Source organism: Vibrio sp. 10N.222.55.A1, from assembly GCF_041473835.1.
Taxonomy (GTDB): domain Bacteria; phylum Pseudomonadota; class Gammaproteobacteria; order Enterobacterales; family Vibrionaceae; genus Vibrio; species Vibrio crassostreae_C.
In genome coordinates this window covers 1-57,545 of the sequence record NZ_JBFRSX010000055.1, presented here as the reverse complement: position 1 = coordinate 57,545, position 57,545 = coordinate 1, and the positions used below count along the sequence as shown (strand labels likewise).

General features: G+C 44.2%; 57 protein-coding genes and 1 pseudogene. 47 read left to right on the top strand and 11 right to left on the bottom strand.

The features are described from left to right. Positions 1-131: 131 nt before the first annotated feature. From AB4493_RS16760 to AB4493_RS16730, 7 genes are all read left to right on the top strand, one after another. A complete protein-coding gene (locus AB4493_RS16760; protein WP_372155478.1) occupies positions 132-2,228 on the top strand; it encodes a TonB-dependent siderophore receptor in 2,097 nt (698 codons plus the stop codon). A gap of 193 nt (positions 2,229-2,421) precedes the next feature. Further along, entirely contained in the window at positions 2,422-3,189 is a 768-nt protein-coding gene (locus AB4493_RS16755) for a DUF3450 domain-containing protein (RefSeq protein ID WP_372099399.1), read from the top strand. Further along, a complete protein-coding gene (locus AB4493_RS16750) occupies positions 3,189-4,565 on the top strand; it encodes a MotA/TolQ/ExbB proton channel family protein (RefSeq protein ID WP_017069118.1) in 1,377 nt (458 codons plus the stop codon). Before AB4493_RS16755 ends, AB4493_RS16750 begins: the two co-directional genes overlap by 1 nt. After that, positions 4,565-5,125 carry a MotA/TolQ/ExbB proton channel family protein gene (locus AB4493_RS16745; RefSeq protein WP_010429842.1) on the top strand — a complete coding sequence of 187 codons (561 nt, stop codon included), beginning with the start codon at positions 4,565-4,567 and terminating at the stop codon, positions 5,123-5,125. The genes AB4493_RS16750 and AB4493_RS16745 overlap by 1 nt, the downstream gene beginning before the upstream one ends. Continuing rightward, on the top strand, positions 5,122-5,526 hold the full coding sequence (locus AB4493_RS16740) for a biopolymer transporter ExbD (protein ID WP_004739212.1): 405 nt from the start codon (positions 5,122-5,124) through the stop codon (positions 5,524-5,526). Before AB4493_RS16745 ends, AB4493_RS16740 begins: the two co-directional genes overlap by 4 nt. A 19-nt stretch (positions 5,527-5,545) precedes the next feature. After that, positions 5,546-6,166 carry an energy transducer TonB gene (locus tag AB4493_RS16735; RefSeq protein ID WP_372155475.1) on the top strand — a complete coding sequence of 207 codons (621 nt, stop codon included), beginning with the start codon at positions 5,546-5,548 and terminating at the stop codon, positions 6,164-6,166. Beyond that, a complete protein-coding gene (locus tag AB4493_RS16730; RefSeq protein ID WP_372155473.1) occupies positions 6,163-7,341 on the top strand; it encodes a tetratricopeptide repeat protein in 1,179 nt (392 codons plus the stop codon). Before AB4493_RS16735 ends, AB4493_RS16730 begins: the two co-directional genes overlap by 4 nt. 130 nt (positions 7,342-7,471) lie before the next feature. Here AB4493_RS16730 and AB4493_RS16725 read toward each other — a convergent pair whose 3' ends face one another. Beyond that, positions 7,472-7,792: a hypothetical protein gene (locus tag AB4493_RS16725; RefSeq protein ID WP_136981834.1), complete on the bottom strand. Its 321-nt coding sequence runs from the start codon at positions 7,790-7,792 to the stop codon at positions 7,472-7,474. Positions 7,793-8,243: 451 nt separating this feature from the next. On the opposite strand from AB4493_RS16725, the gene AB4493_RS16720 reads away from it, so the two are divergent. The 9 genes from AB4493_RS16720 (at position 8,244) to AB4493_RS16680 (ending at position 14,927) form a co-directional block, all read left to right on the top strand. Beyond that, a complete protein-coding gene (locus tag AB4493_RS16720; RefSeq protein ID WP_136981835.1) occupies positions 8,244-8,873 on the top strand; it encodes a PepSY-associated TM helix domain-containing protein in 630 nt (209 codons plus the stop codon). Positions 8,874-8,957: 84 nt separating this feature from the next. Next, positions 8,958-9,476: a DUF2271 domain-containing protein gene (locus AB4493_RS16715; protein ID WP_372155470.1), complete on the top strand. Its 519-nt coding sequence runs from the start codon at positions 8,958-8,960 to the stop codon at positions 9,474-9,476. Positions 9,477-9,576: 100 nt separating this feature from the next. Next, entirely contained in the window at positions 9,577-10,413 is an 837-nt protein-coding gene (locus AB4493_RS16710) for a DUF4198 domain-containing protein (protein ID WP_017062544.1), read from the top strand. A gap of 116 nt (positions 10,414-10,529) precedes the next feature. Then, positions 10,530-10,865: a hypothetical protein gene (locus tag AB4493_RS16705; protein ID WP_017062543.1), complete on the top strand. Its 336-nt coding sequence runs from the start codon at positions 10,530-10,532 to the stop codon at positions 10,863-10,865. After that, positions 10,862-11,440, top strand: coding sequence for a DUF6162 family protein (locus AB4493_RS16700; protein WP_029235381.1), 579 nt, complete (start codon positions 10,862-10,864; stop codon positions 11,438-11,440). The genes AB4493_RS16705 and AB4493_RS16700 overlap by 4 nt, the downstream gene beginning before the upstream one ends. Before the next feature lie 16 nt (positions 11,441-11,456). Continuing rightward, complete coding sequence (locus tag AB4493_RS16695; protein ID WP_372155468.1) at positions 11,457-12,392, top strand: metal ABC transporter solute-binding protein, Zn/Mn family; 936 nt, start codon at positions 11,457-11,459, stop codon at positions 12,390-12,392. After that, on the top strand, positions 12,392-13,126 hold the full coding sequence (locus AB4493_RS16690) for a metal ABC transporter ATP-binding protein (protein ID WP_017070975.1): 735 nt from the start codon (positions 12,392-12,394) through the stop codon (positions 13,124-13,126). Before AB4493_RS16695 ends, AB4493_RS16690 begins: the two co-directional genes overlap by 1 nt. Next, positions 13,126-14,001: a metal ABC transporter permease gene (locus AB4493_RS16685; protein ID WP_065206162.1), complete on the top strand. Its 876-nt coding sequence runs from the start codon at positions 13,126-13,128 to the stop codon at positions 13,999-14,001. Before AB4493_RS16690 ends, AB4493_RS16685 begins: the two co-directional genes overlap by 1 nt. Before the next feature lie 2 nt (positions 14,002-14,003). Continuing rightward, a complete protein-coding gene (locus AB4493_RS16680; RefSeq protein ID WP_017064558.1) occupies positions 14,004-14,927 on the top strand; it encodes an ABC transporter substrate-binding protein in 924 nt (307 codons plus the stop codon). A gap of 114 nt (positions 14,928-15,041) precedes the next feature. Here AB4493_RS16680 and AB4493_RS16675 read toward each other — a convergent pair whose 3' ends face one another. Beyond that, entirely contained in the window at positions 15,042-15,251 is a 210-nt protein-coding gene (locus AB4493_RS16675) for a DUF2986 domain-containing protein (RefSeq protein ID WP_017060973.1), read from the bottom strand. 97 nt (positions 15,252-15,348) lie between these two features. Here AB4493_RS16675 and AB4493_RS16670 point away from each other — a divergent pair, with 97 nt between their 5' ends. Both AB4493_RS16670 and AB4493_RS16665 read left to right on the top strand, forming a co-directional pair. Further along, positions 15,349-15,864, top strand: a complete 516-nt coding sequence (locus tag AB4493_RS16670; protein ID WP_017067858.1) for a GNAT family N-acetyltransferase — start codon at positions 15,349-15,351, stop codon at positions 15,862-15,864. 3 nt (positions 15,865-15,867) lie between these two features. Further along, positions 15,868-16,263, top strand: a complete 396-nt coding sequence (locus AB4493_RS16665; protein WP_372155466.1) for a nitrous oxide-stimulated promoter family protein — start codon at positions 15,868-15,870, stop codon at positions 16,261-16,263. A gap of 108 nt (positions 16,264-16,371) precedes the next feature. Here AB4493_RS16665 and AB4493_RS16660 read toward each other — a convergent pair whose 3' ends face one another. Continuing rightward, positions 16,372-17,769: an MATE family efflux transporter gene (locus AB4493_RS16660; protein ID WP_372155464.1), complete on the bottom strand. Its 1,398-nt coding sequence runs from the start codon at positions 17,767-17,769 to the stop codon at positions 16,372-16,374. 50 nt (positions 17,770-17,819) lie between these two features. On the opposite strand from AB4493_RS16660, the gene AB4493_RS16655 reads away from it, so the two are divergent. Further along, complete coding sequence (locus AB4493_RS16655; protein WP_017060977.1) at positions 17,820-18,713, top strand: AraC family transcriptional regulator; 894 nt, start codon at positions 17,820-17,822, stop codon at positions 18,711-18,713. Between the two features lie 134 nt (positions 18,714-18,847). Here AB4493_RS16655 and AB4493_RS16650 read toward each other — a convergent pair whose 3' ends face one another. Next, positions 18,848-19,999, bottom strand: a complete 1,152-nt coding sequence (locus AB4493_RS16650; protein ID WP_029235229.1) for an MFS transporter — start codon at positions 19,997-19,999, stop codon at positions 18,848-18,850. Between AB4493_RS16650 and AB4493_RS16645 the strand changes: the two genes are divergently transcribed. Next, complete coding sequence (locus AB4493_RS16645; protein WP_017060129.1) at positions 19,971-20,210, top strand: hypothetical protein; 240 nt, start codon at positions 19,971-19,973, stop codon at positions 20,208-20,210. The genes AB4493_RS16650 and AB4493_RS16645 overlap by 29 nt on opposite strands. A gap of 57 nt (positions 20,211-20,267) precedes the next feature. On the opposite strand, the gene AB4493_RS16640 is transcribed toward AB4493_RS16645, so the two are convergent. Next, positions 20,268-21,293 carry an AraC family transcriptional regulator gene (locus AB4493_RS16640; protein ID WP_372155462.1) on the bottom strand — a complete coding sequence of 342 codons (1,026 nt, stop codon included), beginning with the start codon at positions 21,291-21,293 and terminating at the stop codon, positions 20,268-20,270. A 369-nt stretch (positions 21,294-21,662) separates the two neighbouring features. On the opposite strand from AB4493_RS16640, the gene AB4493_RS16635 reads away from it, so the two are divergent. After that, a complete protein-coding gene (locus tag AB4493_RS16635; protein ID WP_372155460.1) occupies positions 21,663-23,255 on the top strand; it encodes a long-chain fatty acid--CoA ligase in 1,593 nt (530 codons plus the stop codon). Beyond that, positions 23,248-24,927, top strand: a pseudogene (locus AB4493_RS16630) (GMC family oxidoreductase). Before AB4493_RS16635 ends, AB4493_RS16630 begins: the two are co-directional and overlap by 8 nt. Before the next feature lie 102 nt (positions 24,928-25,029). On the opposite strand, the gene trxC reads toward AB4493_RS16630, so the two are convergent. After that, the gene (trxC, locus tag AB4493_RS16625; RefSeq protein WP_017060125.1) at positions 25,030-25,464 is read right to left on the bottom strand and encodes a thioredoxin TrxC; all 435 of its coding nucleotides are present in this window, start codon (positions 25,462-25,464) and stop codon (positions 25,030-25,032) included. Positions 25,465-25,586: 122 nt separating this feature from the next. Here trxC and AB4493_RS16620 point away from each other — a divergent pair, with 122 nt between their 5' ends. The 5 genes from AB4493_RS16620 (at position 25,587) to AB4493_RS16600 (ending at position 29,596) form a co-directional block, all read left to right on the top strand. Next, complete coding sequence (locus AB4493_RS16620) at positions 25,587-26,684, top strand: ketoacyl-ACP synthase III (RefSeq protein WP_017060124.1); 1,098 nt, start codon at positions 25,587-25,589, stop codon at positions 26,682-26,684. 22 nt (positions 26,685-26,706) lie between these two features. Further along, on the top strand, positions 26,707-27,171 hold the full coding sequence (locus AB4493_RS16615; protein WP_029235379.1) for a GNAT family N-acetyltransferase: 465 nt from the start codon (positions 26,707-26,709) through the stop codon (positions 27,169-27,171). Positions 27,172-27,268: 97 nt separating this feature from the next. Beyond that, a complete protein-coding gene (locus AB4493_RS16610; RefSeq protein ID WP_102394371.1) occupies positions 27,269-28,501 on the top strand; it encodes a glycosyltransferase in 1,233 nt (410 codons plus the stop codon). Positions 28,502-28,703: 202 nt separating this feature from the next. After that, positions 28,704-29,165, top strand: coding sequence for a YeeE/YedE family protein (locus AB4493_RS16605; RefSeq protein ID WP_372155458.1), 462 nt, complete (start codon positions 28,704-28,706; stop codon positions 29,163-29,165). Continuing rightward, positions 29,165-29,596 carry a YeeE/YedE family protein gene (locus tag AB4493_RS16600; RefSeq protein ID WP_016787649.1) on the top strand — a complete coding sequence of 144 codons (432 nt, stop codon included), beginning with the start codon at positions 29,165-29,167 and terminating at the stop codon, positions 29,594-29,596. The genes AB4493_RS16605 and AB4493_RS16600 overlap by 1 nt, the downstream gene beginning before the upstream one ends. A gap of 163 nt (positions 29,597-29,759) precedes the next feature. Here AB4493_RS16600 and AB4493_RS16595 read toward each other — a convergent pair whose 3' ends face one another. After that, positions 29,760-30,635 (bottom strand): endonuclease/exonuclease/phosphatase family protein, encoded by an 876-nt coding sequence (locus AB4493_RS16595; RefSeq protein WP_017064569.1) that lies wholly within the window; start codon positions 30,633-30,635, stop codon positions 29,760-29,762. 303 nt (positions 30,636-30,938) lie between these two features. Between AB4493_RS16595 and nrdD the strand changes: the two genes are divergently transcribed. The 5 genes from nrdD to AB4493_RS16570 all read left to right on the top strand — a co-directional run bounded on the left by nrdD (position 30,939) and on the right by AB4493_RS16570 (position 37,762). Next, positions 30,939-33,059 (top strand): anaerobic ribonucleoside-triphosphate reductase, encoded by a 2,121-nt coding sequence (gene nrdD, locus AB4493_RS16590; RefSeq protein ID WP_137001491.1) that lies wholly within the window; start codon positions 30,939-30,941, stop codon positions 33,057-33,059. A gap of 155 nt (positions 33,060-33,214) precedes the next feature. Then, a complete protein-coding gene (nrdG, locus tag AB4493_RS16585) occupies positions 33,215-33,682 on the top strand; it encodes an anaerobic ribonucleoside-triphosphate reductase-activating protein (protein ID WP_136974584.1) in 468 nt (155 codons plus the stop codon). A gap of 265 nt (positions 33,683-33,947) precedes the next feature. Continuing rightward, on the top strand, positions 33,948-35,132 hold the full coding sequence (locus AB4493_RS16580) for an amino acid aminotransferase (protein WP_372155456.1): 1,185 nt from the start codon (positions 33,948-33,950) through the stop codon (positions 35,130-35,132). Positions 35,133-35,143: 11 nt separating this feature from the next. After that, entirely contained in the window at positions 35,144-35,830 is a 687-nt protein-coding gene (locus tag AB4493_RS16575; RefSeq protein ID WP_017069095.1) for an ATP-dependent zinc protease, read from the top strand. A 324-nt stretch (positions 35,831-36,154) separates the two neighbouring features. Beyond that, positions 36,155-37,762 carry an ABC-F family ATPase gene (locus AB4493_RS16570; RefSeq protein ID WP_080582218.1) on the top strand — a complete coding sequence of 536 codons (1,608 nt, stop codon included), beginning with the start codon at positions 36,155-36,157 and terminating at the stop codon, positions 37,760-37,762. 137 nt (positions 37,763-37,899) lie between these two features. Here the strand turns inward: AB4493_RS16570 and AB4493_RS16565 are convergent, their stop codons facing one another. Continuing rightward, complete coding sequence (locus AB4493_RS16565) at positions 37,900-38,424, bottom strand: hypothetical protein (RefSeq protein ID WP_017060115.1); 525 nt, start codon at positions 38,422-38,424, stop codon at positions 37,900-37,902. Between the two features lie 98 nt (positions 38,425-38,522). Continuing rightward, entirely contained in the window at positions 38,523-38,900 is a 378-nt protein-coding gene (locus tag AB4493_RS16560; protein WP_048608277.1) for a YgiW/YdeI family stress tolerance OB fold protein, read from the bottom strand. A 294-nt stretch (positions 38,901-39,194) separates the two neighbouring features. On the opposite strand from AB4493_RS16560, the gene AB4493_RS16555 reads away from it, so the two are divergent. From AB4493_RS16555 to modC, 4 genes are read left to right on the top strand one after another with little or no spacing between them, the layout of a single operon-like run. Beyond that, positions 39,195-40,661 carry a cobyric acid synthase gene (locus AB4493_RS16555; protein WP_017069093.1) on the top strand — a complete coding sequence of 489 codons (1,467 nt, stop codon included), beginning with the start codon at positions 39,195-39,197 and terminating at the stop codon, positions 40,659-40,661. Between the two features lie 56 nt (positions 40,662-40,717). Further along, positions 40,718-41,476, top strand: coding sequence for a molybdate ABC transporter substrate-binding protein (gene modA, locus AB4493_RS16550; protein WP_017060111.1), 759 nt, complete (start codon positions 40,718-40,720; stop codon positions 41,474-41,476). Then, on the top strand, positions 41,477-42,175 hold the full coding sequence (gene modB / locus AB4493_RS16545; protein WP_017060110.1) for a molybdate ABC transporter permease subunit: 699 nt from the start codon (positions 41,477-41,479) through the stop codon (positions 42,173-42,175). Further along, complete coding sequence (gene modC / locus AB4493_RS16540) at positions 42,172-43,278, top strand: molybdenum ABC transporter ATP-binding protein ModC (RefSeq protein ID WP_017067812.1); 1,107 nt, start codon at positions 42,172-42,174, stop codon at positions 43,276-43,278. Before modB ends, modC begins: the two co-directional genes overlap by 4 nt. A gap of 311 nt (positions 43,279-43,589) precedes the next feature. Here the strand turns inward: modC and AB4493_RS16535 are convergent, their stop codons facing one another. Next, positions 43,590-44,027 (bottom strand): DUF3069 domain-containing protein, encoded by a 438-nt coding sequence (locus AB4493_RS16535; protein WP_017060108.1) that lies wholly within the window; start codon positions 44,025-44,027, stop codon positions 43,590-43,592. A gap of 131 nt (positions 44,028-44,158) precedes the next feature. Here AB4493_RS16535 and AB4493_RS16530 point away from each other — a divergent pair, with 131 nt between their 5' ends. Together AB4493_RS16530 and AB4493_RS16525 are read left to right on the top strand one after the other, a co-directional pair. Further along, positions 44,159-45,130 carry a diguanylate cyclase gene (locus AB4493_RS16530; protein ID WP_170791831.1) on the top strand — a complete coding sequence of 324 codons (972 nt, stop codon included), beginning with the start codon at positions 44,159-44,161 and terminating at the stop codon, positions 45,128-45,130. A 78-nt stretch (positions 45,131-45,208) separates the two neighbouring features. Further along, on the top strand, positions 45,209-46,219 hold the full coding sequence (locus AB4493_RS16525; RefSeq protein WP_372155454.1) for a Solitary outer membrane autotransporter beta-barrel domain: 1,011 nt from the start codon (positions 45,209-45,211) through the stop codon (positions 46,217-46,219). Positions 46,220-46,363: 144 nt separating this feature from the next. Here AB4493_RS16525 and AB4493_RS16520 read toward each other — a convergent pair whose 3' ends face one another. Further along, positions 46,364-47,605: a GGDEF domain-containing protein gene (locus tag AB4493_RS16520; protein ID WP_032546996.1), complete on the bottom strand. Its 1,242-nt coding sequence runs from the start codon at positions 47,603-47,605 to the stop codon at positions 46,364-46,366. 476 nt (positions 47,606-48,081) lie between these two features. Here AB4493_RS16520 and AB4493_RS16515 point away from each other — a divergent pair, with 476 nt between their 5' ends. The 9 genes from AB4493_RS16515 to AB4493_RS16475 all read left to right on the top strand — a co-directional run bounded on the left by AB4493_RS16515 (position 48,082) and on the right by AB4493_RS16475 (position 56,702). Continuing rightward, the gene (locus AB4493_RS16515) at positions 48,082-48,450 is read left to right on the top strand and encodes a late competence development ComFB family protein (RefSeq protein WP_017060104.1); all 369 of its coding nucleotides are present in this window, start codon (positions 48,082-48,084) and stop codon (positions 48,448-48,450) included. Positions 48,451-48,488: 38 nt separating this feature from the next. After that, entirely contained in the window at positions 48,489-48,770 is a 282-nt protein-coding gene (locus AB4493_RS16510) for an HlyU family transcriptional regulator (protein WP_004731023.1), read from the top strand. Between the two features lie 300 nt (positions 48,771-49,070). Next, positions 49,071-50,618 (top strand): Re/Si-specific NAD(P)(+) transhydrogenase subunit alpha, encoded by a 1,548-nt coding sequence (gene pntA / locus AB4493_RS16505; RefSeq protein WP_017060103.1) that lies wholly within the window; start codon positions 49,071-49,073, stop codon positions 50,616-50,618. 10 nt (positions 50,619-50,628) lie between these two features. Beyond that, entirely contained in the window at positions 50,629-52,026 is a 1,398-nt protein-coding gene (pntB, locus tag AB4493_RS16500; protein ID WP_017064580.1) for a Re/Si-specific NAD(P)(+) transhydrogenase subunit beta, read from the top strand. A gap of 289 nt (positions 52,027-52,315) precedes the next feature. Further along, positions 52,316-53,788: a sensor histidine kinase VxrA gene (gene vxrA, locus AB4493_RS16495; protein WP_372155452.1), complete on the top strand. Its 1,473-nt coding sequence runs from the start codon at positions 52,316-52,318 to the stop codon at positions 53,786-53,788. Next, the gene (vxrB, locus tag AB4493_RS16490) at positions 53,763-54,422 is read left to right on the top strand and encodes a response regulator transcription factor VxrB (protein ID WP_017060099.1); all 660 of its coding nucleotides are present in this window, start codon (positions 53,763-53,765) and stop codon (positions 54,420-54,422) included. Before vxrA ends, vxrB begins: the two co-directional genes overlap by 26 nt. Then, positions 54,422-55,309: a DUF2861 family protein gene (locus tag AB4493_RS16485; RefSeq protein WP_029235234.1), complete on the top strand. Its 888-nt coding sequence runs from the start codon at positions 54,422-54,424 to the stop codon at positions 55,307-55,309. Before vxrB ends, AB4493_RS16485 begins: the two co-directional genes overlap by 1 nt. Before the next feature lie 50 nt (positions 55,310-55,359). Continuing rightward, positions 55,360-56,508: a conjugal transfer protein TraF gene (locus tag AB4493_RS16480; RefSeq protein WP_372155450.1), complete on the top strand. Its 1,149-nt coding sequence runs from the start codon at positions 55,360-55,362 to the stop codon at positions 56,506-56,508. Between the two features lie 41 nt (positions 56,509-56,549). Then, positions 56,550-56,702 carry a YoaH family protein gene (locus tag AB4493_RS16475; protein WP_004731009.1) on the top strand — a complete coding sequence of 51 codons (153 nt, stop codon included), beginning with the start codon at positions 56,550-56,552 and terminating at the stop codon, positions 56,700-56,702. The last annotated feature ends 843 nt before the right edge of the window (positions 56,703-57,545 follow it).

Genomic DNA, 57,545 nt, shown 5'->3' with positions numbered 1-57,545 from the left:
TAATGCAAATGGTAATAGTTATCACTTATATTCACTCCCGAAATAATTCAGTGGTACCGGCAACGGTTCAGCGAACACATCGAATAAATAACAAAGTGTTCGTCTAAAAGAATAAAAGCGGAGTAAAGGACATGTTTTCAAAGAGCCCATTGGCTTTAGTGATCGGCGCAGTATTAGCTTCACCAGCAGTATTGGCAGAAACAGTAAAAACAGACGAGCATATGGTTGTTGAAGGTCGTGACTACGGTTATAAAGCCGACACGAACACAACAGCAATGCGCATGGAGGCGACTCAATTAGAGACTCCGGGACAAGTTTTAGTAATCGATGAGCAAATCATCGATGAACAGCGTGCAACAACGCTTGGTGACGTGCTTAAGAATGACGCGAGTGTAAGTGCTGGCGGTACAAGCCGTAACCGTGAACGTTTCTCTCTACGTGGTTTCTCGGTAGAAAGCTCTTCGGGCTTCCTTAAAAATGGCCAGCAACATTGGTCTCACTACCGTCAACCAATCGAACTGCTAGAGCGTGTTGAAGTACTAAAAGGACCTTCTGGTCTTCTTTACGGTATTTCTGCACCAGGTGGCTTGATCAACATGGTAAGCAAAAAGCCAACTTACGATACGCAAGTAAGTGTTAGCCAAGATATTGGTTCTAATGACCATTCTCGTACAACGGTAGACGTAAGTGGCGCTTTGAACGACGCTGAAACTCTACGTGGTCGCGCGATTCTATCTAAAGAAAGCTACGGCTCTTGGAGAACTTATGGTGACGGAACTGAACCACAAACAGAACGTTTTGTTGGTGGTGTATTCGTTGATTACGATGTAACTGAAGACGTAATGGTTTCTGTTCACTACGATAAGACCAACGACGAAGGCAGCGTAGATTCTGGTGCACTATACACACTAGACGGCAACCGAGTGGGTAGCGACAAGCATATCTGGGATGCGCAGTGGTCACAGATTGAAAACGATGTTGAGAACGTAGGTTTTGATATTGCTGCTAACCTGACTGACACATGGTCTTTAAAAACAGGTTTCAATTACCAAGATTTCGAACGTATTGATATGGAAAGCTACCCAAGCTTTTCAAACATGAATCCTGATGGTACAGGAACCGTGACTCAAGGTGGCAACTACCGTCATGACAAATGGCGTTTCAGAACAGCTTATGTCGATCTAACAACAACCGCTGATCTTGCTGGCACAGAGCACCAACTATTATTCGGCGCTAACTGGTTAGGTTACAGCTATTACCGTGGTATGGATCGTTTCAGCAGCGGCGAATACGCGCCAGATGCAACGGTACCAGCACCGTCAGTGGGTCCAACATCGCTAGGCAAGATGAGCACTTACGATACTTGGGGTTTCTACATTCAAGATCTGATTACTATCAATGACGAATGGCAAGTTCTTGCGGGCGCTCGTTTCGACCGTAAAGTAAGTGATGGCGTTGCAGAAGAAAACGTAGCACCTAAGCTTGGCGTGATTTACCACCCGGCATCAAACGGTAGTATCTACGCTTCTTACTCTGAAAGTTTCGAACCACAAGGTGTTGTGTCTAGCGGAAGCCGCAACTACACCAACGATGGCGAACTTCTTGACGCAGCAACGGGCGTGTCTTACGAAGTCGGTACTAAGTGGGAACTGATGGACGAACGTCTATTCGTTTCTGGTGCGGTATTCGATATTACCCAAGAAAAAATTTCAATGGATGTAGAAGACACTTCATCAGGCGATTGGACGAAGACACAAGGTGGCGAACAAGTTCACCGTGGTGCTGAGCTAGCCGCACAAGGCTTTATTTCAGAGCGCTTCTCAATGTCTGGTTCTGCAATGTACTTAGATGCTGAAATCACGAACCATGAAACATATGAAGGTAACCGTCCAGTAGACGTACCTGAGTTTGCAGCAAGCGTTTGGTCTACCTATGCAGCAACAAACGAAGTTGATGTGAACCTGGGTCTTATCTACGAAGGTTCTCGTTACGGCGATAGCGCGAACACATTCAAGAAAGACGGCTACGCACGTGTAGATATGGGTGCTGCATACACGCTTAAGTACGACGATTCTCTTGATTTTGTAGCGCGTCTAACAGTCGAGAACGTATTTGATAAAGAATACCTAGCGGGTGGCGGTTCAACATCTTCAAACCACCAATTTGCTGAAGACGTAGTAATCGGCGAAGGCCGTAACTACATGGCGACTTTACAGGTAAAATACTAATTTGTTAGTAGGGTACTATTGTTAGCCTAAATACTAAGGGGAAAGTTTCGGCTTTCTCCTTTCGTGATTCTGCTATTTAGTAAAATATCCCTAGTAATGCGAGTGACTTTTAATGATAATGAGAGTGCTTATCAATAATAGTATTTATCAATAAAATGTATTTGACCTTCTTCTATAGTAAATGACTACAATTATGAATCTTTTAAAAACTAGCCTAGCGCTTGCCATCAGTTTGGTTGCAACGTCTTCTATGGCAAACAGCTTGGATCAAGCTCAATCAATTCAAAACAAGACCAATAACGCGTCGGCTTCGAGCCAAAAGGTTATTGATAAAAGCTCACAAGCGACTTTAATGCTGCAAGCTGAGATTGAGCGTCTGCAAGAAGAAGTTAAAAACCTAGAAATCTATCACGATCACCTTGCTGCATTAGTTGAGAGCCAAAACCAAGAAGCTCAAAGCATTGAAGAGCAGATCGAAGAAATCAAATACACACGCCAAGGTGTTGTGCCATTGATGTATCAAATGATCGATGGTCTTGAACAGTTGGTAGAGAAAGACGTGCCGATTAAGAAAGAACAGCGTCTAGAAAGAGTAGAAAAGCTACAAGCAATGATGACTCGTGCTGATGTGAGTGATGCTGAGAAATACCGCCGTATCCTAGAGGCATACCAAATCGAGATGGACTACGGCATTAAGTTGGGTGTTTACCAAGGTCGTGTCGCATTGGCGAGTGATAAAACAATCGAGGCAGATGTTCTGCACCTAGGTCGTATCTCTTTGGTGGCTCGTAACCTAAATGGCAGCCAATATTGGTCTTGGAATCAAACACAAAATCAGTGGCAAGAGCTAGATTCTTCAATGAAATCTGAGCTAGATAAAGCTTACGACATTGCAAGCCAACAAGCGGCGCCAAGCCTAATTACTTTACCTGTTTCTTTAACTGTTGCGGAGGTTAAGTAATGAACTTAAAGCCATTAGCAGCATTGCTTTGCATTACGTCTATTTCATTTTCAGCTTTCTCTGCATCAGATACGACGGCTCAGCTAGTTAATAAAGCAAAATCAGAGAGTCGAACTCAAGCTTCTCACAACGTAGTGCGTGAAGCTGATTTCAAAAAGACAGAACAAGAACTGAAAGCGATCAAAGCTCAGCTTGAAGCGAAGCGTACGTCTATCCAAGGTGCGACAGATGTTCTGACTCAAACGTTCAGTGATAACGAAAACAAGCTTGCTCGCTTAGAAGAGAAGCTGCGTTTAGAAACCGGTAGCTTAGGCGAGCTGTTCGGTGTCGTTCGTCAAAACGCAAAAGAACTCGGCGCAGAGCTTAGCTCAACCGTGAATAGTGTTGATCGTGCTGAACACACTGCAACTGTTGATCAAATCATTGATGCTAAATCACTGCCTTCAATGCCACAGCTGACCGGTTTGTGGATGAGCATGGTTGAACAGATCCAAGCGAGCTCTGAGCTTAGCAAATCTCAAATTGCATTCATTAATGGTGAAGGCAATACAAACAAGGTTGACGCTTACCGACTAGGTTCGATTGGTCTTGTGACAGAGCAAGGCTATGTTAGCTGGAACACTCAGCGTGAAGATGCGATCGCTTACCTTAAGCAACCACAAAATGGTCCAACGTTAGCGTCACTTTCTTCGTTAGCGAATGGTGAAGTATCTAACGTGGTTGTCGATCCTTCTCGCGGGTTTATGCTAGAGCAATTAGCACTTACGCCAAGTTTAACTGACCGTCTACAAGCGGGTGGTGTGGTTGGTAAAGTGATTCTTGGCCTACTAGCTATTGGTCTAATCATCGCATTAGTTCGTGGTGTCTCTCTTGCTATCGCACGCCAGAAAATTCGCGCGCAACTTAAGAACCCTGAGCAAGCGGGTGATAACCCACTAGGTCGTGTTCTTGCGATGTACAACAAGGAACAAAACCAAACGGTTGAAGCATTAGAGTTGCGACTTTTAGAAGCGGTAGTTGATGAGCAGACTCACCTAGAGAAAGGTCTATCGATGCTTAAGCTATTGGCGGCACTAGCACCAATGTTGGGCCTTTTAGGTACAGTAACCGGCATGATCGAAACATTCCAAGTGATCACTCAGTTTGGTAATGGCGACCCTAAAGTTATGGCGGGTGGTATCTCGATGGCGCTTGTAACTACGGTACTTGGTCTGGTTGCGGCAATGCCTCTTCTACTGGCACACAACATTCTTAGCACTCAAGCAGAAAACATTCGCAATATTCTTGAGAAGCAAGGTATTGGTCTTGTTGCTGAGCAGGCTGAAAAGACCGTTGAATCAAACGCTGTTGTTTCACCAGTTGGGACTGCTGCGTAATGGATATTTTGTCGGGTTCTCTATTACCAGCGAGTTGGTTAACGAGTGACTGGCTGCTGTCTTTATCAAGCTTTATGGAGCAGGGCGGTTTCGTCCTGTGGTGGCTAGCGGCTGTCGTCCTAGTGTATTGGGTGCTTGTGGTAGAACGTGTGCTTTATCTTGCGTTCTACTTTCCTAAGCAACGCCAAGCTTGGATAGCGAAATGGCATGAAAGAGAAGATCACTCTTCTTGGCATGCCAAAGCCATTCGTGAAGGTTGGTTAGGGCAAGCGAGTATCTTGCTTAACCAAAACTTGAATTTTATTAAGTTGTTAGTCGCTATTTGCCCGATGTTGGGCTTGCTAGGCACTGTAACCGGTATGATCTCTGTTTTTGATGTTATGGCGACACAAGGCAGCAGTGACCCTAAATTGATGGCTTCAGGTATCTCGTTAGCAACACTGCCAACCATGGCAGGCATGGTTGCAGCGTTAGCGGGCATGTTCGTTCACGCTCGCTTAGCGAAAGTATGTAACCGCTTAGAATTGAAATTAGAAAAATCTTTAAGGAGTCAACGATGAGACTCGGTCGACGTCATTCTAAAAACGAAGAGGCTCAAATAGACCTTACTTCGATGCTTGATATTGTCTTTATCATGCTTATTTTCTTTATTGTGACCAGTTCATTTGTTCGTGAGTCAGGGGTGGAAGTCAATCGCCCACAAGCTTCTAACGTAGTAAGCCAAAAGGATGCAGGCATCTTTGTTGCGATTACTTCTGCAAACGACATTTTCATCGACAAGCGTGTCGTAGATGTTGAACGTGTCCAAGCGACGTTAGAGCACTTGTTGCTAGAACAACCTGATGCTTCTTTGGTTATTCAAGCGGATGAACACGCTTACAACGGTACTGTTGTTAAAGTGATGGATGCCGCGAAAGGTGCAGGTGTTAAAAACATTGCGCTTGCTGCTGATAAGCGATGATCTTGGAGGATCTTCATAAATGATTCGCCTATTTCTTGCTTTACCGCTAGCGGGCGCGTTGGGCTTAGCGCTGTTTTCTTTCATGGCTTGGATGGTCGATAATGGCCACCAACGTTCACCAGACGATAGCGAGACGTTAAGTTTCAACATGGTAATGGTGGAACAAGAACAAGAAGTTCAAAGAAGACAACGCGCAGTCCCTGAAAAACCAGAAATGCCAGAGCCGCCACCGGAAGCGCAAACGTCTCAGTCACAAGCTGAAGTTACGCCTCTGAATTCGATGTCTTCTTTGCCTTCATTGGATTTGAATACATCCATTGACGGCCTAGCGATTAACGCGCCGACATTTTCTGATTTTGGGTCAAACCAACAAGCAATGCCTCTGTATCGAGTAGAACCTCGTTACCCACCTAAAGCGCTGAAGCGTGGCGCTGAAGGCCATGTGATAATGTCTTTTACCATCGACGAAACGGGACGCCCAATTGACATTCAAGTCACTGACGCAAACCCACGTCGTATGTTTGAACGTGAAGCGATGAGAGCACTTAAAAAATGGAAATATCAACCAAAAGTCGTCGATGGAAAAGCGATAGCTCAGGTTGCTCAAACCGTGAAACTAGAGTTTAAGTTGGCAAAATGATGAAACAGATATGGATATTAGTGGGCTTGTTGTTAATGCCCCTTACAACACAAGCGCAAGAGCTAACCCAATATACTGCTATTCGTGTTCAAAAGGCGCATAAGCTTGCTCAAGATGAACAGGTTAAACAGGCGATTGATGTACTCGCAGGCTTGGAGCTTTCTAAAGGTTACGACAAAGCATACGTAGCTCGTATGTTGGGTGTGTTTTACTGGCAAGATGGCAAAACTGACGCGGCGATTAAGCAGCTCACTTATGCCGTCGATACGAATTTGTTAGTCGATGAGCAAGCTTGGATAACGAAGCGTATGCTGGCTGATTTGTTGTTGAACGATCAGCAGTTTAAAAACGCGCTTCCGCACTACTACGAGTTAGTGAAAACAGCGCCTGAAAAGGAAAAGAAAGACGCGCTTTGGATGCGAATTGCACAAGCTGAATACCAAATTGAAAACTGGTCGAAAGTCCTAGTGGCCATCGGTAATCACGACAAGTTCAATTCAAAACCAGAGTTATCACCTCTATCGCTAAAACTGGGCGCACAGCTTCAGTTAAAGCAGTGGAAACAGTCGATTCCTACACTGGAAAGCTTGATTGAACTTCAACCCGAGAAAGATAACTGGTGGCGTCAACTGGTTGGTATTCAACTTAGGTTAGATCGTAATCGTGATGCATTGAACACGTTAGCACTGGCTGATCTACAAGGTGTTGAGCTGAAGAACTCAGATCGCCGCTTGTTAGCGCAGCTTTACGCGAAACGTGGCATTCCAGAGCGCGCAGCACAAGAAATTAGTAAGTTAGATGATGCGAACAGCGATGTTCAACTTCTGGCTGAGCAAGCAACCTACTGGCAGTTAGCGAAAGAGTGGGACAGTGCTATTGAAGTGTGGACGTTAGCGTCTAGAAAAGACACGCAATATCATTGGAATGTGGCTCAGTTACTGGTTCAACAAGGTTACTACGATCGTGCTCTGGTTGTTTTGGATAAAGTGAAAGACAAGAACAAGCAAGCTGATGTTGCTTTAGCGAAAGTACGTTCATGGTACAAGCTAAAGAATCTTGATAATGCTCTTGCTCAAGCGAAACGTGCGAACAACATTGAGCCTTCTTCTGAAGCAAAAGGTTGGATTAAATATCTGACTCAGCTAAGAACGGTTAGTGATAACGGCAACGTCTAACTGCTGTTAACGCAAAAGAAGACAAGAGAAAGAAGTAAATAGAAAAGGGTGTCATTTGATGGTTCAAATGACACCCTTTTTAATTTTTGGCGGTTAAAGCTTTTTGAACTTTATCGTTCCAGTACGTCAGTTAAGGCTCGCACATCGTACCGCGGGACGTCGCACTTTGAATCACGCCGCTGGTATCAGCAACCCAATTAATAGTGCAGTCACGATAAGGGTTTTTGAATGCGTGTACTGTATAACCATTGTCTAACGGCTTCTTGGTTTCAATCCAAGCATAGTTTCGAGACGCCCAAAAACTGATAGGGCGTGAGCGTTCGGTGAGATAACGTTCTTGTACATCGGTTATGTCTGAACCGATGTATTGTTGAATATGTTCTTCCGTGCTGGTTATTTGGCTGGTACACGCTGTTACGAGCGCTGTAAAAGCCAAAACAATAATACGCATTTCAAAATCCCTTTAAGCCTTATTAGCTATCGTTAAATCGGTTACTAGTCTGTATTTAACAAACCGCATCAACCGAAGAGTCCGCCGTTTGTGTATGATCTTCAAAATGTTCCAAAGATCAAATAGCTCCGAAGGTTAATAGTTACGAAGCTTAAATAGTCCCAACTTTCATTCCTTAAAGCCACAATTGCTACCTTAAACCAACCTCAATCAAGCATGTTTATATTGAGATTTTTTGAGGTTTGACCTTACTATCGATGACCTCAAATACAAGCTATCCATTCCCTTTAGTACACGTTAGCAAGAATATGCATACAGTTCGATTACTTCCCATGTAATGTTATGTAAATTTTCTTACGCCGCTCGGCAAACGTAAACAATGTAAATTGAATGCCAATACGAATGATTATCAACTAAATTGTCGCCATAAAATTTATAGGTATTGGTTTGTATGTCGTTAAAAAGTAGGGCGGTTCAGTCATGGTCTCGTCGACTTCATGTTTATATTTCTATGGCTCTTCTGTTCGTGGTTCTTTTCTTCTCAGTGACAGGTATAACCCTGAACCGACCTGAGTTATTTGAATCAAGCCAACCCAATATCCAACGCTCTACGCTAACGCTTCCTACTAGTTTATTTACGATCCAAGACGGCCGTTTAAAAGCTGACGAGACAGCCTTTGAAACGTTTCTGTTTGAAGAAGCTAACCTCTCCGGCGTTCCTTCAGGTTTGGACATCTACGCAGAGATCGAAGACGGTGAGTTACTCATCGGTGAAGTGTCTATGGACTTCAAAGGACCGGGCTACAACGCTTCCGTGTTTGTTGACGTTACGTCTGAATTTGTAGAAGTCGAAACCACGAATTACGGCGTTATCGCATTGTTGAACGATCTACATAAAGGTCGTAACAGCGGTGAAGTATGGAAATGGTTTATCGATATCACTGCGCTACTGATGATCTTCTTTGTGCTTACTGGCGTGTGCTTACTGTTACCTAAGAAAAAAACACTCAATACCTCCATTAAATGGACGGTGTTTGGGTCTGCAATCTCACTGGTTATCTATTTTGTCGCCGTACCTTAACCCTTAATTAGCTTGATGAAGTGGGTTGATGAATCAGCTTGAAGAACGAATTAAAGGTTAAACGGATTTAAAAGGTTGTTAAACATGAAAAAAATGAACTGGAGCAAGGCGCTTCTTGCTTTATCTCTTTTGCCAAGCCTAGGTATGGCACAAGCGATTCCTGATACGGTAAAACTGGATGTCAGCTTTGAGCTTCCAAAGATTGATACCTCTATGTATGCACGTCCTTATGTGGCGGTGTGGGTAGAGAATAGCGAACGAAAGTCAGTGAAAACCATCGAGCTTTGGGTCGGTAAAGACGAATGGCTTAAGGATCTGCGCAGCTGGTGGAGAAAGGTTGGCCGTTACGATCGTGAACTGGTTGATGCTGTGACGTCTGCAACACGTCCTGCTGGCCAGTACCGTTTCGTGTGGGATGGTAAGAGCGACAGCGGTGAAACGTTAGAACAAGGCGAGTACACGGTTCATATCGAAGTGGTTCGTGAACATGGTGGCCGTAACTACCTTCGCCAAAAAGTATCACTCACAGATTCAAACGTATCTTACGAATTAAAAGCAACGGAAGAGACGGGTGAAATCACCCTGAACTACATCGCTAAATAGTAAGTGCGAACAGTAAAACCAAGCTGAACAGAATAGACAGTGGTCATCGTAGGCTCAGATAGAGCAACACGGCTAACAATTATAAATAATGGAATTGAACATGATGAAACAGACAAAAATCAAAGCACTTGCTCTAGCGGGTGTGATGGCATTCGGCCTAGCAGCAACGACAACGGCACAAGCTCACCCACGCTGGATTTTGCCATCACACTTTACCGTATCGAAAGAAGGGGGTGATTGGCTAACGTTCGACGTGACTGCGTCTCACGGTACGTTTGTTTTTGATAAACCTGCAGGCAGTGAAAATGCACATGTCATCATGCCTGATGGCCGCAGCGAGCGTCCTAACTTCGTTATTCGTGGCAAGCGTCGTTCAATCTTCGACTTCTATTTTGAAGAAGAAGGTACACACAAAGTGGCGATCAACAACCAGCCGTCTTACTACACGCAATACAAAGCGGGTCGCCGTGACACGGTGAAGTGGATTAAAGCAAACAAAGCTGAGCGTGACTCAGTTCTGCCTGAAAAATCACGTGACGTGGTAACGCAGATCAGCTTCACTCGTGCAGAAAGCTACATCACGGTAGGTAAGCCAACGGATTCAGTGTTCAAAATTGAAGGCAAGCTTCTAGAAATGAAGCCTGTGACACACCCTTCAGATATCGTTGAAGGCGAACCTGTGACATTCCAGTTCTTCTACAACGGTGAAATCCAGAAAGACGTGAAAGCGGAGATTACTCGTGAAGGTACGCTTTACCGCAACCACCAAGAGCAGATTGATGTGGTGAGTGATGAGAACGGTGAAATCACGTTTACTCCAGACGTAGCAGGTCGTTACGTAATGAAAGCGAACTACAAAGGTGAGTTGATTGACAACCCACTGGCAGACAAAGCAAGCGCGAACGTTCACCTAACGTTCGAAGCGCTGCTTCAATAGTCTGTGATATCGGGGCTAGATCCCTGATTAAGAATCAAAAAAACTTAAGGGCTCATTTGAGCCCTTTATCGCTCAGTTTACTTCTGAGAATTTGCACTGTGGCTAGGGTACGAACCATGACAATAAAAACAAAACTTAACGCTTTAATGACTCCTTGCTTAGCATTGGGACTTGGTTTCGCTGCATTACCTGCGCAAGCACACTTTCCACTGATGAGCTGCTGGTTTGAAGGTAAGACTGTTGCTTGTGAAGCGGGTTATTCGGATGGCAGCAAAGCGATTGATTACGCAGTTGAGATGTACGATTACGAAGACAACTTGATTGCAAAAGAGATGACAGATAAACGTTCTATCGTTGAATTCCCACATCCTGACACTGAGTTCTACCTTGTGTTCGATTCAGGTCATGAGTTTCCAGTTGAAGTTGATGTTGTAGAGATCAGTGAAAAATGATGATTCAAAGCGTACGTGCTGATACGGGCGGCAGAGAGGGCAAATGGGTAGGACTGATCATTGTGTTCATCCTTTGCTTTGCAACTGTCGCAATCCCATTTCATCAGGCTGAATCCCACGTTAAAGCAGTGCTTGATCATCAAATTCTAGTGACTGATGTTGAACAAGAAAACTTGGCGATGCTATCAGAGCTGCGTTTAGCGCATGAAGAAATCCGTGACCTGCGCATGGACTCAGATGGTGAATGGCCGAGTGTTGCATCACTTAAAGATGAATGGGTTGCCCCGTTTGTAGAAGATCAGAGTTGGAAGCGCAAAGGTTCTCATGCTTGGGTACTGGACGAGCGTGGTTATTACTTTTCTACTCCAAGTGAACAAGCTACGCCTACCGATCATGGTTTTGCGGATTCCTTTATTTTAAATGCGAACAGCGTTTCTCCTGAAATCTGGATCTTCTTGGGCGGTGTAGCGAAACAGCCCGCTACTTTTGACCAACACACGCTAGAGTCTACGGGTTGGAAAATGGTCGTGAACGAATCAGAAATTGAACAGCATCATGAAAGCGATGCTCACTAATAATAAGAGAATTACTATGCGAATTATGACTCTGTTCATGTCGTTATTAGCGGTGTTCATGGCACCCAATGCATTGGCAAAAGAATATAAGATCGACAGCAACAAGCTGACGATTGGTATCACGCTTCAACCTTACTACAGCTACGTAAAAGCAGTAGTAGGCGACAAAGTGAACATCCTTCCTTTGGTTGATGCCGGCTTTAATCCGCATAACTACTTGCCACAACCGAACGACTTGAAGAGATTGAGCCAGATGGACGCCATCGTGGTAAACGGTATTGGTCACGATGACTTCGCGCTTAAAGTGATTTCAGCCGCGCAACGTGATGACCTAGTCGTGATCGAAGCAAACAAAGAAGTGCCTCTACTTCCTGCTCTTGGTCAGTCTGTTGGTCAAGGTGCCGTTAACCCACATACCTTTGTTGGGCTTTCGACAACAATTCAAAAGGTTTACACCATCGCGAGTGAGGTCTCTAAGCTCGACCCTGACAACGCGGCTTTTTATCGTAAGAATGCACGTAAATACACAAAGCAATTTCGCTTTATGAAGCGCGATGCGATGTTGTCATTAGGTGAGTTAGATACTTCAGGTATGAAGGTGGCGACCACGCACAATGCGTATGGCTACATCCTTCAAGAATTTGGTGTGGATGTTGCGGCGGTGATTGAGCCTGCACACGGTGTTGAACCAAGTGCGAGCCAGTTGCAAGAAACGATCGAAAAGATCCGCGCATCGGGCATTGACGTGTTGTTCTACGAGCTAAACATGCCAAACCGTTTTGTTGACACGATTGAAGCGGAAACGGGTGTTCAGCTTTACCGTTTCTCTCACATGACGCATGGCGAATATGAAGACGACAAAGTCGAAGTTGAGATGCAGAAGAATCTCGAGACATTAATCGAAGCAATGAAATTTGCGGCGGCGAACCAAGCTAAAAGCGGGAACGCATAATGTTAGGTCCATCGATTTCAATCAATCAACTCGGTCTGCAATATGACAACAACGTCATTCTTGACGATATCTCACTAGAACTTAAAGCGGGTGAGTGCCATGTAATCATGGGGCCAAACGGCGGTGGTAAAACCTCTCTGCTACGCTCTGTTCTTGGTTTGACGCCTTTCTCTGGGCAAATCAATATTCATTGGCCAGAAAAGCCAAGTATCGGTTATGTTCCACAAAAAGCGACCTTCGAATCGAGCTTGCCTTTGACGGTCATGGATTTCGTGTTGCTTAACCAAACTCGAATTCCGCTATTTTGGCGTCGTAAGTCTAAGCAATTGGATCTTGCACTCGCACAATTAGATCGCGTTGGTATGGCTACTCGTAGCGACCGCCGCATGGGACAGTTATCGGGTGGTGAGCAGCAACGCGTGCTGTTTGCCCAAGCGCTATTAGATAACCCAAGTCTACTGGTGTTGGATGAACCAACCACGGGTATGGACGAGCAGGGCGTTCGTTATCTTGAATCGTTAATTCGTGAATGTGTTAGTGAAGGTCGTACGATCCTTGCGGTACACCACGATGTCACGGCAGTGCGTCGACTCGAAGCGAACGTACATGTTGTGAATCGATTCTTGGTTGATAGTGGCCCACACGAACAAGTCTTACACCCAAGTAAAATCGAGAGCCTGTTCCAGCACTACAGCAGTGGCTCTGCGATGACCAAATCGAAGGAGGTTGCGTAATGGATTGGTTACGACAACTAGCCATTAGTGGCGTGGAAGCGGGCTGGTTATCAGACAGTTTCATGTATGCCTTCATGGTCAATGCTTTGGTTGCAGCGTTACTACTTGGTCCTCTGTTAGGTGGTCTGGGTACTTTGGTGATTGCCAAGCGTCTGGCTTTCTTCTCAGAAGCCGTCGGCCACGCAGCGTTAACCGGTATCGCTATTGGTGTTTTGCTTGGCGAGCCACCAGAAAACCCAATTATTGGTTTGTTTAGCTTCTGTATGATCTTCGCGCTGCTTCTTCACTTTGTAAGAAACAGAACCAATGTGCCATACGATACTTTAGTTGGCGTTTTCCTTGCTTTAGCACTGGCAGTGGGTGCGGCGTTACTGATGTATGTTGCTCGTAAGATCAATATCCACATGCTTGAAAACGTACTGTTTGGCTCGATTCTTACGGTAACAGACCAAGACTTAGCGATTCTCGCAGGTAGTTGCGCGATCATCATCTTGCTCTTGATACCGACATTCAACCGCATTCTCCTGACTTGTATCAGCCCTGATATAGCTAAGGTTCGTGGTTACAACACCAGCTTTTACGATTACTTGTTTGTCATGATGATCACCTTAGTGACAATTGCGGCCGTGAAGATCGTAGGTGCAGTTCTAGTGGGTGCGTTATTGTTGATTCCAGGTGCGACCGCTCGATTGTTAACTAAACGTATGGGGAGCTTTGTTCTCTTGTCGGCATTACTCGCAACCATCGCATGTTTGGTTGGAACCGTGTTGCCTATGGAACTCAAACTGCCAGTGCCATCGGGCGCTTCAATCATCATCGTTTCTGCAACGTTTTTCCTAGCAGCAACGCTATACCGAATTGTAAGAAAGGCGTAATCATGACTTGTTTAATGAATCGTATCGCTAGCTCAGTAAAAGCAACGGCTCAAGTGAGTGTACTTGGTAGTGTATTAATGGCTGGTTCTTTGATGTCACTGAACGTGAATGCAGAAGACATCCTAACCAGTACACCTGTGACTTATGCATTGGCGACAGAGCTAACCAAAGGCACGGACATTACGACCGAATATCTACCACCTAAGCGCTACGGTATTGACCGTCTGCCGAATTGGTTTGGTACCAAGGGTGCGAGTAAAGTGCTTCAATCGGGTGAAAAGGCGACCGTTGCGGTAACGTTGTCATCGATCTGGCAAGCCGACCCTACGTTTGTATACGCAAGACAAAGCAATATCCGTTTAGTTGAGGTTGATGCCGCTCAAGCGATTACACCGCGTGCACAAGGCGTTGCTGCGCTTACATTGTCGAATGGTGATGTGTCTAAATACGCATGGTTAAACCCGACCAACTTAACACGTATGGCGGCGATTGTGGCTGACGACTTTAAGTTGTTGTGGCCTGCGCAAGCTGAAACGATTGATAGCAACTTACAACGTGTGATGTTGGATGTTCGTGAACTGATCAACAAGCAGCAAGCAGTATTGCTCGACAATGACGTAGATTCAGTATTGTTGCTTTCAGAAAGCTTGGAAGATTTCGCCTCTGGCAGCCAACTGTTTGTTGAAGAACGCATGTTCAAAGCTGAACTGGAATGGACAGAGCAGGACAAAGCCAAGCTTAAAGAGATGTTTTCGGAAGATGATGCTCTATGGTTAGTTACAGCGAAAAAGCCAAGCAACTTGATTAAATCATTGGTACCGAATGAGCGTATCTTGGTAGTGGATTCTGTTGATCGTTGGGGCAGAGCGGGAATCAACGCAAAAGCACCGTTTGCCCGTTGGGAAGTGCAGCCATTCAAAGGCTAACCAGCGCGATTAAAAATGGTAGGATCAAAAAAGCAGCCCAATTTGAGGCTGCTTTTTTGTTCTTGTCTGTTGGCTCTGAAAAGAGTGTCAGACAAGAGGACTGCGAGTATAAACTTACTCTGCAGCTTTTGTCTCTTCAGCTTCAACCGTTGCTTCTACTGAACCTTCAGCTTGCTCTTGAGCTGCTTTCGCTTGTTCTTCAGCTTCCATTTTTGCACGGTCAGCTTTAGAGATGTAGCGAGGCTTGTTGCTACTATGCAGTTTAGAATTCGCCTGTTTCTGCTTCTTTTTTAGAATTTGATTGATTTTTTTCTTACGGTTCATTGCTGCATAGCCTTGTATTTAGTTTAGGCGGTGGAGGATAATCATTTTAGCTCTAGAACTCAATATTTACATGGTATTCAGCAAGGAAAATATCACTATGCAGTCAGTCGAGACCGAACGTTTAAGATTAAGAATGATCACACCTCAAGATGCGGCGTTTATTCAACGACTATACAGCTCAGAAGATTTCCTGCGTTACATTGGTGATAAGGAAATCAACGACACTGAAAAGGCTGTCGAGTACATTGAAAACAACATTCTTAAGATGCATGAAGAGAAGGGTGTCTGTTTGTTGATGGTTGAAATCAAAGAAACTTCAACGCCAATTGGTATCTGCGGATTAATAAAAAGAGACACCTTAGCGTCGCATGATATTGGCTACGGGTTTGCTCCTGAGTTTTATGGTCAAGGCTTTGCCCAAGAAGCCGCGGAGGCGATAATTGAACAAGCTAAGCAGAATGCTGATATCGATCATTTAGTTGCCATCACTACCTCTGATAACATTCGAAGTATCACACTACTGACTAAGTTAGGCTTTGTGTTCGAGCGAGTTGAAGATGTGATAAGCGAAAGCGTTAATCTCAACCTGTACGGTTTCTCATTAGGTAATTAAAACATGTTCCAACATAACAATATTCTACAAGGTGAGCTCGCAACGGAGTACAAAACCGTTATTGCGATGGTGCACATCTATTGCAAAGATCACCACGGTGAAGTTCGTCAGAATAACGCGTTATGTGAGGAGTGTGAGCAACTGTTGCGTTACGCCGAAACACGACTGGATAGATGCCCTTATGGTGAAGCCAAACCGACCTGCAATAAGTGTCCGATCCATTGCTATAAGCCCGATCCAAAAGAGCAGATGCTATTGGTGATGCGCTATGCCGGGCCAAGAATGCTACTTAAGCATCCGATATTAGCGATTCGACATCTGATTCATGAGAAACGGAAAGTGCCTGAAAAGCCGTTGCCGAATGTGTCGAACCGCCATATCCGAATGAACAAGAAGTAAGTGGCGCTTTAAAGTAATTTCTAAAGAAATGCAAAAGGTCTGATTTCTCAGACCTTTTTTATGTAGATACGTTTTATCTAAGTTTGAATATAGCCAGGTAACTGAAACTTACGCCGCTTGAGGCTCTTCGTAGGTCACCGTTAGGTTGTTGATCCAGCGTCGGCTCAAGTAACGGTGTGAACAGATGGTCAATTTCACGACTTCTTCTACCAACATTAGACCATAGATGTATTTAAAGTCCCATTCAGCGACAAACGCGCCGTAAACACATACTGGAATGCCCACCATCCACATCGCGATGAAATCCATGCGAAGGCAGAACGCATTATCACCACCAGCACGAATAATACCGTTAATGATCACCATGTTGAGCATGCGAATCACGACCGCAAAGCACATGATCATCATCGCAGGTGAAGCAAGCGGGTATAAAGCGTCTTTGGTCAGGTTTAGCCATGACAGAACGTGCTCTTTACCCATAAACAATAGCAAGCCTACAACCGCACCAAAACCAACCACGGCTTTGATGAACGTCAGACCCATACTCATAGCGTCATCAAACTCATCACGACCGAGTGAGTGACCAAGCAACACGGAACACGCTACAGAAATACCAAAGAATATCGAGTAACACAGCGACTCAAAAGGCGCGAGCATAGAGAACACAGCAAGTTCCGTTGTGCCCATGTGACCGAAGATCATTTGGTATGCCATAGTACCCATTGCCCATAACACGGCATTCATCGTTAGTGGCAAAGCAATACGACGGTAAGATAGCCACAATGATGGACGATGTGGTGAGCTAGGCGTGGTTAACAACCAATGTTTACGCATGCGCATGTAGCTATACATCAAGCCGACTTGAATTGCGCGAGCGAGTGCCGTCGCCAGTGCTGCACCTGCTACGCCCATAGCGGGAATACCAAAGGCACCTTTGATTAGAACGAAGTTAAGCGCAATGTTGAGTGCAATGGTCACCGCGCCTAATAGCAGCGGGGTTACGGTGTCACCTGATGAGCGCATGCTTGCTTCTACCACGACGACAATGTGAGTCAGCAGTAGAACGGGGAAGCCATACCATAGGTAAGTCGCGCCAAGTTCAATCACGGTTTGATCGCTGGTTTGCAACATCATTAAAAACTGAGAACCAAGAGTGATGATTGCAGTAACAGGCAGCAGAACTTTTAAGCCAAACACCATTGCGATAGATGATACCGTTCGCGCGCTTTTTCGGTCGTTCTTTCCCCAGTATTGAGCGACTAATGTTCCGTTTGCTGAGGCCAACCCTGCCATAATCATAATAGCAACGAAGTGCCATTTTGATGCAATTCCCACAGCCGCAGCTGCTTCCATACCATAATCACTGACCATTAATACGTCAGCAAGGGCAAGAATAGCGACAAGCGCACTTTGTAAAGCAACAGGTAAACCCAGTTTAACGATACGAGGTAAGATGCTCTCTGGCTTGTTATTCATAGATGAGTTAGGGTTGATGTTAGTTGTCATAAGCTCTCCGATTTATGGCAGAACTATAGTGATTTGAGCGAAGTAACAACATGTTTAAAAAACAACAAAACCTGTGCGAATCCGTCATTGATTCAATGAGACCAAAATCAACTTGGCATGATGATGTTTTTCTCGCTGAACAGTGCAAAGAACGTTTTTTGACCGTTGAAGATATTCCAGAGATGAAAAGCTTTGGTGTCTATATGGGCGGCATGGCGAAGCTATATGATGGCTACTGGGTTGAGCGCGAATCCGTTAATGTTCATACGTTGATTTTCACTATGGAAGGTGGCGGCATTCTAACAACCGCAACATCGGTCCAAGCGATTACACCTTATACACTCGTGGTGCTTCCTGCTGAAACCCCATTTCGTTTTGAACTCGATCCTCAATATAATTATTGGAAAATGGCGTGGATGCTGACGCCTGACACCAAGCAATGGCAGCACATAGCAAGTTTAGGACAGGGGATTGTGCCTTTTGGAGAGTGTGAGCAGATCTGGTCATTAATGAACTTGGTTTACTTTGAGATAGGCGGTAGAGCCAGTTACCGTAAGTTACTCTTGAGTGAAATTATCCGAACATTGACGGGGTTTGAGCCTAAGTCGACCAGCACCACTGCACGTGTTCAAGCGCTCTATAACGAAATTGAAAGTAGTCTGCATCAGCCATGGACAGTGGCAGGGATGGCTGAAAGAGTGTTCATCAGTGAAGAGCAACTCAATAGGGTCACCAAGACGCTATTCAACCTCTCACCACGCAGTAAATTGATTCAATTACGCATGGACAAAGCCACCAGTCTACTGAAATATCAAGATTGGTCAGTTTCTATGATTGCTAATCGCTTAGGCTACAAAGATCCTTATAACTTTTCGCATCGTTTCAAAAAGCATTTCGGTTTGTCACCCAGTCAATATCGAAAGAGCCATCGACTTCTTGGTTAGCCTTGCACGATGAAATGAGAAGTGTGGGAGAAGAAGGTTACATATAGGCATGAGTTGAAAAGGGCCCTTCGCTTAGACATAAAGTCTGAACTCGGAGCCCTAATGACACGCATCTAGTGTCTGTCTATTTAAGCTTACTCGCCTGCAATCTGTAGGTGAGAGCGCTTTAGGCTAGCAATCAACATGTAGATCGTTGTAGCAAGTAGAGACGCGAACAGGTAAGTGAACAATCCTGCTTGTGAATCCATAAAGCTGTCTGCAACGATTGGTCCCGCAACAGAACCGATGCTGTAGCAAAGTAGCATGATTTGAGTCACTGACACCAAGTAGCTTGGGTCAAGGTTACGGCAACCTAAGTTAATCGCGATTGGGTATAGCGCAAATGTGGCCATGCCTAATACGAACAAGCTCATGCCTAGTACGTAGAAATCGTGATTGATAGTCAGCACACCAATGCTTGCAACCCCTAGCAGGCAGAACAAAGCCATTAATAACACTTGTCCTACGTGGTGAGATAACCAAGTCACCATCGGCTGTACAGCCATACCACCCATGATAACCAAAGCCATCAAACCACCAATGTCTTCGTGTGCAATGTTACGTTGAGCAAGTTCAACTGGCATCAAGCCGTAAATCGCACCTAGCGTTAATCCGGAAACAATGCAGCCAATTAGCGCGCTGTGGCTTAATTTGCTGATCTGCTTTAAAGACAAAGATTGCGCATCGTGGATCTGTGGTGGAGTTGCTTGTCCGTACATCAGCACAATGATCGCACCAAACAGAAGGGTGAACATTGCGATGAAAGGTACGCCACCAGTAATACCTAGGTAACCGATACCAAGCTGACCAACTGCAGAACCGCCGTACAGTGAACACATGTAGATAGCGAGACGTTTTGCGCGTTGTGACTCGTCGCCGCTCATTAGCCAAGACTCTACAATCACGAAGATACCTGCAACCGCCACACCAGCCACAAAGCGAGCTAGTAGCCATACTGCTTGGTGTGGGATCAATGGCAATACAAGGATCGTTGCGATGAACACACTCAATGCGATGACGAACGCATCTTTGTGGCCAACACGCGCAATGGCACGTTCAATCAATAATGTACCAGCCAGTAGACCTGCATAGAATGCACTCGCTAACCAACTCGATAGATCTTTGTCTAAGCCATACTCAGACAGCATTAATGGTAATGAACTCATTAAGTAGCCTGAAGCGATCGCGTAAAAAGACAATGCAATAACAGGAACAGTTATGCGAGTTGTTGGTTGGATGTTGTCCAATGCAGGAGCCTCTGATAGTAAAAGAAACGATGAATTTTCCGCGACTATGGGGGAGAAACTGAATTGGGTAAAACAAATAAAAATGGTCGTTAAGATAAAAGAGATTTATCGACCAACTAAACTAAAATACGGTTGCGATATTTGGTGGTTTGGCGAGATTTTATGCGGGCAAAAAGTCGTTAAGCCGTTGTTCATTGGTGGTTTAATTTAGAAAAAGATTGCAGCGTGATTGTCTTTTTATGATTTGGATTGAGTGGGATTTTAAGTGTTAGACCGTTTCTTTACGGTATTGACGTGGCGAGTTACCACTCCACTTACGAAAGGCATGACGAAAGTTAGCGCTATCAGAAAAGCCAACTCGTTCAGATATCTCTTCAATACTCATTCGAGTTGAAGAAAGGTAGTGCCGGGAAAGGTGAAAGCGAACATGGTCCAGTATCTTCTGATAGCTCGTATCCGCTGCTTTCAGGTGACGACGCAGAGTTCGAGAAGACATGCCCAGTTCTGAAGAAATGGATTCTATAGAAGGGTAACATCCTGGCCTTTCAATCAGCATCTGAGAGCCTTTCTCTTTGAGGCTACTGGGTGCACTGACTTTTGCCAACATGTCATCACACGATTTTAAGCACATCTGTAAAGTGATGGGGTTGGCGGTAGGAAGAGATGAATACAAGGTGGTTGCGTCGAACTCCCATTCAAGCCGGTCACTATTGAATTCAACCGGGCAGCGGAAAATCTCTGTGTATAGATCGCCGTATTCAGGTTTTGGATAGGGGAAGCGGATCACTTGAGAAGGAAAGGGCTGCTGTAAGACCTCTTCGCACAAACTGTGTATCGCTGCGAACCAGTATTCACAACAAAAGGGCAGTAAAGAATCGAGTTCGATAAGTTGCTCTGCGCGAAAGTAACCAATGTTGTCTTCTACAGACATGGTTTTCCTGAGGACAGGGCCAGCAAGTTGCAGATACTTAAACCCGATTAAAAAGGCATCGAGTAGTGTTTCGCTGCTAAACACCGCATAACCGAGCACGCCGAAATCGCTGAACCTCGCTTGTTGGCCAACTTTAAGCCCCAATCCGTCTTCGTTGGAATTCGCTAACGCATTACTGAACACAGCAAGCTTTTGCGCCAAAGTGATGTGTGTATCGGGTGTGTTGAGTTGGAGAGCATCGATGTTACTGCCTTCGAGCAACTCTTCGATACTGAGAACAGGCGACAGGTAACGATGCAGCAACTGAAGATCCAGAATGCCGAATGCTTGCATGTCGGGTTCGTAAACTGCGGTGTATTCCATAAGCTGCCTCTTGTTGAATATCGATATCTTAACCGAACTTTTAACATTTACGCCTGTTGCTTGTTCTCACTTTCGCAAGCTTGTTCCAAATTTTGGTTTATGTGTGCAAGGTTTTATTGGGCTAGCGCAGGCTGTGTCCGAATATCACCGGTTTTTGTCTTTTTGAAACCTGTTCGAAATGTTATCGAAATGTTGTAATTTATTGGGCTGCACATTGGAGCGTCTCAAACATTTTGCTCAATAACGACTCTTATCTACATGACACACCAATGTGCAGGCTCGTGATGACAAGAAAGAGACTTATTACAACGATTAGAACGTCTACGGTGACCGTCACAAACAGGTCTAAGCCGCACAAGGAGATCATGGATGCACAATCTTGCTGTTAATTTGGAGCGTAGCGCTTCGCTTTTTCCAACTAAAGCCGCTCTGCGTATGGGATCGGATGAAATCAGTTTTTCTCAGTTAGAACAACTTTCTGGAAACGTGGCTGCTAACTTGAAAAGACTTGGGTTGCAGAACGGAGATAAGGTAGCGTTGTCATGCCCGAACGTGACTTACTTTCCGATAGCCTATTACGGGATTCTAAAAGCGGGTTGTGTAGTCGTGCCTTTGAACGTGCTATTCAAGGCCAGAGAGATCGCTTATCACCTTAATGACTCTAACGCGAAGGCCTATTTATGTTTTGACGGCAGTGAAGAGCTTCCAATTGGTCGCTATGGTTTACAAGGTTTTGAGCAGGCAAACCACTGTGAACACTTTGTCGAGATGCCTATCCCAACAAACACAGACACTACTTTAGAAAGTAATGAGGAGCATGAATCAATCGCTGATTGGTTGGCACAACCTTTTACTCCTTTTGAGTCTGTGGCTTGTCATGGCGATGATACCGCTGTGATCCTTTATACCTCTGGCACGACGGGTCAACCAAAAGGGGCTGAGCTTTCCCACACCAACATGCAAACCAATGCGATGTCGTCACAGTATCTAATGAGATTGGAGTACAGCGACACCACAATGGCTACACTGCCTTTATTCCATAGCTTCGGTCAGACGGTGATGATGAACGCGAGTGTGCTAACAGGGTCCAACATGGTGTTGATTCCTCGTTTTGAACCGTCATTGGTTATTGAACAGATCATTAGCCATAAAGTCAGCGTGTTTGCGGGTGTTCCTACTATGTATATCGCGCTATTAAAGGCGGGAGAAGAGTCTTCTGATAGTTTAGAAAACACAAGCAAACGCTCTGAACAGGTTAAACACAGCTTGAGGTTAGGTGTTTCTGGCGGTGCTTCTATGCCGCTTGAGGTTATACGACAGTTTGAATTACCAGTCTTAGAAGGTTATGGGCTCTCGGAAACGGCGCTGGTTGCGACCTTTAATCATATTGATGGCGATCGTTTATCGGGTAGTGTCGGTCAGCCTTTATGTGGCCACCTCATCAAGATTACTGATATACCAGGCAACTCTGTCGCTATGGGTGAACTCGGCGAAGTCTGCATTAAAAGCCCAAGTGTGATGAAAGGCTATTATCAAAGGCCAGAGGCGACAGCTGAATCTATTCGTGATGGTTGGTTCTTAACGGGAGATATCGGTCGCGTCGATGAGCATGGCAATTTGTTCATTGTTGACCGTGTTAAAGACATGATTATTCGTGGTGGGTACAACGTTTATCCACGTGAAGTCGAAGAAGTGTTGATGTGTCACCCCGATGTCGAAATGGTCGCGGTGGTAGGCGAGCATCATGAACATTTAGGCGAGGAGATCCACGCGCATGTGGTTCTTCACGAACATACGCAATGTGATAGTGCCGCCTTGATAGCATGGTGTCGTGAGCAACTCGCCGACTACAAATACCCGCGTAAGGTATTCATTCGTAAAGCCTTACCCATGACAGCAACCGGAAAAATCTTGAAGCGTGAGTTACACCCACTAGAAATAGCGGAGATGGCAAATGGATAGTTATGATTTTATTATTGTTGGCGGTGGTTCAGCTGGGTGTGTGATGGCTTCTCGGCTGTCGGAAGATCCTGATGTGACGGTTTGCTTGTTAGAAGCGGGTGGTAAAGACACCAGCCCATTCATTCACACACCCGTTGGCGTGGTGGCGATGATGCCAACCAAACTCAATAATTGGGCATTCGAAACGGTTGAATAGCCGGGTTTGAACGGTCGTAAAGGCTATCAGCCTAGAGGTAAGACACTTGGCGGTTCTAGCTCTATCAATGCCATGATGTACGCTCGTGGACATCGCTATGACTACGATAGATGGGAAAGCTTGGGCAATGCTGGCTGGAACTATGAATCCTGTTTGCCTTACTTTAAGAAAGCAGAAAACAACGAAGTCCACCAAGATGAGTTCCATGGCCAAGGTGGTCCTCTTAATGTGGCCAATCTTAGATCGCCAAGCCCTATGTTGGAACGTTATTTAACGGCGTGTGAATCGATAGGTGTACCTCGCAATGAGGATATTAACGGCGCTGCTCAGTTTGGGGCGATGCCGACGCAGGTAACACAGCTGAATGGTGAACGATGCAGTGCTGCCAAGGCTTACTTAACGCCAAACCTTTCACGATCGAATCTCACGGTCGTGACTAAAGCCACCACACATAAGGTTTTGTTTGAATGCAAGAAGGCGATTGGTGTTGAATATGGTTCTAGCGGAAAGCGTTATCAGATACGATGCAACAAAGAAGTGATTCTTTCCGCTGGCGCGTTTGGTTCTCCCCAATTGCTGTTACTGTCTGGTGTCGGTGCTCAAACTGAACTAGAGACACATGGAATCGAACAGGTTCATGAATTACCTGGAGTGGGCAAGAACCTTCAAGATCATATCGACTTAGTACATTCGTATAAATGCAGTGAAAAGCGTGAAACTTTTGGTATCTCGCTGCAAATGGCCTCTGAAATGACCAAAGCCTTACCACTATGGCACAAAGAACGCCGCGGTAAAATGAGCAGTAATTTTGCAGAGGGAATAGGCTTTCTCTGTTCCGAAGATCATATCGCTGTACCGGATTTAGAGTTTGTATTTGTGGTCGCTGTTGTAGATGACCATGCTAGAAAAATTCATACCAGTCATGGCTTTACCTCTCATGTCACCTTATTGCGACCGAAGAGCTACGGCACCGTAACGCTCAATAGTAATGATCCCTATGATCCGCCTAAGATCGATCCTGCGTTTTTCAGTCATCCTGAAGACATGGAGATCATGATTAAGGGCTGGAAGAAGCAGTATCAAATGTTAGAGAGTTCCGCGTTTGATGATATCCGAGGCAATGCTTTCTACCCTGTGGACGCCAGTGATGACAAGGCTATCGAGCAAGATATTCGCAATCGTGCAGACACTCAGTATCACCCGATCGGGACCTGTAAAATGGGACCTAGTAGCGATTCTTTAGCTGTGGTAGATAAAGATCTCAAAGTTTATGGATTGGATAATTTGAGAGTCATTGATGCTTCTGTGATGCCGACACTGATTGGGGCAAACACCAATGCACCAACCATTATGATTGCTGAGAAAGTCGCAGATCAAATCAAACAGCAATACGGGTTTGGCAAGCAAGAATCTAATATTCAAGCGAAAGGCGAAGCTGTAGTTTTATTCAAGAAGTTAAGTGATAACCATAAATAAAACAGTAGGTTAGATAGTCTTGATTTGGTAAGACTCTCTAACCTATTTTTGTGTGCTTACTTAGAATTAAGTAATGCTAAATCAATAGCTTAACCAATAGTATTACTTAGTTAGTGCTTGATTAAGCCACTGATCAAATTGACCTTTTGGCAGTGCACCGTTAATCGTATCAACACGTTGACCGTTCTTGAACACCATCACCGTTGGGATGCTTCTGATTTGATACATAGCCGCCAGTTGCTGTTGAGCTTCGGTATCAATTTTAACAAATCGAACATCGCCAGCGCGCTCTTTAGCGACATCGCTGAACACAGGTGCGAAACCTACACATGGGTTGCACCATGTCGCCCAAAAATCGACAACGACAGGCTGTGAACTGTTCAAAATTGATTGGAAATTCAGTGACGTACCTTCGATTGGTGCACCGTCTAGAAGTGCGTTTTTGCACTTACCACAAGTAGGGCTTTCTGAAATTCTTTCTGAAGGAACTCGGTTTACGCCACCGCAAGAAGGGCAACGTGTGTTGAATGTAGACATAACTTTCTCTTTTTATTGCGTCTCCGTGCCTAACGCGATTTACGAATCATGTACGGAACGCTTATACTGTTTAAAACAAGAATAAGATACTCAAATAAAAACAAACAATAAACAGGTAAATGATGACAAAATTTTACGCTGAAATTACGGGCTGGGGAAAGTGTCTGCCACCAGCCGTGCTATCCAATGATGATTTAAGCACTTTCATTGATACGTCTGACGAGTGGATTCGTACTCGAACTGGTATCGAAAATCGTCGTATCAGTCATGTAAATACCTCTGAGCTAGCGACCGTTGCTGCTCAACATGCAATGGCGTGTGCTGGTTTAACAGCCGAAGATATCGATCTTGTGATCGTAGCGACGTGCAGTCCAGACTCTCTTATTCCAAATACCGCGTCTAAAGTTCAACAGAACTTAGGCATCAAGAGCGCAGCAGCTTTTGACCTTAATGCAGCGTGTACAGGCTTTATCTACGGTGTTGAAACAGCAACTCGATTGATTCAAGCGGGCAACTACCGCAATGCGATCGTTGTGGGTGCAGAGCGTCTTTCATTCTTCATCGATTGGACCAAGCGTGATACTGCGGTTCTATTCGGTGATGGCGCTGGCGCTGTGGTTTTATCGCGTACTGAAGAACAAGTGGGTTTACAAGAAGCTCAAATCGGTTGTGACGCAGAGGGCCGTGACATTCTAGCAGTACCAAAATTCGGTACGTCTATGGACCGCTTTGCTGCTGATAACGGTTACTGGGATTTTGATTTCGTTGGTAAAGAGATCTTCAAGCGTGCAGTGAAAGGAATGGGCGCTGCAGCACATACAGTATTGAGTCGCACTGGCATCTCAACTGAAAACATCGATGTTGTGATTCCGCACCAAGCGAACATCCGAATTATTCAAACTCTGTGTGATATGGCGGGCATTGAACGTGAGAAAGCGTTTGTGAACATTCAAAACTACGGCAACACATCGGCTGCGACTGTGCCGATTGCATTGTGTGAATCGTTAGAGCAAGGCTTTGTTAAACCGAACTCAAACATCCTTGTGGCGGCATTCGGTGCCGGTTTAACTTGGGGGGCAGGCCATATTAAGTGGGGTAGCCGTGTTGATCCGTTAGGTCAATCGGACGCTAAGCTTCCAGAAGCAGATAGCTCGGCATTAGAACTTCTAGAGAGAGCCATTTTACACTGTAAAACGCGTCCTAATTCTGAGAATGAGTAGCAGCATGGCGCAAGTTCGTTTTATGACAGAAGCCGACCTCGATGGAGCGGCTTTAGTTCACCAAGCTACTTTTGTTCGACAGCAAAACTCAAAAAATTGGTTACAATGTAACTTAAATGCTGCGCCACGCTTTCTTAACTTTGTTGCTGAAAGCGATGGCGAGATTGTCGGCTACATTATTTGGGTTCAAAAGAGTGGGTTTAGGCCTGAAGCTGTTTTGGAGCTAGAACAACTTGCTGTGTTACCGAGTGCTCAGGGGCAAGGATTGGGCAAAAAGCTGATTCTAGACTCTTTGCCTCAAGTGAAGCAGAAGCTATCAGAGCAGGGCTCGACACTAAAACATGTATTAGTGACCACCAGAGCAGATAACTTTGCACAAAAGCTCTATCAGTCGACATTGGGCGCTCAAGTCGAAACCACGATTTCAAACTTTTACTCAGCCGATGAAGTGCTTATGATAGCTCGCAATGTAGGTGAACGAATCTGATCGCTGAGTTCTTAGAACCATTATTATCAGCGGCATAACTCGATTAACGTTTTATTAGGGGCTTCTGTGGCCCTTTTGTTATTTCTTAGGAAGTATTTTGAAGAAAGTTTTAGCAATTGGCTACGTTTGGCCAGAACCGAATTCATCGGCGGCTGGCAGCCATATGATGTCTCTTTTACGTCTATTTAAGAGACAAGGTTGGTCAGTTGAATTTGCAACACCCGCTCAAGAAACCGAGCACATGATTGATCTCTCTGAAGAGGGCATCACAAGCCAATCTATACAGTTAAATTGCGATAGCTTTGACGATTACATTGAAGAGCTGCAGCCCGATGTTGTGATGTTTGACCGTTTTATGATGGAAGAGCAATTCGGCTGGCGCGTCGAGAAGGTATGTCCCAATGCCTTTAAGCTACTGGATACTGAAGATTTACAATTCCTACGCAATGCTCGACATGAAGCTGTTAAGAAAGAGACAGAGTTAACGAAAGAGCACCTGTACAGTGACTTGGCGAAACGTGAAATCGCTGCAATCCTGCGCTGTGATCTTTCGTTGATCATCTCAAGTTACGAGATGGAATTGCTCCAATCTGAGTTCAATATCGATCCAAAACTATTACATCACCTGCCGTTCATGGTTGATCTCAACACGTTGCCTGAAAGTACGAAAAGCTTTGAAGAACGTAAGCATTTCATGACGATAGGTAATTTTAGACATGCGCCTAACTGGGATGCAGTGCTTCAGTTACAGAAGATTTGGCCGAAGATTCGTAAGCAGTTGCCTGATAGTGAACTTCATATTTACGGATCTTATCCGCCGCCGAAAGCAACCGCTTTGCATAATCCAAAAACCGGTTTCCATATCAAAGGTTGGGCTAAAGATGCTCAAGAAGTGATGGAAGATGCACGTGTTTGTGTTGCGCCATTACGTTTTGGCGCTGGCATTAAAGGCAAGTTACTTGATGCGATGAAGCTGCAAACTCCGAATGTAACCAGCGAGATCGGCAGTGAAGGCATGCTACCGCAAGGTGAACTGCAATGGCCGGGCGCAGTGTCAGATGATATTGATGAGTTTGTTGAACAAGCTGTCGCTCTTTATAAAGATGAAAAGAAATGGCTTAAAGCTCAAAGCCAATGTCATTCAATTCTTGAAGCGCACTATGAACAGAATCAACTGGGTGACAAATTGATCGAGCGACTGACTGCGCTAGGTTCTGAGCTTGATGCGCATCGACTGAATAATTTCTTTGGTTCAATGCTTAAGCACCATAGTATGGCGAGCACTAAGTACATGTCGCAATGGATTGCTGAGAAGAACAAGGTCAAATAGCTGTTCTTTACCAAAGACAGAATAAATCTTAAGCCCTTAGGTTAACACCTAGGGGCTTTTTTCATGCAGGGCGCTTGTTAATTCCAGACTTACAAAACGACACATACTCGCAGTACATTAGCATTGACTAATTTATATTTATTAGTAAACTCTAATTTATAGGTTGTTATGAGTTTATGATGTTTGTGGATAGGAGAGGTTTGTGCTTAGTTTGATTCCTTGGGATGCTTTTTTCGGCGGCATGTTGTTAGGCGTGTCGGCCATTGTTTTAATGTTGGGGATTGGTCGAGTTGCTGGCATTAGTGGCATTGTCAGCCGATTATTGCCAACTGGCACCAACAACAAAGAACGTAAAGATGCGGATACAGCAAACACCGAAAAACACTGGCGTATCGCCTTTGTTGTGGGAATGGTCGCAAGTGGTTGGCTATTAATTCCGACGGGCTACCAACTTCCGCAGTTAGAAGAGATGAATCTCGCTTTAGTGATTATTGCTGGCCTTCTGGTGGGCTTTGGTACTAAAACAGCGAACGGTTGTACTAGCGGGCATGGCATTGTCGGAATGGCGCGTTTATCTAAACGTTCTATTGTTGCGACCTGTGTATTTATGGGTGTGGCAATCGTAACCGTGTTTATCAAGAATCTGACTGGCTTGGGGGCATAATGAAAAACGCTTCATTTACTATCGTTATCGGTTTGGTCGCAGGTATTCTTTTTGGCTCTGGCATGATCATCTCAGGGATGGTTGATCCTGAGAAGGTACTCGGCTTCTTAGACATTACCGGTAACTGGGACATTAGTTTGGCATTCGTCATGGGTGGCGCGCTATTGGTCTTTGCACCGTTTTATCATCTGGTCATTAAAAAGCGCGCTAAAGCCATCAATGGCGAGCCGTTAGATAGCCGTAACAATCCGTTGATAGACAGAAAGCTGATTCTTGGATCTACAGCGTTTGGCTTAGGCTGGGGGATTGCAGGCTTTTGCCCAGGCCCTGCGGTAACCAGCCTAAGTGGCGGCAACCCGACGGTGTGGGTGTTTATGATAAGCATGCTGGTGGGAATGTGGCTGGCGGATCGTATGAACAAAACGTGTTAGTAGCAAGCTTATAGCTGATTACATTGGCTTTGACGTTATCCGTTCTGAGCTGACCAAGCATAGAGGTTGACTCGCTTTCAGCACGAAAGTCAGTCAGCCTCTTTCTATATTTACTGTTTCTATTATTTTCAGTTATCTACAATCTGCTGTTATCTAAAATCTACTATTTAATAGTCGTTGAAACTGGACAGTGGTCGCTGAGTTTGTAGTCCAGAACATCTTGTGTTTCAAATACCTTCTGCTTTGCAGGAGAAGCATTTAGCGACTCACTCACCACAATATGATCAATAACAGAGCGGAACTGATGTGTGCGATAATTGTTGCGGTTAGAGCGTACCTTACAATCTGCACGGGTCTTTCGTGTCGCTAACTGCGCATCAGTATATTGTGATAACTCTTTCCACATCCAATCTCGTGAGTAAGCGAGGTTATGGTTAAAGTCGCCAAGAATGGCGTAGTCTTCGTTATTGCGCTCTCTTTGCTTTATCCACTTGTTCAGTTGCTGAGCTTGCTCTTTTAAACGAGAGCAATCGCGGTTGGACTTATACGCTCCGCTACAACCTGCCTTTAAATGCACAGACAACATGTGAATGGGTTTAAAGTTTGTTTCTACAACGATATAGCTGGCAAACCTAAGTTTACTGTTGGATGTGGTTTCAAGCGGAAAGTCAGCGTAGTCGGTGAGGGCTACTCCTTTACGAACTGCAAATCCCGTGTATTGGTTCACTTCTTTAAATTGGCGGTTGCTGTTCTTAGATAGCGCCCGGTCAGACATCAATATCTTGTATTGATCACCAGCCACACGCTGAATGGCATTTACGTTATCGACTTCTTGAAACGCAACCACGTCTGCGTCTAAGGATTGAAAATAAGTTGCGAGTTTGTCGAAATCAGCTTGATCACGTTTGTCAGAAAACTTATTCACAGCCTCGTTGGTTGATAACCATTCGATATTCCAACTGGATATGGTCAAAGGTTCAGCAAATGTCTGGCTACTGAGTAAGCAGCCTAACATTATCCAGTTTTGAAGTCGTTTCATGCCAAATATCCCTAATTTTGTCTGCCAATATTGATGAGCCGTTATCCTACAACACTTACCAAAAATTCAACTCTTTTTAGGAGTTTTTTTATTGTTACATTGTTTCTTTTCGACTTGAGAACTAGCGTAATAATATTGAATTGATCTTAGTCAGCGTTCTCTTTTTATTGATCCAAATCAATACTCAAAGTTGGTGGTTCTCGTTAAATACGCCACAATATCTAGTGTTAGTTAAACGATAAATCGCTCTATATAGTGTGTTTGTGGATAAGTCTGTGAATACCTCAAGAGTAAGGAGAAGTGGTGAAATCAATCGTAATCAAGCGTGATGGCTCAAGAGCTCCATTCAGTAGAGATCGCATCCAAGCTGCAGTGGAAGCAGCATCAGACAAAGCCGATAAGGAAATTGCTATTTATGCACTGAATGTGGCATTAGCAGTTGAGTTGAAGCTCGAAGACTACGATGAAGTTCATATCTCTGAAATTCAAACCATGGTCGAGAACGAGCTAATGCAGGGACCATACAAGTCTCTGGCTCGTGCCTACATTGAATATCGTCATGACCGCGACATCGCCCGTGAGAAGCAAAGCGCTTTAACTCGTGAGATCGAAGGTTTGATCGAAGAAAGCAACGTTGATCTAATCAATGAAAACGCGAACAAAGATGGCAAAGTAATCCCAACTCAGCGTGACCTGCTGGCGGGTATCGTGGCTAAACACTATGCGAAAACTCACATTTTGCCACGTGATATCGTACATGCTCACGAATGTGGTGATATTCACTACCACGATCTAGACTACGCACCGTTCTTCCCAATGTTTAACTGCATGCTTATCGATCTGAAAGGCATGTTAACGCATGGCTTCAAGATGGGTAACGCGGAAATCGACACACCTAAGTCTATTTCTACGGCGACAGCGGTAACCGCGCAGATCATCGCGCAAGTGGCGAGTCACATCTACGGCGGCACAACGATTAACCGCATCGATGAGGTTCTTGAACCTTACGTTATGGCGAGCTACGAGAAGCACTTATCGCTAGCGAAAGAGTGGGACATTCATAGCCCAGAAGCTTTTGCTATCTCTCGCACAGAGAAAGAGTGTTACGACGCGTTCCAATCTCTGGAGTACGAAGTAAACACGCTGCACACCGCTAATGGTCAAACACCATTCGTGACGTTTGGTTTTGGTTTAGGTGAAAGCTGGGGCTCGAAATTGATTCAGCAATCAATCTTGAAAAACCGCATTGCAGGTTTGGGTAAGAACCGTAAAACAGCCGTGTTCCCTAAACTGGTATTTGCGATCAAAGATGGTTTGAACCACCAGAAGCAAGATCCAAACTACGACATCAAGCAATTAGCGCTAGAGTGTGCGTCTAAGCGTATGTACCCAGACATTCTTAACTACGACAAAGTAGTAGAAGTGACAGGGTCATTTAAAACTCCTATGGGTTGTCGTAGCTTCTTGAATACTTATGAAGAAAATGGTGAGTTGATTCACGAAGGCCGTAACAACTTAGGTGTTGTTAGCTTGAACTTGCCACGTATTGCGATTAACGCAAAACAAGATATGGCTAAGTTCTACGAACTGCTTGATGATAAACTCAAGCTGGCTCGTCGTGCATTAGAAACTCGTATTTCTCGTCTAGAAAACGTGAAAGCACGTGTTGCTCCAATCCTATACATGGAAGGTGCATGTGGCGTTCGCTTGAAAGCAGACGACTCTATCGCTGATATCTTTAAGAACGGCCGTGCTTCTGTTTCTCTTGGTTACATTGGTATCCACGAAGCAATGACTGCGCTTTACGGTACTGACGTTCACCTGTACGACGATGGCGAAACGCGTGCTAAAGCGCTTGAGCTAGTGGAGTACATGAAGCGTGAAGTAGAATCTTGGACCAAAGAGACAGGTTATGCATTCAGCCTATACGGCACACCAAGTGAAAACCTATGTAGTCGTTTCTGCAGCATCGACACCAAAGAGTTTGGTGTGATTGATGGCGTAACAGACCGTGGTTATTACACCAACAGCTTTCACTTAGACGTGCAGAAGAAAGTGAACCCATACGACAAGATCGATTTTGAGATGCCTTATCCTGAAATCTCTAGTGGTGGTTTCATCTGTTACGGTGAGTTCCCGAACATGCAGAAGAACATCGAAGCACTAGAAAACGTATGGGACTACAGCTACACACGTGTTCCTTACTACGGTACAAATACGCCGATTGATGAGTGCTACGAATGTGGTTACAACGGTGAATTTGACTGTACTAGTAAGGGCTTTACGTGTCCTAAGTGTGGCAACCACGACTCAACCAAAGTATCGGTAACACGCCGTGTTTGTGGTTACCTTGGTAGCCCAGATGCACGACCATTTAACTTCGGTAAGCAAGAAGAAGTTAAACGCCGAGTGAAGCATCTTTAGTAAGCTCTAAGATTATTAGCTAGCTTATTTAGAAGAGCTACGTTTCAAGAAATATGATTGGTATCGGCGTTATGTCGATACCAATTCTTTCGTTTCAGCTTTTACAACACATCTTCTCAAACTATTAAGTAATCACGAGTTTTCAATACTGCCTTATGAATTATCACCAATATCACCCAATCGACGTTGTAAATGGCCCTGGAACACGCTGCACTTTGTTTGTGTCGGGTTGTGTACACCAGTGTCGCGGGTGTTATAACCAATCGACGCAAAGGTTGGACTCTGGGCATTTGTTTACTCAAGAACTGCAAGACCACATTATCGCTGATCTCAATGATCCGCGAATCAAGCGTCGTGGCTTATCGCTTTCTGGTGGCGATCCTCTGCATCCTGCAAACGTGTCTGAAGTGCTTAAGCTTGTTCAGCGTGTAAAAGCAGAATGTGAAGGTAAAGACATCTGGATGTGGACTGGCTATGAGCTCGATGAGCTGGATGATAAACAGAAGCAAGTATTGGAATACGTTGATACCCTGATTGACGGTCGTTTCGAACAAGATAAAGCGGATCCAATGTTAGATTGGCGTGGTAGCTCAAACCAAATCATCCATCGGTTCCAGCTTTAGTGGACTAACGTAAATTTACGACATACTACACTAGTACAAATAGTTAGCCTCAGCCCTCTGCTGAGGCTTTTTTATTTTATGACGTAGTTAAATTTGTAAATTGATGGAATATTGAACTATCTGGAGTAGGGATTGCTAGGATGTACTGGATTCAACTAGAGTTATCTCCTAAAAATCAAAACTTTGATGAATTTCTGTTTCTTAAATTGTAAATAAAATGATAACTTGGAGGTCATTACTTGAATTTCAAAGGGTTGTGACTTTCATGTTTTCACATCTACCAAAACCAACTTTAGATCCAATTCTATCTCTTTCTGTTGCTTACCGCGGCGATACTCGTACTGATAAAGTCGACTTAGGCATTGGCGTTTACAAAAACGATCAAGGCGAAACTCCGATCATGAAAGCCGTTTCTATGGCTCAAGATATCGTTGTTGAAACGCAGAAAACCAAAGCTTACGTTGGCCTAGCAGGCTGTGAAGAGTTCAACCAGAGCATGGTTGATCTGCTGCTTAAAGGGACTTCTGCAATGGATCGCGTTGCTGCGATTCAAACACCGGGTGCAAGTGGTGCACTTCGCATGTTGGGTGACTTAATGAAAGTTTCTCAACCAGACACCACGGTTTGGATTTCAAACCCAAGCTACGTTAACCACAAACCGGTGATGGAAGCGGCAGGCTTAAAAGTTCGATATTACAATTACTTCAGTCCTGAAACGAAGCAAGTTGATACTGCAAGAATGTTGGATGACCTTTCAAAAGCGGGTCCATCAGATGTGGTACTACTGCACGGTTGCTGTCATAACCCAACGGGTGCGGATATCGACTTTGAGGCGTGGCAGGAAATTACCAAACTATCGCAGAAAAATGGCTTCTTGCCGTTCGTTGATATTGCTTACCAAGGCTTTGGTGATGGCTTAGAAGAAGACGCAAAAGGTCTTCAACACATGGCTAACAACGTCGAAGAGATGTTGATTACGACATCTTGCTCGAAGAACTTCGGTTTATACCGTGAAAGAACGGGTGCCGCTATCGTGATTGGCAAAAACAGCGAACACGTTGGCAATGCTAAAGGTAAGCTTCTAACGCTTGCTCGTTCAACTTACACAATGCCGCCAGATCATGGTGCAGCTTTGGTTAAAACAATTCTTCAGAATCAAGAGCTAACCTCGATTTGGAAGCAAGAATTGAGTGAAATGCAGCAACGTTTGTTAAATCTGCGCCAAAGTTTATGTGATGAATTGCGAAATACTTATAACACGCCACAATTTGACTTCATTGAAAGCCATAAAGGCATGTTTAGTGTACTAGGCTTTAAAGAAACTCAAATGAATCAATTACGTGAAGAATATGGAGTCTATGGTGTTGGTGATGGACGCATCAATATCGCAGGCCTTTCCGAATCTCATATTCCTTATGTAGCAAAAGCGATAGCAAACGTTTCAAAATAGAAGGTGACTGAATGTATAATTGGAAAGCGATTGTAGTTTTAATGCTAAGTGGTGGCCTGTTTGCTTGTTCGGCTACAACTCAAGCTCCTGTTGAGCCAGAGCAAAAGCCTCAAATCGAACAACCTGTTGTGGATGACTCTTCAAAAACTGACGCAACAGAAGGCGAGAAAGTAACGGAACCTACTGAGAAGCCTGAAGAAGTAAAACCAACTGAGCCGGAAGTAAAACCTGCACCTGTTGAAAAACCAGTAGAGAAGGTTAGAAAAACAAGTGACGGCAAACTGATTCTTGGTGAAGAAGAGTGGGTGTTTGTTCCTGGTTTAAAAGAAGCGTTTAAAGCACGTGTCGATACCGGTGCAACAACCTCTTCAATCAGTGCAGTTGATATTGTTGATTTTGAACGTGACGGCAAAGACTGGGTTAAGTTCAAGATTGAACACGACGGAATTACAACTGAAGAGATCAGCTTACCAGTAGAACGCTGGGTTAAGATCAAGCAATCAAGCGCAGAAGGCACACAACGACGCGCTGTGGTTGTAGCTTCGATTCAAATTGGCGATCTAAAAGACAAAACTGAATTTACGCTAGCCGACCGAACGCATCTTTCTTTCCCACTTCTGTTGGGTAGAAGCTTCTTTAGAGATGTTGCGGTTGTCGACGTGAGCAAAAAATACGTTCAGAAGAAAATTACTAAATAACAAGTTCTGCTCGTCATCAAAGCTTTTCGTTTTGAAGAGCTATAGTTTCAAAGGTGACGGGCTTAAAAGACTTTTAGTGTTGATAAATGAAATCCCTACCAGTTCTGCTGGTGGGGATTTTTTTATTTACACCCCATAACGTATGAAAAGCATCTAAATGGTCTATGTTTACTATTCGTTTACTGTTTAGCCTCGACAACGTGATCGAGATCTCTATATAATCCGCGCTTCGATTTTTGTTTAATCCATACTTTCGTACTTCTTATTTAGGTTCTTGAAATAGCCTAATAATTATCTGTCAGTACACGCTTAGGAATTAGTTCTTTGATATCTACCGCGAACATCACAATGCAATTTGGCGCAGAGCCGCTGTTTGAAAACATCTCTGCTAAATTTGGTAACGGCAACCGTTATGGTTTGATCGGCGCTAATGGTTGCGGCAAATCAACGTTCATGAAAATCCTAAGTGGCGCATTAACGCCAAGCTCGGGCAACGTTTCTATCACTCCAGGAGAAAAGCTGGGTGTGCTAAGCCAAGATCAGTTCGCTTTCGAACAGTACAGCGTTATCGACGTTGTGATCATGGGTGACAGAAAGCTGTGGGAAGTAAAACAAGAACGTGACCGCATTTACTCTTTGCCAGAAATGAGCGAAGACGATGGCATGAAAGTCGCTGAGCTTGAAAGCGAATTCGCGGAAATGGATGGCTACACAGCAGAAAGCCGTGCTGGCGACATCCTAATTCAAGCGGGTATTGAAGAAGAGTTCCATTTCGGCTTGATGCAGCAAGTAGCTCCAGGTTGGAAACTGCGTGTGCTATTGGCACAAGCTCTGTTTGCAAACCCAGATATCCTGCTTCTTGATGAACCAACCAACAACTTGGACATTCACACGATCAACTGGCTTGCTGAAGAGCTAAACCAGCGTAAATGTACAATGATCATCATTTCGCACGATAGACACTTCCTGAACTCTGTGTGTACACACATGGCAGACATCGACTACGGTGAGCTACGTGTCTACCCTGGTAACTACGAGTACTTCCTAGAAGCATCTGGCTTGATTCGTGAACAGCTTTTAGCAAGCAACGCTAAGAAAGCGGCTGAAATCAGCGAGCTTCAAGATTTCGTAAACCGTTTTGGTGCTAACGCATCTAAAGCAAAACAAGCAAGCTCTCGTGCCAAGAAAATGGATAAGATCACGCTTGATGAAGTGAAATCATCGAGCCGTATGAGCCCATCTATTGATTTTGGCGAAGGTAAGAAACTACACCGTCAAGCGCTTGAACTTCAAGACCTTGGTCACGGCTTCGATGGCGAAACATTGTTTGCCGGTGGTAACTTGCTGCTTGAAGCGGGTACTCGTCTTGCGGTTATCGGTGAGAACGGTGTAGGTAAAACCACGCTGCTACGTTGCCTAGTTCAAGAGCTAGAGCAAAACGAAGGTATCGTAAAATGGTCTGAAAACGCATCTGTAGGCTACTGCCCACAAGATAGTACGTCTGACTTTGATAACGACCTGAGCATCTTCGATTGGATCTCACAATGGCGCACAGTGAAGCACGATGACCTTATGGTACGTGGCATTCTAGGTCGCCTATTGTTTACTGCTGACGATGCGAACAAAAAAGCGCGTAACTGTTCTGGTGGTGAGAAGAACCGTCTGTTATTCGGCAAGCTAATGATGCAAGACATCAACGTGCTTGTAATGGACGAACCAACCAACCACATGGACATGGAAGCAATCCAAGCCCTGAACGACGCGTTGAAGGTTTACACTGGCACGCTTATCTTCGTAAGCCATGACCGAGAGTTCGTTTCTTCATTAGCAACACACATCATCGATGTAAAAGATCAACAGCTAGTGAGCTTCCAAGGTACTTATGAAGAGTACTTAGATCACCAGAAAAAGATGCTGATGGTTAGCTTATAAAGCAAGTCGCTGGCTCAGGTCGTGAACGACTAAAAGCCAGCGAAACTAACAAACAAAAAAGCCCCGAACATTAATATGTTCGGGGCTTTTCTATGTAATACGTTTAGCTATTTATTACTCAGTAATTGAAATCTAGATTAGAATCCGAATCGAGCCGACATTAAGATTTGGTGGCCATATGTGCCGTTATTGCGCATATCAAGACCAACAGACAGTTGATCAGTTGAATGGAAACGAGCACCGATACCCAAAATTGAACGAGTGTCATCGTTGTCGATCAGTTGACCAAGGCGTGCGTTAACTTCAACGTTTGCCATTAACCAAGCTCTCAAGCCAAGGTTAATTTCTGTTTTGATGTGGTTATCGTCATTCCGTTCAATGTTGTGCAGTAACATTTGGCCAGTAACGTCAGCAAATTGACTGATTGGGCCGTTGAATCCCATACCTACCGCTGCATCCCAATCACTTTCAAATTCTGAATCGATACGAGCAACAAAATGAGAGTTCTGAGTGAACATTGTTGTGACTTCACCACCGAAAGTACTTGGGCTAGTACCCATGCGCAGCTCGAATGTGTTGTAGTTAAAGTTGTTTGCAGACGCAGAGAATGAACACAGTGCAGCGAGTCCTAAAAGGACAGTCTTATTCGTGCAACCTAGCATGGTGACTCCATATAAATTGTATTTTGCGGCAGTATAATACAAAAAAGCCTGCAATATGCAGGCCAATTATTTGAAGTCGGTATTTTTATATTAATCGCTTATAGAACCTGGATGTGGTCCACTTCGATTTCAGGTGTCTTACCACCTTCATATTCACCGAAGATACGAACTTTTGTATCAGCGGTCAGTGGTTGTGCTAGGCGGATATCATCATCAAGTTCGATTTGAATTTCACTCTGGCCATCAGAGAAGACAAACGTGTCATTCTTAAGTTGACGAACGATCTTGCCATCCACAATTGCTTCTTGCTCTGCGAACATGCTTGTGTCGGCAAGTAGTGTCGCAACAGAAACGGTTTCAATTGGGCCAGTATAAGCAATAGCGCTTTCGTGCTTGTTGCTGTTGTGGTCACTAGCCATTGCGAAAGTAGGAGCAAGGATAATAGTAGATGCGATAGCTAATACAGTTTTTTTCATGGTGAATCCCTTAATGTTGTTTTTAGTAGAAACGTTTTTCTGAATTTGAAACGTTTCTTTTCGTTAGTACGTTTTTTGTTGAAGCGTCTGTTATCGTTCACAAGCTTCGTTTCGATGGAGCTATTAAACAACACTGGGGTTGAATCCAGAGTGAGTAACACATTCATTTTCCATTCATTTTATTGAGCATCTACTCGGCAATGACGTTAAGATGGTCGCAGAGAAATATTGCCCACAGCTATAAATTGAAAATTAAGAAATTAAGAAATTAAGAAATTAAGGATTTAAGTACAAATGCGAGCACCATTAAGTGCCCTTATGGTTCAAGGGACAACGTCAGATGCCGGAAAAAGTGTTTTGGTGGCAGGTTTATGCCGTGTTTTGGCAAGGAAAGGAATCAAAGTGGCACCTTTTAAGCCACAAAACATGGCGTTGAACAGTGCTGTGACAAAAGATGGTGGCGAAATTGGCCGTGCTCAAGCGGTTCAGGCGCAAGCTTGTAATATAGAGCCAACCGTTCACATGAACCCTGTATTGCTAAAGCCCAACTCAGATACCGGCGCGCAAGTGATTTTGCAAGGCCGAGCGCTGAGCAACATGGAAGCGACGGGTTATCATGATTACAAGAAAGTGGCGATGGATACAGTTATCGATTCGTTTGACCGACTTTCTGAAGAATATGAAAGCGTGATGATTGAAGGTGCGGGGAGCCCAGCCGAAATCAATCTTCGTGAAAATGATATCGCTAACATGGGATTTGCTGAGAAAGCGGACATCCCTGTGATCATCGTTGCTGATATTGACCGTGGTGGCGTTTTTGCGCATCTCTACGGGACATTAGCTCTATTGTCTGAATCTGAACAAGCTCGTGTAAAAGGCTTTGTGATAAATCGTTTTAGAGGCGATATCGCACTGCTTCAATCTGGCCTAGATTGGCTAGAGGAAAAAACCGGCAAGCCTGTGATTGGTGTGTTGCCATATCTGCATGGTTTTAACTTAGAAGCGGAAGATGCCATTACCTCTGCTCAAGAGTCTTACGGAGAAGCTAAGCTTAAGGTGGCGGTGCCAGTGCTAACCCGAATCAGCAACCATACAGACTTTGACGCGTTAAGATTGAATCCTTCGATTGATTTACGTTATGTCGGTAAAGGCGAACGTGTAAACAATGCTGATTTAATTATCTTGCCGGGTACAAAGTCGGTAAGAGCAGATTTGGATTACCTAAAAGAACAAGGCTGGGATAAAGATATTCAACGCCACCTGCGCTTAGGCGGCAAAGTGATGGGTATCTGCGGTGGCTACCAAATGTTAGGTAACATCATCCACGATCCTGATGGCGTTGAAGGGGAACCCGGCAGCAGCGAAGGGTTAGGGTATCTGGATACTGAAACGACCCTTACACAGCAGAAAACCTTAACCAACGTACGCGGCACCATGACGCTGGATGGCAAAACAGCACAAGTAAAAGGGTATGAAATCCACGTAGGTAGGACTGATGTCAAAGAAACAGCCTTACCGGTTCAGTTAGAATCTGGCAGCCTAGATGGCGCTGTGAATCAAGATAACTCGATTTTTGGTACTTACTTGCATGGCGTATTCGACAACAGTGATGCGTTGTCGCTTATTTGCGAATGGGCAGGAGCCAACGATGTGACCGCGATTGACCACGAACAGCTTAAAGAGCTGGGTATTAATCGAATCGCTGATGCCATCGAAGAGTACTTAAATCTTGATCTGCTTTGGCCAGAGTTAACAGCTTAAGCCGCCATTTAGAAGTTAGCTAAAGAACTTAAACGAACAATAGATAAGTGATAACAATGAAAAAGCGAGTCTTCCTTTTAACCATGGCTTTAACTTCGGCATTGAGTTCTAGTCATCTTTTTGCTGCGGAAAAGCTACGAGTTTACGCTGCATCGTCGATGACCAATGCGGTTAATCTGTTGGTTGAAGAGTTTGAGAAAGACCATTCTGTCGATGTGATTCCTGTGTACGCGAGTACGTCGTCTTTGGTGCGACAAATCGAAAGAGGAGCACCAGCAGACATTTTTATCTCGGCAAATGAGAAATGGATGACGCATTTAGTCGATCGTAAATTGGTTTATAGTGACAATGTCACAAACCTATGTGAAAACGAACTGGTGCTGATTGCTCCTAAAGAGACATCGGTAACGTTAGACCTATCAAAAGGTGAACAATGGGCTAAACTGCTTACTAATGAAAGGCTTGCAGTGGGTAACACCATGTCGGTTCCTGCTGGTATCTATGCAAAAGAAGCGTTAGAAACGTTAGGTGTATGGGACGATGTGAAAACTCGATTGGCACCAAGTAACAATGTTCGTATGGCCTTAGCCTTAGTCGAGCGCAGTGAAGCTAAGCTTGGCATTGTCTACAAAACGGATGCGTTGCTTTCTAAAGAAGTAAACCTAGTGTCGACCTTCCCATCAGATCTGCACACACCAATACGTTACCCTGTAGCGAAGTTGAGTGATAAAGTTGTGGCAGAAGAGTTCTATACTTTCCTAAAGAGCGAAAAAGCGAAAGACACCTTGAACAGTTTTGGATTTGAAGTGCGTTAAATGATGTATTTATCGGAATACGAATACCAAGCCTTAATGCTGAGCTTAAAAGTCGCTGGGTTTGCAATCTTATGGCTTATCCCTATCGGTATTGGCTTAGCATGGCTACTTGCTAAGAAACAATTTGTAGGTAAGAGCATTGTTGAGAGTATTGTCCATTTACCTTTGGTACTTCCACCTGTGGTTATTGGCTATTTACTGCTAGTGATGATGGGCAGGCAAGGTATCATAGGTTCGTGGCTCAATGACGTGTTTGGTATTGTATTCAGCTTTAGCTGGAAGGGCGCGGCACTCGCTTGTGTGGTTGTGGCGTTGCCGCTGATGGTTCGCTCTATTAGATTGAGCCTAGAAACCGTAGACAGTAAGCTTGAAGAGGCGGCTGCTACATTAGGCGCTTCACCTCTTCGTGTGTTTTTCACGATCACTTTACCCTTGATGATCCCAGGGGTCATTACCGGCACCATGCTTTCATTCGCAAGAAGCCTAGGGGAGTTTGGCGCGACCATCAGCTTCGTTTCAAATATTCCCGGTGAAACTCAAACCATTCCTTTGGCTATGTATACCTTTATTGAAACCCCTGGCGCTGAAATGGAAGCCGCGCGTTTGTGTGTCATTTCTATTGTGATAGCGCTGGGTTCATTGATGCTATCTGAGTGGCTCAACAAAAAGTCAGCACAACGCTTGGGAGGCAATGCATGAGTGCTTTGATCCTCCAATATCAACAACAACTTGGTGAAACGTTCTTTGATATCGACTTGGAATTACCAAGTAGCGGCATTACGGCAATTTTTGGTCGTTCTGGCGCGGGTAAAACCTCACTTATCAATGCAATCAGTGGCCTTAAACAGCCCGATAAAGGTCTGATCAGCGTATCTGGAACCACACTGTTCGATAGTGAAAATGGCATTAATTTGCCGACTCACAAACGCAACGTCGGTTATGTGTTCCAAGAGTCGCGATTGTTTCCACATATGAAGGTGGCAGCGAACCTTAAATACGGTATGAAAAGCGTCGATCAAGCGCACTTTGAGCAAATAGTCTCGCTGTTGTCTTTGGGTTCATTGCTTGACCGATACCCAGCTCGTTTGTCTGGCGGTGAGAAGCAACGTGTGGCGATTGGCCGCGCTTTGTTATCAAAGCCGAGCATTTTGTTGATGGATGAGCCTTTAGCGTCTCTCGACTTGCCTCGTAAGCGCGAAGTGATGCCATTTCTGGAAAACTTATCCGAAACCGTCCAAATACCGATCATCTATGTCACTCATAGCCTCAATGAAATTTTACGCTTGGCAAATCACCTTGTGATTATTGACCAAGGCAAAGTGATTTCGTCGGGTGTGACGGAAGAGGTTTGGGCATCGAGAGCCATGCAACCTTGGCAATCTTTCTCAGAGCAAAGCTCGTTGTTTGAAGCGACATTAGCGGAACACAATGACGATTATGCGCTGTCTCGCCTGATGCTAGGAAAGTCGACGTCGTTATGGGTTCAGAAAGTATCGAGTGAGCTTGGTACGACAGTGAGGCTGCAAGTTAGGGCAAATGATGTCTCTATCACGCTAGAACGGCCGAAAGGGACTTCTATACGTAACATCCTTCCTGTCACCATTAAAAGCGTAGAGACGCACCAACAAGGCACAAATAAGCAGAGTGTCGCGGTCGAGCTAGAGTTAGAGTCTGGGTGCTACCTATGGGCAACCATTACATTGTGGGCGCTGGATGAGTTAAATCTAGAAATCGGGCAGCGTGTTTACGCTCAAATTAAAGGTGTGAGTGTCGCTCAAAGAGATATCGCGGTAACGCATTAAACCTGACAAGGTCAGTTTTTCGATATTGCCGCGATACTGCCTGTTATAGGTTCTGAAAATTCGATCTTGATTCCATGAATGGATACATGCGTCATTTTTATACGGTATAACTGCCAGTTTTGCGCCACACTATATGAGTGTTAAAGCATATGATTTGTCGAATCATATGAACATTAGCAACAAGAACATACAGACGTAACGATCGACGAACAGAAAATAGCGGATATAAAAAAGCCGCGTGTTTAAAGAAACATGCGGCTTAATTCTAAGTAGTACTGTTAGCGCTTAGCCTAGTTTAGGCGACTAGCGACTTACTTAGTAAAAACTTCTTTGAAATCACGCTTCAAGATTGCATCACGACGAGCTTTCTTGATTTGTTTAACCATGTCTTTTACACAGTTGTGTAGAACTTGGTCTAGCAGTTGAGCACGGTACTCTTCTTTTTCTTCGTCAGACATGTCTTCTGGAAGTTTAAGAGTAGGGAACTCTTCCATCACGTTAACACCAGCGAAAGCTTGGCTAACTGAGATTAGAGCGTGGAACTGCTCGAAGTTGTCTAAAACATTTTGTGCGCTTGCTGGAAGACTATCCCAAGCTTCGCGTACTGCTTCTTCAGACACTTCGTGAATAGAAGTAACCATAAAGTGCATCTCTTTTGGTACGCCATCAAATTCGATAACTTGACGAAGTTCTGGTGAGATGGTGGTTAAATCGATTTCTTGTTGTTCGTTGTTTGTAGCGTCTGACATAGTATTTCTCTTTAAAAAGAAACAATGCTAAAAAGATCTGTAAAAAAGTCAATATAATATAGAGATTAGGGCATGATTTAAGCCCAAATTTGAGCTACTTTGAATATTCAACACTAGATAAAGGTGATGTGATGATAGAAAAGGGATCTTCAATGCGCATATTGCTGGTTGATGACGTTCAACTAGACAGGATGCAACTTGCTATCCGACTCAAGCAACTGGGTCATATTGTAGAAGCTGTCGGTAGCGGAAAAGAAGCCCTGAGTGTTTATTCTGATTTTGATCCTGAACTCGTGTTACTTGATATCAGCATGCCTGATATGGATGGTTTTGAAGTGGCGAATGAGGTTCGAAGCCGATTCCCAGAATGGGTTCCCATCATCTTTCTTAGTGGTCACGAAGAACCTGAGATGATCGCAAAAGCGATTGACGCTGGTGGCGATGATTACCTGATCAAGCCAGTAAACAAGGTTGTTTTGAATTCTAAGCTGATTGCGATGCAACGTATCGCGCACATGAGACGAGAGCTAAAACAAAGCACAGCCAAACTCGAAGAACTGAACATCCTTCTGCAGCAACAAGCCAACGAAGATGGCCTGACCAAATTGTATAACCGTCGATATATGGATACTAAGCTTGAAGAGAGCATAGCGTGGCACGGAAGACGTAATATATCCATGACAGTCATACTTCTAGATGTAGACTTCTTTAAGCCTTACAACGATAATTATGGTCATATTCAAGGGGATAAGTGCTTACAAGGGCTTGCTAATACCTTGAAACAGCTGTTTGTTCGTGCGGGAGAATTTGTAGGTCGTTATGGCGGTGAAGAGTTTGTTCTGATTCTTAGCGATACAGACAGTGAAGGCGCTAAGGTACACGCGACTCGAGTTAAAGAGGCATTGCATGAGATGAACTACGCTCATGAACACTCAACGGTATCGGATAGAGTGACAGCGTCACAAGGTGTGTTGTCATTTGTGCCAGAAGGTGGCGAATCTATTGCGTCTATTTACGAAAAGGTCGATCAAGCGCTTTATCAAGCGAAGCAAAGTGGTAGAAATACCTTTGTACAACGTAACATTTTGGAGCTTGCGCGTTAGTTGGCGAGCTCTTTTAGATATTTGAATTTATACTTCTAATAGCGTTTGAGCTAGGAAGTGCTTTAAGTGATAAAAGAAATGCCACATTCGAAGTCATTTTCTATGACTAACACATCTTGGACGCTTGCGGTTCCTCTATTTTTTACCGCTTTGGCGACCACTGTTAATGCCAATACGCTATCTGATCTTTTTCGAAAGGATCTAGAGCAGAGCTTTGCCACCAGTGTATTGCTCAACGACACCGATGTTTTCACTTTTGGTATCAATAACTTTGACCCCAATAAAGTGTTTAGTTTGGACAATGAAGACATCGGTTCGAATGATTCGGTAAGTCGTCGCCAAAACATCACCTCCCTGAGTTTGCCTTACACATTTGAATTACCAAGTTACATCGAAGACAACCATCAAGAGGTGACGCTACGCTTGTCTGCATTGCGAATCGAGAACGATGTCGAGTACGCGGCAGCAAACAGAAACGATTTTCAAAAAGAGTCGGTAGTGTCTGGCTACGTCGAATTCGCGAATGTGTCCAAGCTAGACGAATATTGGAGCTTCAGCTCTGCAATCGGTAACCACATCTCTTACTACCGCAATGATTATGAATATCGCGCTTCGTTGCTAAAGCCTATTCAAGACCAACTGGATGGCGTATATCTCAATACTGATGCTTGGGCTTACATCATCGAGCCTAAAATCAAGCTGATGTACGAAGATAAGAATGACTGGGGAAAGTATAAATTGAGCACCAGTTGGCATTACTTTAATGGCATCGGCTGGGGCGAGGCGAATAATGGCAATGTCGGTCATCCTGAAGGGTGGTATATCGCCAATGAAGCCAAGGTTTTCTATGATCTCGTGCGTTGGGATAAGAACATCACTTCGATGTACTCGAGTATAAGACGAATTGATATTGGTGGTGACACCGTGGCATCTATGGGCACCACATCTTACTACGAGGGCAGTGTTGGTTGGTTGCTTAACCCAAACCTGTTTAATGAGTGGGTCGATAACGTGGGAATAGGTTTTACGATTAACTACGGAAGTAGCTTAAAAGGTGGCAGCTTGGTTATATTCTTCAACCAAGATTAAGCTCTTTTTTCCAGTTAAGCCCATACGGCCTCAAATCAATGAGGCTCGTTGAACTTGGAAGTGATAGTTATTGAAGCAGATCGCTATTAATGGCTTAAGCTATTTAGATCTCTAGCACTCAATATCTTTCGCTATCAACTATTGTTAACGGTCAATACACAGTTTGTTTCGACCGGTTTCTTTCGCTTTATACAGCGCTTGGTCAGCAAGCTTCAACACCTCTTCAGGATGTCTGGTGGTTGTACTATCAGACAATCCAATACTCACCGTCACATTCACCACTTCCGATGGTTTGCCTTTCTTGCCACGCTTTTTCATACCCACTTCATGATCGTCGGGGCGTTCATGACTATTACGAATCGTCATGTCGTAGTTTTGAACCTCGGAAATCAGAGCTTGAAGGTGCTCTTTAACTTGTTCCGAATGTTTTCCTTTGAAGATAATCGTGAACTCTTCTCCACCATAGCGATAAGCTTTAGCGCCGCCTGTGGTTTCCCTCAGAATGCGTGCCACCAGTTTTAACACATCGTCGCCAATGTCATGTCCGTAGGTATCGTTGAATTGTTTAAAGTGATCAATATCGACCATCGCCATCGAATACTTACGCCCCAAGTGCTTCATATCGACTTCTAAGGCGTGTCGACCGGGAATGTTAGTCAGTTGGTCGTTAAAGGCCATATCATGACTAGCAGACATCACATAGACGATGATCAGTGTGCCTGACAGCGAGAACATGGTGCTCGAGATGTACTGAATATCGAAGAAGATGAACGTACAAGAAGAAAGCAGGATAGCGCTATAAACCACAACATCGATAGAGCGGTTATACACCAACACGAGAATGGCAGTAAGGCCAAGCAAGCAAAGGCTATACAGCACTAAAACAAAAGGCAGTTTGGAGAAGTCTCTGACAATAAATAGAAGACCATCACTCCATGATTCAAAACCGCCGGCATGGAAGTGAGAGACGATCAATTGTGCCCACACCATAAACAGAACAAGAACGATGGCGTAGAGCAGCATCGACTTTGAGTTTACGCCGTTATCAGGGAAGGCATAAACAAGTAAGCAAGTGACAGGTACTAATGCCGCAAGTAACGAGAGCTCTAATAGCGTTGTGCCAGTATTGAGAGGCGTTTGTAAGCGAACTTGGATGATCAGATAAGCGACAAGCATGGTCACCGATACCATCGCCATTCGACCTTGTCTGAACGTATGGCATAGCAGAACCGCAACGCTCAATAAAATGTAAGGGAGGTTGCTAGCAAACCCTAAATTTGAGTCCGTCACGAGAATGACGTTGTCCATACCAACGAGCAAAATTGTTAACAGGACTAAAGGGAAGCAAAATCGAAACATGCTCGACGTTACAAAAGATGATGCCATTTATGTGGTGAGCCTAACTATATTGATGATCTTATTATTTAATACTATGCGTAGGATACGGTTAAACAAGCGATTGCCAAGCTTTTTACCTAAATTAGAGCAAAAACATAGTCATAGGTCGCTATTGGTGCAATCATTTTTATATGTATTTTGAGTTGCTATTAACCTTAGAACGAACTACACAGTATATATGAGAAATTAATTAGTCGTTATAGATACTTAACAAAATCTGCTCTGCTGCTCTTACGTTGGCGCTGTCACTTAAAGGGCTTGATGATCAGTTATCATTGAGTGACCTTTTCATTAAGCGACGAAGATCTGTAATGAAGTCAGAGTAAGATTAAATAATGCCTAAGTTTCAACTATGGACAGTAAAACCTATAACTGAGTTATAGAAAGCTATTAGGAATTGCATGGTTTCAAGTGACTTTAGAAACGACTGCGACTAGAAAAACCGCTACAAATGGAGGTGTGGTATGCAAATTAGTGTTGATGTACATAACTATATGGAAACTCTGGTCGGTCATGTATTGGCTACCGAGGAATATGTGTCTAGTTATACCAACGAACAGTTGGCCGATCTCGCGTGCTTGGCTTTGGGTCAGCTAAAACCTATCTATATTCGTTTTGATATCGATTTTCTGTCAGCATTGCCAGAAGACAAATTGGTGCTCTATAAACGCAATAGTGAGATCGCGGTCAAAAATGCAGAAAGTATGATTATTGACGATCGAAGACGTGAACGTGATGACAATGTGCCTGTTATATTTAGTCAACACAATTTTGACGATGACGTAGAATTGCAATGGTATGAAAAGCCGTTGTTGAACCGTAAACAGTCATGATAGTTTAGGGTGAATACGGTCATTTAAGGAGTAAAAACGTGGGATTCTTTTCTAGATTATTTGGTGGCAAAGAAAAAACCGAACAAAAAGTAGAGATTGAGCCAGTCGAATATAAGGGTTTCAATATCTATCAAGATGCCATTGCAGAATCTGGTCAATACCGTGTTGCTGGGCGAATCGAGAAAGAATTCGATGGTGAAATCAAAACTCACCGTTTTATTCGTTCAGATGTTGTTTCAAACAAACAAGATGCCGACGAATTGATGCTCAAAAAATCGCAGATGTTCATCGACCAAATGGGCGACAATATATTTAGCTAGCCAATTAGGGTTAGAATTGATGTTGGTCATAATTTAGAGAGCTTTCAGTGTATATGCTGAAAGCTCTTTTTAGTTTTAGGGACAAAGAACAGCTAGTGAGTTGTTATTAAAAGGATTATTTGCAAGTGGTTTGACCTCTTCGTTCGAGACGGTCGTCATTTATCCAAATGAAGCGCTCAAACTCCATCCAAATCGTTATAAGTAATAACTTTTCCTGTTCTTTGAACAAAACGCTTGAAGTATTAGTTGTCGTTAGATACAAACGAATAAGTCATTCGTGCCAATAGTCAAGGAATAGCTATGCAAATTGGTGTACCAAGAGAAACGCTCGCTGGTGAAACGCGAGTCGCTGCTTCGCCGAAATCGGTAGAACAGCTTCTAAAATTAGGATTTGAAGTTTGTGTTGAATCACAAGCAGGTGCGTTAGCAAGTTTTGAAGATGCAGCTTATGAACAAGCTGGAGCAAAAGTTGTCACCGCAGATGAAGCTTGGAAATCCGATATTATCTTTAAAGTTAACGCTCCGATCGTTGACGAGTCTAAAAATGAAATCGATCTTCTTAAAGATGGCGCAACATTGGTCAGCTTTATTTGGCCTGCTCAAAATCCAGAGTTAATGGAACAATTGTCCAGTCGTAACATCAACGTGATGGCGATGGATTCTGTACCACGAATTTCAAGAGCTCAGGCGTTAGATGCATTGAGTTCTATGGCAAACATCGCGGGTTATCGTGCTGTTGTTGAAGCGGCGCATGAGTTTGGTCGATTCTTCACGGGCCAGATTACGGCTGCGGGTAAAGTTCCACCAGCAAAAGTACTGGTTGCAGGTGCTGGTGTTGCTGGACTAGCGGCAATCGGCGCTGCGGGTAGCTTAGGTGCGATCGTTCGTTCATTCGATGTTCGTCCTGAAGTTAAAGAACAAGTTGAGTCGATGGGCGCTGAATTCTTGGAAGTGGATTTCAAGGAAGACACCAGTGCTGGTGACGGCTACGCAAAAGAGATGTCTGAAGCATTCAATAAGAAAGCGGAAGAGCTTTATGCAGCTCAAGCAAAAGACGTTGATATCATCATTACTACGGCGCTGATTCCAGGTCGCCCGGCTCCGAAGCTGATTACCAAAGAGATGGTAGACAGCATGAGTGCAGGTAGTGTGATTGTAGACCTTGCGGCGGCCAATGGCGGTAACTGTGAATACACGGTTGCGGATCAAGTCATTACAACGGCTAATGGCGTGAAGGTGGTTGGTTACACTGATATGGTTGGTCGACTGCCGACTCAATCATCTCAACTGTATGCAACGAACCTAGTTAACCTTTTGAAACTGCTTTGCAAAGAGAAAGATGGCAACATCAATATCGACTTTGAAGATGTTGTTCTGCGTGGTGTTACTGTCGTTAAAGAGGGCGAGGTCACTTGGCCAGCTCCACCAATTCAAGTTTCAGCTCAACCACAACAAACTAAGCCAAAAGCGGCCAAACCAGAGCCTAAAGTTGAAGAACCTGTTTCTCCGATTAAGAAAGCGGCGGGTATGGCGGTAGCTGTTGGTGCATTCGCTTGGGTAGCTTCGGTTGCTCCAGCTGCGTTCTTATCTCACTTTACCGTTTTTGTTCTCGCTTGTGTGGTGGGTTATTACGTAGTTTGGAATGTAAGCCATTCTCTGCATACGCCTTTGATGTCCGTGACTAACGCTATTTCAGGCATCATTGTAGTAGGTGCACTGTTACAGATCGGGCAAGGAAGTGGCGTCGTCACGTTCTTATCATTTATTGCCGTATTAATTGCAAGTATCAATATCTTTGGTGGCTTTACCGTGACCAAACGTATGCTTGAAATGTTCCGTAAAGACTAAGGAGTAACAGATGTCTGAAGGATTAGTACAAGCAGCTTATATTGTTGCTGCTGTATTTTTTATTATGAGCTTGGCTGGGTTATCGAAACAGGAATCTGCGCGTGCAGGTAACTATTACGGTATCACGGGTATGGCAATCGCGTTGATCGCAACGATCTTTGGCCCTCACTCTGCTGGTATTGTGTGGATCATCATTGCTATGGTGATCGGTGGTGGTATTGGTATCCACTACGCAAGAAAAGTAGAAATGACTGAAATGCCAGAGCTGGTTGCAATTCTGCACAGCTTCGTAGGTATGGCTGCAGTACTTGTAGGTTACAACAGCTACATCGATCCACCTGCTGCTGTTTCTATCAACCCTGCAGATATTCATGCAGAGCACGTTATCCATCTAGTGGAAGTGTTCCTTGGCGTGTTTATCGGTGCGGTGACGTTCACGGGTTCTATTGTTGCGTTTGGTAAGCTTCGTGGCGTTATCTCTTCGTCTGCATTGAACATCCCTCATAAGCACAAGTGGAATCTAGCGGCTATCGTAGTTTCTACACTGCTGATGATCATGTTCGTTAAAGCAGACGGCAGCATGTTCGCACTAATGGTGATGACACTTATCGCATTCGCATTCGGTTACCACCTAGTGGCATCGATTGGCGGTGCAGATATGCCAGTAGTTGTCTCTATGCTGAACTCGTACTCTGGTTGGGCAGCAGCAGCGGCAGGTTTCATGCTTGCAAACGATCTGCTTATCGTAACTGGTGCATTGGTTGGTTCGTCGGGTGCGATTCTGTCTTACATTATGTGTAAGGCGATGAACCGCTCTTTCATCAGCGTTATTGCTGGTGGATTCGGCCAAGAAGTGGTTGTGTCTGATGGCGATGAAGAGCAAGGTGAACACCGCGAAACATCAGCTGAAGATGTGGCTGATATGCTGAAAAACTCTAAGTCAGTAATCATCACTCCTGGATACGGCATGGCAGTAGCTCAAGCACAATACCCAGTGCATGAAATCACTGAGAAGCTACGAGCGCAGGGCATTAATGTTCGATTTGGTATCCACCCAGTTGCTGGTAGGTTACCGGGTCACATGAACGTACTGCTTGCTGAAGCGAAAGTGCCTTACGATATCGTTCTAGAAATGGACGAAATCAACGATGACTTCGATGAGACAGATACTGTATTGGTAATTGGTGCGAATGACACCGTAAACCCTGCAGCACTTGAAGATCCAAACAGCCCAATTGCTGGTATGCCAGTACTTGAAGTTTGGAACGCTCAGAATGTTATCGTATTCAAGCGTTCGATGAACACAGGTTACGCCGGTGTGCAAAACCCACTGTTCTTCAAAGAGAACACGCAGATGCTGTTTGGCGATGCTAAAAAGAGTTGTCTAAGTATCTTAGAACATCTATAGAGATCACCTCTAAACAATATGTAACAACTCGATAAGGAGCTCATTTGAGCTCCTTTTTTTATCTTACGAAAGCGACTCTATGTGTGATCTCAGTTGATACGAAGTTGACGAAGCCTGATGCAAAACTTGTCGCAATTGAGGTTTGGCTTGCCAATCAGCCTACTAGTACGTATGTACAATGTGGCCGTAATATATTGGCCTTTATCTCTGTAGCTCGCCATTCTCAATGTTTTTCATGCGGTTAAAAATTTATCTTTGATAGCGAATGGTATATATTTGGTTGATCTATATGAATTTGCGTTGGTTTGTGATCATCAAAAGAACATTTACTCTTCTTATCGCTACGTTGTCTGTGTCTGCAAACGCATTTGCTGACTCTTTACCTGAGCGTATCGATAATTTCACCAAACTCTTTGATCATGAAACGGCAATCGAATCTTACGATATTCGAGTGCTACAGGCTGATTATCCAACACGTTTGATCATGCCGTCTTCTATGCTGCCACAAACAGCAGAGTACCCGTTAAAAGACATTCAGCGCTTGTACCAGTTATCAAAAACCTGTAGTGGTAAACTGCCGTTAAGCCCTTTGATTACTGAGCCTTTAGTTTTTACTCGTGCAATGTGTAAAGGCACCAAGCTTTCTGACCGTTGGTTTAGCCGTAGTGGTTTGATTCACCCTGGCGGCGGTTCTTATGCGGCACGATACGTTGAGAAGTACCCAGAAAAATTCGACTCTCTGAAGCGCTTTATGCATATTCAAGAGCGACCAAACACCGAACACGATGAACTACTGTCTCGCTTGCAACAAATGGATAGCGAAGCAATCACCGCGCTGTTAGCGGGTGCCAGTATGTTTGTTGAGCTTGATGAGATGTGGGTAAAACGCGGCGACAGATATTACCTGTATAAAAAATCAGTCTGGAACGAAAATGCCACGCTTGCTGGGTTATCGTTTAGCTTGTCTTCAGAAGGTAAAAGCTGCTTTGTCCAGCGTGGTAATGTGTGTTGGGAAATAGAAGATCATTCAGAGCTTCTGCAAGTCGCCATGTTTATCTTGGTTATTGCCAACATCATGCTTGTCTTAGGTTGGGCGATTTACCGCTGGAACAGCAAGAAACAAGAGATGAAGAGTCGCATGCTGGTTCTTCAAATCCTAACGCACGAATTAAGAACGCCGATTGCGAGTTTGTCATTGACGGTGGAAGGGTTCAGGCGTGAGTTCGAACACTTACCAGAATCGGTATATGATGAGTTCCGTAGGCTGTGTGAAGATACACGCCGTTTAAGACAGTTGGCGGAAGCAAGTAAAGATTACCTGCAATCAGATAATCAACCGCTCGCAACAGAGTGGGTGTCAAGTGTTGAAGAGTGGCTCCAATACAAAGTTGAAGAAGACTTTGCGCCGGGGATTGAACTCCGTGTAAACAAAGATATAGCTGCAAAAGTGAACGTATATTGGTTGGGAACGTGCATCGATAACCTAATCAGAAATGCCGTGAAATACGGTGTGGCTCCAGTAATTCTAGAACTGAATACTTCTGACAAGAAGCTGACATTCAAAGTTATAGATAATGGAGACTTGTCTCGCAAAGATTGGGGGCAACTAAGAAAGCCATTCGTAAGTAAGAGTGGACTCGGTTTAGGTCTGACGATAGTGGAATCTATGGTTGGAAAAATGGGCGGTCACATGACGCTTATCGGCCCCCCAACAACATTTATTTTGGAGATACCTTGTGAAACAGACATTGCTTCTCGTTGAAGATGATAAAAATTTAGCTGACGGTTTATTAGTTAGCCTTGAGCAAGCTGGATATGAATGTTTGCATGCAGAACTGATCTCTGAAGTTGAAGGCTACTGGGAACAAGCGGATCTAGTGATTCTAGACCGTCAACTTCCTGATGGCGACTCAGTAGATTCACTTCCAGGTTGGAAGAAAAAGAAAGATATCCCAGTTATTTTGCTGACGGCTCTCGTGACAGTAAAAGACAAAGTAGCGGGCCTAGATTCAGGTGCAAACGACTACTTAACAAAGCCATTCGCAGAGGCTGAGCTATTTGCTCGAATTCGTGCTCAACTTCGCCTGCCAGATTCTGAAGAACAAGATGCATCAAAAGTTATCGCTCAGAATCTTGTTATCGATAAAGCGACACGTGAAGTGTTTTTCAATGAACAGGAAGTAACGTTAACGCGCACTGAATTTGACCTTCTACTGTTCTTGGCAAGTAACCTTGGACGTGTGTTTACACGTGATGAACTGCTTGACCATGTATGGGGTTACAACCATTTCCCAACAACACGTACGGTAGACACGCACGTTCTGCAACTAAGACAGAAACTGCCGGGTCTAGAAATTGAAACGCTGCGTGGCGTTGGTTACAAGATGAAAGCGTAATGAGAATAGCCTTACTTCCACTATTAATGTTTTCTTGCGTAGCGAATACCGCGCAAGCAACGGATTGGTTTAAGAGCAGCGATGCTCTGACTCAAGTTCATAAACATCTGCTAGATAATGATTTACCTCAGATGTTTGACTCATTAGTGGAAGTTTGGCAAATCAACTCGTCTCAATCACGAGAAGATCACCTCAATGAACTGTTCGATCAAGCATTGAACAAAGATTGTGGTAAAACTCTCACCAGAAAAACACTCCCAGATTGGATTAGTTCAGTCGTCGTTAAAAGACACATCATTCAAAGCCCTGGCCGAGATACCTTTCGTGTATCGATTAATGTTGAATCCGAAAACAACATTCAAGACATTACCTTCGAGAAGTGGGTCGATAAGATCGTTTCTTCGGACAGTGAGTTAACCAAAGACAGTGAAGTGGTTAACAACGCATCGGTGAGTCTATACCGCAAGCGTTACAATTTAGCCTCTCAACTTGAATCCGGTTTATACCGTTTAAGCGTTAAAGGTGATGGCGGAAAGTCTTGGAGCACTTGGGTTGTTTTGGGTGAAGTTGCCATGCGTCAACAAGTTCGCTGGGCATCAAAAGACACGTGGCGAATCGATAAAAAAGAACTACTCAATCCTTATTGTCCGCTCCCTAAGCTCGAAATCGGTTTGTACGATTACGTTGATGAACACTATGAACAGGTCTGGGGCAAGAGCTACGAATCTGATTATCCAATGAACCTTACTGGTGAAGAACTTCCTAATGATCGCTATGTTTTAGCGGTTTCAATGGTGCATTCACGCTGGCAAGGCGACATAGCGATAGAACAAGCACAAACTATCAGCAAAACTTATGATATTTCTAGCGAAGAAGAGTTAAAGTAATTTAAAATTGTGCCGTTAACTATGTAAGGGATCTAACAAAGATAAACGGCATGAAAAAAACTACAAAACTACTCGCAGCGTCAATTGTATTCGCCAGTCTTCCTCTTTCAGCAGCAAACTACGCCATTGAAGCGCGTGGTGATGCGATGGGTGGTGTTGGTGTTGTTTCAGCAAACTTCCTAACTGCTCCATTCTATAACCCAGCACTTGTTGCCATTTATCGTCGTAATGATGACATGGGAATGATCACGCCAAGTTTCGGCGGTAATTATAATGACCCTAACGACATGAAATCGAATGTCGATAGTGTCGTTGATGCGTCAAACACCGCAGACTTAGATGCAGCGCTCAATAAACTTGATGGCAACCAAGCTAATGTAGAACTTGGTGGTGTTGTCGCGTTTGCTCTTCCGAACCAGTTTGTCGCGGCAAACCTTTTCGCTAAAGCCTATACAGAATCATTTGCGACTCCTAACGTTTACACGACAGGTTCAGATGAAGACAAAGTAGAATTGTCTACTGTTGAAGCGGTTTCAATAGGCGTAGCAGAAGTTGGCCTTTCTTTAGCAAAATACCAAACCTTTATGGGTCAACACATCTCATTTGGTATCACACCTAAGATCCAACGCATTTATACGTATAACTATGTTGCGTCGGTTAATGATTACGATTTGTCCGACGTTAGAGAAAACAGCGATGGCGACACTGCATTCAACATGGATGCCGGTGCACTTTGGTTCTTCGGCCCGTTCCGAGTAGGTGTTGCAGCAACTAACTTGATCTCTAGAGATATCGAAACAAAAGACACAACAAGAACACTTACCAGCAGCACAAGTAGTGCGACACACCAAGTTGGTGGTAAATACACTTACCAACTAGAGCCGGTATACACAGTGGGTGCAGGTATCGTTTCTGATTACTTTACGTTGAGTGTTGATTACGACCTAAACGAGACAGAGAAGTTTACTTCGTTCGAGGACAACGAACAGATGATTCGTGTTGGTACAGAAGTCGACCTGTTACGTCAGCTTAAGCTAAGGGGAGGGTATTACAAGAACCTGGCTTACTCTGATTCAGAAGGAACAGTGACAGCTGGTGTTGGTATCTCGCCATTGAACTTGTTTCAGCTAGATCTAAGTGCTAACTACACAAATGAAAATGCAATGGGTGCATCAATCAATTTCCTTGCTAGTTACTAACAGTCCTTATATAGTTCTGCTCTTAAATAAAGGAGCAGAGCATGCTAAACGACTTACCAACCCTTTCTCACGAAGAACAACAGAAAGCTGTTGAACGAATTCAAGAAATGATGACTCAGGGCATCAGCACAGCACAAGCGATTAAAATCGTTGCTGAGCAAATTCGTGAAGAAATGAGTAATAAAGAAGAGTAGGGTATCAGCCCTTCTTTTTTAACACCTTAGTGCACTATAACTAAATATATTACCCTCTAGTATATTATCTCGTACATACCAACTCTTTAGCTACCCTAAATTCCCGACCTATCCAAAACCATTAAACTCCGTTTATTCAGTAAGTTATGTCGGAATAATCCACTTTTCAGGCTTTCCTTGGTTTTGGGTTGTAATTAAATTACAGCAAGATCTGAAAGTAAAACAATCGCCATTTTAGGTGTCAGTATTTATGTCACCACGTCTAAGTGTTTAAATATATGGTGTTTTTTAAGGCTGGTGACGTTGTTACTTCTATTTTTAGCGGATACGAGTGTATGAATGTTCAGAAGCAGACAAATGAGGATTTCATCTAAAAACAGTGCGAGATAAGTAACGACGGTAATGTTCAAAACCGATACCGCGAATGGCTTACCACCGCTTAGAGCAAGCTTCGTTGCCACATATGTGCTTTACAGAATAAGTATTTAAAAAGCTTACGAGGCGTAAGGTGTTGTGTAGAAGTCGATTAAGGAATGCGGCGCGTATCAATTTGAGAATGCTATTGATGACGTTATTACAGATGGTGTTGTAGCAAACGGTGTTATAGCAGATGGCGAGAGCGCGCTTATAGGCATACGAATCGATTTAAGTTCTGACGAGACAGCAAAGCTTATGGGCTTGTTTGGTCAGCACTTAAGAATCTAACGGGTGCTCATAGACAGAACCTTAAGCACTAAGCTCAGCGTAAATTCCGTCTAACGTAATGTTTTCTTTAGACTTCCTCTGCGCGGACTTTTGAGCGTTCCTTGATATATAACTGGTAGCCCATTCGATTTTATTGCT

Bases quoted from the DNA above. Each gene is read 5' to 3' on its own strand.
- AB4493_RS16725 (WP_136981834.1), bottom strand. From the start codon at position 7,792: ATGCGTATTATTGTTTTGGCTTTTACAGCGCTCGTAACAGCGTGTACC.
- AB4493_RS16690 (WP_017070975.1), top strand. From the start codon at position 12,392: ATGTTAGGTCCATCGATTTCAATCAATCAACTCGGTCTGCAATATGAC.
- AB4493_RS16480 (WP_372155450.1), top strand. From the start codon at position 55,360: ATGAAAAAAACTACAAAACTACTCGCAGCGTCAATTGTATTCGCCAGT.
- AB4493_RS16600 (WP_016787649.1), top strand. From the start codon at position 29,165: ATGAAAAACGCTTCATTTACTATCGTTATCGGTTTGGTCGCAGGTATT.
- AB4493_RS16530 (WP_170791831.1), top strand. From the start codon at position 44,159: ATGATAGAAAAGGGATCTTCAATGCGCATATTGCTGGTTGATGACGTT.
- AB4493_RS16640 (WP_372155462.1), bottom strand. From the start codon at position 21,293: ATGGAATACACCGCAGTTTACGAACCCGACATGCAAGCATTCGGCATT.
- AB4493_RS16645 (WP_017060129.1), top strand. From the start codon at position 19,971: ATGCGAGTTGTTGGTTGGATGTTGTCCAATGCAGGAGCCTCTGATAGT.
- AB4493_RS16745 (WP_010429842.1), top strand. From the start codon at position 4,565: ATGGATATTTTGTCGGGTTCTCTATTACCAGCGAGTTGGTTAACGAGT.
- AB4493_RS16560 (WP_048608277.1), bottom strand. From the start codon at position 38,900: ATGAAAAAAACTGTATTAGCTATCGCATCTACTATTATCCTTGCTCCT.
- AB4493_RS16685 (WP_065206162.1), top strand. From the start codon at position 13,126: ATGGATTGGTTACGACAACTAGCCATTAGTGGCGTGGAAGCGGGCTGG.
- modA (WP_017060111.1), top strand. From the start codon at position 40,718: ATGAAAAAGCGAGTCTTCCTTTTAACCATGGCTTTAACTTCGGCATTG.
- AB4493_RS16555 (WP_017069093.1), top strand. From the start codon at position 39,195: ATGCGAGCACCATTAAGTGCCCTTATGGTTCAAGGGACAACGTCAGAT.
- AB4493_RS16715 (WP_372155470.1), top strand. From the start codon at position 8,958: ATGAAAAAAATGAACTGGAGCAAGGCGCTTCTTGCTTTATCTCTTTTG.
- AB4493_RS16760 (WP_372155478.1), top strand. From the start codon at position 132: ATGTTTTCAAAGAGCCCATTGGCTTTAGTGATCGGCGCAGTATTAGCT.
- trxC (WP_017060125.1), bottom strand. From the start codon at position 25,464: ATGTCTACATTCAACACACGTTGCCCTTCTTGCGGTGGCGTAAACCGA.
- AB4493_RS16750 (WP_017069118.1), top strand. From the start codon at position 3,189: ATGAACTTAAAGCCATTAGCAGCATTGCTTTGCATTACGTCTATTTCA.
- modB (WP_017060110.1), top strand. From the start codon at position 41,477: ATGATGTATTTATCGGAATACGAATACCAAGCCTTAATGCTGAGCTTA.
- AB4493_RS16565 (WP_017060115.1), bottom strand. From the start codon at position 38,424: ATGCTAGGTTGCACGAATAAGACTGTCCTTTTAGGACTCGCTGCACTG.
- AB4493_RS16700 (WP_029235381.1), top strand. From the start codon at position 10,862: ATGATGATTCAAAGCGTACGTGCTGATACGGGCGGCAGAGAGGGCAAA.
- AB4493_RS16680 (WP_017064558.1), top strand. From the start codon at position 14,004: ATGACTTGTTTAATGAATCGTATCGCTAGCTCAGTAAAAGCAACGGCT.
- AB4493_RS16730 (WP_372155473.1), top strand. From the start codon at position 6,163: ATGATGAAACAGATATGGATATTAGTGGGCTTGTTGTTAATGCCCCTT.
- AB4493_RS16580 (WP_372155456.1), top strand. From the start codon at position 33,948: ATGTTTTCACATCTACCAAAACCAACTTTAGATCCAATTCTATCTCTT.
- AB4493_RS16665 (WP_372155466.1), top strand. From the start codon at position 15,868: ATGTTCCAACATAACAATATTCTACAAGGTGAGCTCGCAACGGAGTAC.
- AB4493_RS16710 (WP_017062544.1), top strand. From the start codon at position 9,577: ATGATGAAACAGACAAAAATCAAAGCACTTGCTCTAGCGGGTGTGATG.
- AB4493_RS16575 (WP_017069095.1), top strand. From the start codon at position 35,144: ATGTATAATTGGAAAGCGATTGTAGTTTTAATGCTAAGTGGTGGCCTG.
- AB4493_RS16655 (WP_017060977.1), top strand. From the start codon at position 17,820: ATGTTTAAAAAACAACAAAACCTGTGCGAATCCGTCATTGATTCAATG.
- AB4493_RS16635 (WP_372155460.1), top strand. From the start codon at position 21,663: ATGCACAATCTTGCTGTTAATTTGGAGCGTAGCGCTTCGCTTTTTCCA.
- AB4493_RS16695 (WP_372155468.1), top strand. From the start codon at position 11,457: ATGCGAATTATGACTCTGTTCATGTCGTTATTAGCGGTGTTCATGGCA.
- nrdG (WP_136974584.1), top strand. From the start codon at position 33,215: ATGAATTATCACCAATATCACCCAATCGACGTTGTAAATGGCCCTGGA.
- AB4493_RS16485 (WP_029235234.1), top strand. From the start codon at position 54,422: ATGAGAATAGCCTTACTTCCACTATTAATGTTTTCTTGCGTAGCGAAT.
- vxrA (WP_372155452.1), top strand. From the start codon at position 52,316: ATGAATTTGCGTTGGTTTGTGATCATCAAAAGAACATTTACTCTTCTT.
- AB4493_RS16720 (WP_136981835.1), top strand. From the start codon at position 8,244: ATGTCGTTAAAAAGTAGGGCGGTTCAGTCATGGTCTCGTCGACTTCAT.
- modC (WP_017067812.1), top strand. From the start codon at position 42,172: ATGAGTGCTTTGATCCTCCAATATCAACAACAACTTGGTGAAACGTTC.
- AB4493_RS16675 (WP_017060973.1), bottom strand. From the start codon at position 15,251: ATGAACCGTAAGAAAAAAATCAATCAAATTCTAAAAAAGAAGCAGAAA.
- AB4493_RS16705 (WP_017062543.1), top strand. From the start codon at position 10,530: ATGACAATAAAAACAAAACTTAACGCTTTAATGACTCCTTGCTTAGCA.
- AB4493_RS16525 (WP_372155454.1), top strand. From the start codon at position 45,209: ATGCCACATTCGAAGTCATTTTCTATGACTAACACATCTTGGACGCTT.
- AB4493_RS16520 (WP_032546996.1), bottom strand. From the start codon at position 47,605: ATGGCATCATCTTTTGTAACGTCGAGCATGTTTCGATTTTGCTTCCCT.
- AB4493_RS16735 (WP_372155475.1), top strand. From the start codon at position 5,546: ATGATTCGCCTATTTCTTGCTTTACCGCTAGCGGGCGCGTTGGGCTTA.
- pntB (WP_017064580.1), top strand. From the start codon at position 50,629: ATGTCTGAAGGATTAGTACAAGCAGCTTATATTGTTGCTGCTGTATTT.
- AB4493_RS16595 (WP_017064569.1), bottom strand. From the start codon at position 30,635: ATGAAACGACTTCAAAACTGGATAATGTTAGGCTGCTTACTCAGTAGC.
- AB4493_RS16515 (WP_017060104.1), top strand. From the start codon at position 48,082: ATGCAAATTAGTGTTGATGTACATAACTATATGGAAACTCTGGTCGGT.
- AB4493_RS16475 (WP_004731009.1), top strand. From the start codon at position 56,550: ATGCTAAACGACTTACCAACCCTTTCTCACGAAGAACAACAGAAAGCT.
- AB4493_RS16740 (WP_004739212.1), top strand. From the start codon at position 5,122: ATGAGACTCGGTCGACGTCATTCTAAAAACGAAGAGGCTCAAATAGAC.
- AB4493_RS16535 (WP_017060108.1), bottom strand. From the start codon at position 44,027: ATGTCAGACGCTACAAACAACGAACAACAAGAAATCGATTTAACCACC.
- pntA (WP_017060103.1), top strand. From the start codon at position 49,071: ATGCAAATTGGTGTACCAAGAGAAACGCTCGCTGGTGAAACGCGAGTC.
- AB4493_RS16620 (WP_017060124.1), top strand. From the start codon at position 25,587: ATGACAAAATTTTACGCTGAAATTACGGGCTGGGGAAAGTGTCTGCCA.
- AB4493_RS16755 (WP_372099399.1), top strand. From the start codon at position 2,422: ATGAATCTTTTAAAAACTAGCCTAGCGCTTGCCATCAGTTTGGTTGCA.
- AB4493_RS16615 (WP_029235379.1), top strand. From the start codon at position 26,707: ATGACAGAAGCCGACCTCGATGGAGCGGCTTTAGTTCACCAAGCTACT.
- AB4493_RS16660 (WP_372155464.1), bottom strand. From the start codon at position 17,769: ATGACAACTAACATCAACCCTAACTCATCTATGAATAACAAGCCAGAG.
- AB4493_RS16670 (WP_017067858.1), top strand. From the start codon at position 15,349: ATGCAGTCAGTCGAGACCGAACGTTTAAGATTAAGAATGATCACACCT.